Below are 55,466 nucleotides of genomic sequence, written 5' to 3'. Positions count from 1 at the left end.
CAGCCACTCCGAGCGGGGTGCGCGGGACTCGTCCTCGAAGCGCAGCGCGGTACGGACGACCTCCCGGCGTTCGGCGGCGGTCAGCTCGGCGGCGGTGACCATCAGGCCGAACCGGTCCAGCAGCTGCGGCCGCAGGCCGCCCTCTTCCGGGTTCATGGTCCCGACGATGCCGAACTGCAGCTGCCGCACCCGGGAGATGGCCTCGCGCTGCACGCTGAGCACTCCGGTGGACGCCACGTCCAGGATGATGTTGACGACGTGGTCCTCCAGGAGGTTGACCTCGTCGATGTAGAGCAGGCCGTTGACGGCGGCGGCTTCGAGGAGGCCGGGCTGTTCCTTGGGCTCGCCGCGCATCAGCGCGTCCAGCTCCCAGCCGCCCAACACCCGGTCGTCGGTGGCGTTGATGGGCAGGGTGACGGGCAGTTCCCCGCGGGCCATCAGCGAGAAGGCGCGGACCAGGGTGGACTTCGCGGTGCCGCGCTGGCCGCTGATGAGGACGCCGCCGATGGCGGGCTCGATGTGGTTCAGTTCGAGCGCGAGCTTCACTTCGCGCTGCGCCACGACGTAGCTGTACGGCAGGATCCGGATGTCGCGTGCGGTCACCGGTCGCCTCCGGGCTGCCAGCGGAAGGTCACCTGGAGCTGGGCCTCGGCGCCGGAGGACGCCAGGACGGCGCCCAGCGACGCGTCCAGCTTGATGGCCAGCTGCAGTTCTATCTCGTCGGGGCGCGCTGCGTCGGACAGCCGGTCCAGCTGCTCGCGGGCCTGCTCGGCGCAGGTTCTGGCCAAGTCGAGGCCGTCCTGGTAGACGTCGCGGGCGATGTCCAGGACGCGGGAGGCGGGGCCGCGCGTGGTCTCGCCGCCGTACACGGCCTCCAGCCCGTCGGCCGCGGGGGGCGCCGCGACCTCGACCGGTACCGGCCGCCGGCCCGCGGGCCTGGCGGTGCCGTCCGGGTCGCCCGGCCGTACCACTACCGTCATGTCCGTTCCCCCTCCCCGATCACTGTCCCCTGGTCGTACCCCGGCCGGTGGTTCCTGATACCGCGGCCGGGCGGCGTACGGCGACGGCGGGTCAGATGATCTGCGGCTCGAAATCCCAGAACGGCCGGGTGCGGGCGCGCGCCGAGACGGTGTGCGCATGCTGTGCGCCCAGTACCGTGCTCAGCCCCGTCAGCGCCTCTTCCTCCAGCTTGTCGGCCTCCTGCCGTTTGCGCAGGCCACGCAGGTCGGCGGCGAGCGCGATCTGGGCGGAGAGGGTGAGCGGGTGGCGCGGGCCGAGCGTGCCGGTGGCGCGGGTGAGGGTGTCCCGGCCGAGTTCGGCGGCGCTCTCCGGGTCGCTCGCGAAGTTGCGGGCCGCCGCGGCGTTCACGGCGCAGCCCAGCGTCCAGGGGTGGTCGGCGCCGACCGCGCGGCGCATCCCCTCCAGCGCCTCCTCGGTGAGCAGCAGCGCCTGCTGCCGTTCGCCGGCCGCGCGCAGCACCAGCGCGTGGTTGGCGAGCGCACCGGTCGTGTACGGGTGGTCCGCGCCCAGTTGGATGCGGTACCGGTCGGTGACCTGCTCGCCGATCTCGCGGGCCTGGTCCAGGCTGCCGTGTTCGCGGGCGAAGCAGGAGTAGCTGACCCCGACCATCAGGGTGAGCGGGTCGGCCTCGCCCAGGACGCGTTCGCTGCGCTCCAGCACCCGGGCCAGCAGCCGCCCGGCCTTGCCGCGCTCGCCCGAACGGTAGTAGCACAGCGCGAGGTTGTGCTCGGCGCGCAGCGTCTGGGGGTTGTCGTTGCCCATGACGATGCGGTGCACCCGGACGCTGTGTTCCTGCACGGAGGTGGCCTCGGCGTAGCGGCCGAGCAGCCGCATGTCGGTGGCGACGTGGATCTCGGAGAACAGCGTCCAGTTGTGGCGGGCGCGCAGCACCTCTCGGCGGGCCTCCAGGGTGCGCCGGTTCAGCGCCAGGGAGTCGCTGTAGCGGCCGAGCAGGCGGAGCGAGACGGCGAGGTTGTTCTGCGCGTTCAGGGTGCGCGAGTCCTGTTCGCCGACGAGGTCGGTGTAGCCCTGCAGGACGGTGGTGGACAGCTCCAGGGCCTCGTCGAAGCGGCCGAGGCCGCGCAGATCGGCGGCGAGCCCGCTGGCGGCGCGCAGCGTGTCCAGGTCGCGCGGGCCCTGGGTCTCGCGCAGGTGGTCCAGGACGACGCGGTCCAGCGCCTCGGTGGCGGCGTAGTCGCCGGTGGCGCGGAGCAGGTTGGCGTAGTGGTAGCTGAGGTCCCAGATCCGCGCGTGGGTGGGGCCGAGCAGTTCACGCCAGGCGGTCAGGGCGCGTTCGGCGAGCTTGAGGCCCGAGCGGTACTCGCCGGAGAGGTACATGTACCGCAGGACGTTCAGGACCAGGTTCTGGACGTCGGCGTCCTTGCTCACCAGGACGTCGGCGGCCTTGAGGTGCTGGGCGAGCTCGGCGAACCGGGGCCAGAGCCGGGTGTCGGTGGGGCGCAGCGGGTCGGCGGCGGCCAGGGCGCGCCGCGCGACGCGGCCGTACTCCGCCAGCTGCCGGTCCGGCATCAGGGCGCGGACGGTCTGGTGGACCATGCGGTGCATGTAGAGGATCTCGCCGCCGGGGGACGCGTCGTCGGCGGTGGGGTCGTGCGCCTCGATGCGGACGACGGAGTACTGCAGGAGCTTGCTGAGGGCCTGGTTCCACAGCAGCGGGTCGTTCATCAGCCCGGTCAGCTCCTCCGGCAGGTCGCCGGGCGGGAGGTCGCGGAGCAGCCGTACGGGGATGGCGGCGGGGGCGAAGAAGGAGCACAGCCGCAGCAGGTCGACGGAGGCGGGCACGGCTTCGCTGAGCCGGTTCTGCAGTATCGACCAGGAGGTCTGGTAGGTCATCGGGAAGTCGTGGGCGACCCGGACGACCTCGGCGTCGGCGCCGCTCTCCAGCAGTTCGACGTACTCGTCGACGGTCATCGTGGAGTCGCTGAGCCAGCCGGCGGTCTGGTCGAGCAGCAGCGGCAGGTCCTCCAGCGCCTCGGCCAGCTGGTTCGCCTCGGCGCGGTCCAGCCGCGGGGCGCGGCGGCGGACGAAGGCGATGGACTCCTCGCGGGTGTAGACCGGGACCTCGAACATCATGGTGTTGTGCTCGCTCCACTCGCGGTTCTGCGAGGTGAGCAGCACATGGCCGGGGCCCGAGGGCAGCATGTCGGCGACGTGTTCGGGCTGGTCGGCGCCGTCCAGGACGAGCAGCCAGCGGTGCGACGGCTCGCCGCGGCGGAGCGCGTCGCGGACGGCGCGCAGCCGCTCGCCGTACTCCTGGCCGGTGGTCAGGCCCAGCGCGGGGGCCAGTTCGGCCAGCCGCTGGCGCATGGGGGTGCGTTCGCCCGCCGAGACCCACCACACCACGTCGTACTCGGAGCCGAAGCGGTAGACGTACTCGGTGGCCAGCTGGGTCTTGCCGACGCCGGACATGCCGTACAGCGTGCACACGGCGGCGCCGCGCTCGGCCTGCTGGAGGCGGTGGTAGACGTCCGCGAGGAGGTTCTCGCGGCCGGTGAAGCGGGTGTTGCGGCGCGGCACGCCGCCCCAGACGCGCGGCTGCTCCTGGGGGTAGCGGGGGCCGCTGCCGTCCTCCTCGGGCTCGGCGTGCGGGTCGGGCTCGATGCCGAGCCGGGCCAGCAGCCGCCGCTCGGCCTCGCGGGCGCCGACGTCGGCCAGCTCGGCGGCGCCGAAGACGGCGGTGGCGGTGGGCAGCGCGTTGGTGGTGATGGAGACCGCGGCGAACTTGTCCTGGCGGTCGGCGACGACGGTGCGCAGCGCGGTGTTCCACTCCTCGTGGCTGCGCGGGCCGAGCTGGATGTACCAGTCGCTGAGCACGATCAGGACGGTGCCCTCGGCGAGCGCGAGGTCGCTCAGCGCGTCCTCCAGCGGGGTGCCGGCCCGCGGGTCCCAGCGCTGGAGCGAGACCCGCATCCCGTGGCGTTCCAGCCGGTCGCCGATCCAGGCGGCCCAGGCGCGGTTGAAGCCCGCGAAGCTGACCGTGACGGGCGGGCGGCCTCCGTGCGAGATGGTCCTGCGCGCTGCGGGCATTCGAACGACTCCCTCGTCTTACGTACGAACGAACGGCCGGGCAAGGACCGTCAGAGCTGCCCTCGTGGGGAACATACACCGGCACACCGACGGTCGGCGGTCATCGTGCGTACCGGCGTCGCCACATCGTCCGCGACGTCTCCACGTAGGCGCTCGCGCGGGCCAAGTAGCCCTCCGGGGGCGGGCGTTCCCGCAATCGGGTGAGCAGGTCGGCCATCGCCGCCGTCAGCACGCGGCCGGCCGGGGTGAGGGCGCGCGAGCCGACCAGCGTGGGCAGCGCGGCGCCGACCTGTTCCCGGCAGCGGGAGTGCTCGGCCCACGCGGTGTGGCGCTCCAGCGCGGTGTCCGCGGTCTGCGCGAAGCGCTGCCAGTAGTCGGCGAGCGCGAGATGGGAGTACGTGCCCTGGAGCAGCCCGTCGAAGGGGCGCGGGTCGGGCCGCCAGGGCGCCCAGTGCCGGGCCGTGCCGGTGTCCCGGTGCAGCGGCGTCAGCTCGGTGAGCGCGGAGAGCTTGGCGTGCTGGAGCTCGTGGACGAGCGTCGCGGCGAGGAAGGCGGGGGTCTGCGGGGTGGAGCTGAGGACCGCACCGAAGGCCTCGCGGCGGGTGCCGCTGCAGTGCCCGGGCCCTGACGCGTGCGGGCCCGGGTTGGGCGGCGGGGCGAGCGGCACCATGCAGTCCAGCAGGACGCCCGTCTCCAGGGCGCGGGTCGGGCCGCCGCGTTCCAGCAGCGGCCAGGCCCCGGCCCAGGCCGTCTGCCAGCGGTCCCGTTCGGCGGCGGTGAGCGGCTCGGCGGGCTTGAGCCCGTGCCGCTCCAGCCCGCTGTCGGCCGTACGGAAGGGATCGAGGTCGTCCAGCAGTACCGGGCGCGGGCCGCCGGTGAGCGGGCGCAGGGGCCGCCACGCGGGGTCGGCGGACTCCCAGGCGCCGTCGGGCCGGGGCAGCAGCACGGCGGGCGGGCCGACGGGCGGCCGGATGGTCAACGTGCCGTCGTGGCAGCCGAGTCGGAGTTCGGGCTGCGGTCCCGCGCGGTCGGGGGCGCGGCCGGGCAGGGTGTAGGCGCCGAGGGTGGGCAGCACCAGCGTGGTGTCCGGGGCCCGCAGCGTCAGGGTGAACGGCAGCCGGGCGCGGGCCGCGGCCGCGGCGGCGACGGCCCCGAGGTGTTCGAGGTCGGCCAGGAGTCCGGGCGGCGGCACGGCGGCCGCCAGACCGCGCAGCACGCGCCGCACCCAGGGTCCGAGCAGCGGGTAGTACAGCACCTGCCGGGTGGTGTCGCGGGCGGCGCGGTCGGCGGCCTCCAACAGTGCCCAGTGCTCCGCCACCCGGGCGGCGGCGGGCCGCGGCACGCTCGGCGCGCGGGCGCTGTCCACCGCGTCCAGCAGTGCCCGCAGCAACAGCAGCCGCCGGGTGCGCTGGTCGTCCACCAGCAGCCCCAGCGCCTGTGCGCCGCCTTCGCACCGCCCCAGCTCGCGCAGCAGGTCCTGCGGTATGCGACTGCTCATCGGGCGGGCCCCCGGGTGGCGGCGGCCAGCCGCCCCGCGGCGTGCCGGATCAGGCGCTGGAGGTCGGCGCAGTACACCGAGGGGTTGGCGAAGCCGCTGCCGCGCCGGTAGCGGTGCGCGTACTGGCCGCCGCCGCACACCCGTACCAGCGGGCAGGCGCGGCACACGGGGGCGAGGGCCGCGGCGCCCGCGTGCCGGGCGGCGATCCCGGGGTGTGCGAGGGCTTCGTCGAAGGTGTGCCGGAAGACGTCCAGGCCGGTGGCGGCGGCGCCCTCGTACGCGGACTTCAGGGAGTCGACCTGCTCGATGCTGCCGTCGGTCTCCACCACGACGGCGGTGAACGGGGTCAGGCCCAGCGACTCGCCGCCGGCCGGCGCGCCCATCAGCAGCGCCAGGCACTCCTCGAAGAGCCGGACGCCGGGCTGTCCCGGGCCGCCGTCCCACCAGGCGTCGAAGGCGGTGACGAGCCAGTCGCCGTACGGGGTGGGGCGGTCGGCGGCGTCGGGGGTGACACCCGGTGGCGGGGCGGTCCAGTTGCCGTGCGGGAGCAGCAGGTCCAGGCGCGGGGGGCGGAGGGCCGCGAGCGAGGCGTAGGTCTCGGCGGGGTCGGTGCGCGGGTCGACGACGGCGAGGAGGCCGGCGTACGCGTCCGGCCGTTCCTCGGCGAGGAGGCGGAGGCCTCGAACCGCGCGGGACCAGGCGGGGCGGCCCGCGTGGTCCACGCGCGCGGTGTTGTGCGCGGGCAGCCCGCCGTCGAGGCTGACGCCCACCCGTATGCCGTGGTCCGCGAGGGCGTGCAGCCGGTCGCGGGTGAGCAGGGTGCCGTTGGTCTGCACGGTGGGGTGCAGGGTGCAGTCCCCGGGCAGCAGTGCGCGCAGCCGGTCCACGGCGTGGCCGAGCCGGCCGGCGCCGGCCAGCAGGGGTTCGCCGCCGTGCAGGACGAGGGCCGCGTGCCGGAGGCGGTGGGCCGCCGCGTGGTCGGCGATGCGCCGGGCCGTGCGGTCCAGTACCGCGTCGCTCATCAGCGCCGGCCGGTCCCGCCAGCCGTGGTCGGCGGCTTCGTAGAGGTAGCAGTAGCGGCAGGCGAGGTTGCAGTGGCCGTGCACCTTGAGGATGAACTGCCGAAAAGGGTGCCGGAAAGGGTGCCGGAAAGGGTGCCCCAAGGAGGGGACGGCCGGCCGGTCCGCCGCCGGGTCCGCGTCCCGTACGGTCTGCTGCGCCACGTCGGCACCCCCCAAGCCGCGGCCCGCGCAGGGACGGCCCCCGTCGCCGGCCCGTGGCGGAGTATCCCTGCGGGGCGGCGTCATCAAACCGGCTTCGATCGGTCGTGTCCGGTTCCGTCGGCCCCAGCGACCGAAAATGTTCGCGTCACAGCGGAACGCTTCCGAAAGCGTGGTGGGTTCCACGTCAGAAGGCGCTGTTGAATCCCCAGAGCATTTCGGTGGGTTCATCCACCCGCGTCCGTATCCGCTCCAGCACCTCGGCCAGTACCGGGTGCTCCACGGTCCGCAGCTCCGCGAGGTCCAGCGCGAGCAGGTCCGGCAGCTCGGGCAGCTCACCGGCGCGCGGCACCGCGGTCCCGGCCGCCTCGGCGCCGTCCGCCGGCCGCGCCTCCGTGTCCTTGCCGCTCGCGCTCATCGCCTTGCCCCTTCCCGCCAACTGCCCCCGTTGCGAGGTCGCTTACAGGCTGCCGTCTGTCACCTGCCGATGTCCACGATCCGGCGCGAGGTCTCCTCGGCCGCCGCCCCGCCCCCGTCCGGCAGCCGCCGCCACTCCTCCAGGGCCAGCCGGTAGGCGTCCCGGGCCGCGCGCGGCCGGCGCGCGTCCTCGTACACCTCGCCGCGCAGGTGGTACGCGCGGGCGCGCAGCCGTACGGCGGGGACCGGATCGGCGGCGTCGTCCCGGGCGGCGCGCGCCGCTTCGGCGGCCCGTCGGAAGGCGTCCGCCGCCTGCTCCAACTGCGCGTCCAGCCGGGTGCGGCGGTGGGCCAGCCGGTGCGTGGCGCCCAGCTCCAGCCAGCTCTCGGCCCGCACCATCGGGTCGGCGGCGGACTGCGCGGCGAGCCCGAAGAGGTGCTCGGCCTCCCGCAGGTCCACCCGGTCGTCGTCGGTCCTGCGCAGCATCAGCGCGCGGCCGAGGGTCAGCAGCCGCCGGGCCAGCCGAGGATCGCCGGCCGCGGTCTCCATCCGGCAGTCCCGCAGCACCCGGACGGTGCGGTGGATGACGGCCCGGCCGCCGGGCTCGCGGGCCCGGCGCATCAGCGCCTCGCCCCACTCCTCGATCAGGTCGCCGTAACCCTCGCGGTCCCGGGGCACCGCCCGGCAGGCCGCTTCGTAGCCGCGGTCGGCCTCCGCCAGGTGGGCCACGTCGCCGTCCGCCTCGAAGCGCCGCACCGCCAGCCGGGCGGCGCGCACCAGGACGGCGGCCTTCTCGTCCGGCCCCTGCGCGGCCTCCCCCACCTCGGTGACCAGCAGCCCCGCGCGGTCCAGCGCATCACCGGTGAGCGTCAGCAGCGCGTCGACCAGGTCCAGCCGGGCCCACAGCCGGGCCTCCTCGGGCGCGCCCTCGGCGGCCATCGCGTCGGTCGCGTGCGCCAGCGAGGCCGCCGCCTGCTGGGCGTACGCCTCGGCCTGCTCGCGGTCGGCGGCCGTGCCGGACAGCCGCAGCAGCGCCCGGCCGTGCGCCAGCGGCAGGCCGAAGGGCTGCGCCTCGTCGTACGGCCAGGCGTCGGCGAACGCCTCCAGCATCCCGACGGTCTCCTGGAGCAGCCCGCTGTCGCCGCCGAGCCGCCACTGCTCCTCCAGGACCCGCACCCGCTCCAGGGTGATCTCCAGGGCGTGCCACGGTTCCAGACCCGCCGTCGCGCACACGGCGGTGAACTCCCGGTCGGCGCGGCGCAGCAGGTCCAGCGCACCGCGCGGGTCACCCGCCGCGCGGCGCTCCGCCGCCTCCCTGTGCAGCACCCGACCCAGCGCCGTACGGGCCCGCGCGGCGCCGGACTGCGCCGCCGTGCGTGCCGCCTCGTGCGCCTCGCGCAGGAGTGACCGGCCGCCCTGCAGTTCCCACAGCCGCAGCAGGGTCTCCGCCAGCTCGCTCCACAGCACGGTGTCGGCGCCGCGGTGCCGTTCGCTCTCGGTGGCGTGGCGCAGCAGCTGCACCGCGTCGATGAGGTTCCGCACCATGCCGTCGGCGGCGAACCGCCGCACCAGGGCCTGGGAGCGGCGTACCGCCTCCGAGGACGCCGGGCCGCCCGGCCCCTCGTGCGCGTCGGCGGAGACGCTGCGCAACGGGATGAACCGCTCCAGGACGTGCGCCGCGACCTCGGCGAACGGCTGCGGCACGCGCGCGCCGGGCCCGTCGGGCAGCGGGTGGGTGCGCAGCCGCGCCACCGACTCCACGGCGTCCGCGAGCCGGTCGCCGGTCAGCTGCGCGATGGCGAGCGCCGGGAAGTTCGGGCCGCCCTTGCCGAACCGTTGCTCCACATACGCGGAGCAGTGCTTGAGCACGAGCAGCGCCTCGTCCCTGCCCAGCGGCGCGAGCAGCACCTCCTGCACGCCCTTGACGAACTCGTACCAGGGGCCGCCCGTCATCGACTCGCCGTCCGTGCGCGTCAGCAACCCGCCGAGCAGCACCTCCGACAGCTCGGCCGGACCGGTGCCGGGCAGCATCGTGCGCTGCACCAACTGCATGACCGGCAGGCACAGCGGCGCCGCCGCCAGGTAGCCGGCGAGCTGCGCCGCACCGGGCGAGGCGGCGCGCCGGAAGCGCGCGACGACCTCGGTGGCGGGCAGCGGCTCGCGGGGGCGCGGCGCGGGGGCCGGCGGCTGGTCGGCGCGGAGCCGGCCGACGGCCGCCGGTACCTGGCCCGCGCCCGTGCCGGACAGCAGTTTCGCCCAGGCCGCGAGGGCGCCCGCGGCGGGCGGCAGCACGGGGACCGGCAGCGCGCCGGGCGCGGCCTGCGGGGTGTCGCCCGTGAAGTGCAGCGCGGTGGCGTACGAGGGGCCCTCGCCGCGGCGCAGCGTGCCGTAGGAGACGGGCAGCCGGGTGCGGGACCACATGCGTTGCGGAAGCGGCTGGAGGACGGCGAGCGGGCCCTGCCGGGCGAGGCGGTGCAGCAGCCGGTGGGCGTGGCCGCTGCGCCACAGGGGGCCGGCGCAGTCGCTGACGAGGACGGTGACCTGGCGCCCCGTGGGGTCGCTGAGCTGGTCGGCGGAGCGTAACGGTGCGTCGCCCGGCTCGAAGCGGCGGGAGACCGCGGGCCGGCCGTCCGGCCCCTGGTGCAGGAACTGCACCTGTACGTCGCGGAAGGCGCCCAACTGGCCGAAGACCTGCTGGAGTTCGTGCAGCAGCCGGTCCCAGACGCACATCGAGGAGGAGGCGTCCATCACCAGCTGCAGGGACGCCTCGGCCCGCGGCACCGCCCGGAACACCGGCATCACCAGCCCGCCCGACCGTGCGCTGCGCTCCGCCGTCGCCCGCTCGTCCAGCACGTGCCGCACCGCGGGCGCCGCGCTGCGGTACCGCTGGAGCGGGCGCAGGGCGCGTTGGAGGGCGAGCAGGTCGGGCAGCGCGGACGCGGCGGGCACGCCGACCGGCAGGCCGGTGCCGTACGAGCCGGCGGGCGCGCCGGAGCCCTCCGTACCGCCCGCCCCGGGCGACTCCTGGCCGGCCGGGTAGAGCGCGACGCGGGAGGCGCCGTTCGTACCGCCCGGCCGGCCGTCCGGCGGCTCCTGGTCAGTGCCGGTGCCGGTGTCGGTGCCGGTGCCGGCACCGGTGCCGCTGCCGGTCGCGGGCCGGTCGGCGCGCGCGGGCGCCGCCGACCGCTCCCCGGGCGCCCCGGTGCCGGTCGCCGCCGGGCCGGCGTCGCCCTCCCGTTCCGCCGCGCCCTCGCGCGGCCGGTACCACTGCGCCAGCCACAGGGCGTCGGCCAGCTCCCCGGCATCGGGGTCCAGGCCCGCGCCGCGCAGCGCGGCGACCACGTCGGCCCAGCTCTGCGGGGCGGTGGGGCGTCCTGCACGGTCCGCCGTCACGCCGTCACCTCGGCCGGTCGAGGCGCTGGATGAGGAGGTCGGCGAGCCGGTCGCGGGTGGTGGGGGCCGCCTGGTGGGTGAGGTAGATGGCGTTCAGCAGCTGGTCGGCGGCGAGCAGTTCGCTGCGGGAGCGTTCCAGGAAGCGGGCGATCAGGTCGTCCCCCGCGCGGGCCGCCTCCTCGCCGAGGTGCGCCCGTACGACGGTGGCGAGCCGCTTGTGGTCGGGCTGCCCCAGCTCCAGGTGGATGCAGCGGCGCAACAGCGGTGCGGGGAAGTCGCGTTCGCCGTTGCTGGTGAGGATGACGAAGGGGAAGGCGTGGCAGCGCACCCGGCCGTCGCGGATGCGCACCTTCTGCCCGTCGTCGGTGAGCACCTCGACCTCGGGCTCCCGTTCGGCCAATCGTTCCAGCTCGGGTATCGAGAACTCGCCCTCCTCCAGGACGTTCAGCAGGTCGTTGGGGAGGTCGATGTCGCTCTTGTCCAGCTCGTCGACGAGCAGCACGCGCGGCTGCGCGGTGGGCAGCAGGGCCGTGCCGAGCGGGCCGAGCCGGATGTAGCTGCCGATGCCGCCGGGCGCCGCCGCCTGCGCGCCGGGCCCGCCGGCCGCTCGGCTGCTCGCGGCGATCTGCACGTCCTGGAGCCGGGCGATGGCGTCGTAGTGGTACAGCCCGTCGCCCAGCGTCGTCCGGCTCACGATCGGCCAGCGCAGCACCCGGCCGAGCTTCAGCTCGTGCGCCACGGCGTGCGCGAGGGTGCTCTTGCCGGTGCCCGGGTTGCCGGTGACCAGCAGCGGACGGCGCAGGTAGAGGGCCGCGTTGACGATCTCCAGCTCCTCGGCGCTGGGCCGGTGCATCTCCGCGACGTGCTCGCCGAGCCGTCGGGTGGAGGAGCTGTCGGTGGCGGGGCCCGGCCCGACGAGCGGGCCGCCGTCGAAGTCCCGCCAGGGCGGCGGGCCGGGGAGCGCCGCGATGCCGTCGTGGGGCTCGCCCGTGCCGCGGTAGATGAGCCATTCGTTCGGTTCGCTCACTGCGAACTCCTCGTCACTGGTGGGTCATCGGCGGTTACGCACCGGCCACGTCCCGACCGTATCGGGACCGGCGGCGGCCCGGTAGGAGCACACGGAAAGACGCGCGTTCCTCACGGCGTCTCCAGCACGTCGTCGTCCCCCGGCAGCGGCCGCCCGGGATCGTCGTACAACAGCGTGATCCCACGTGACCAGTATGCTTCCGGCTCCGCCGCGCCGATGCCGGCGCGCAGCTCACGGACGGCGGCGGGCAGTCGGTGCGCGGTCGTCCCGCTCTTCACCGTGCGCAGGATCCCGCGGTGGTACTCCCCGCACACCGGGTCCGTGCGCTCCCTGCGCCACAGTGCCACCGGGTGGCCGCTGCCGACGATCCGGCGGATCGCCTCGCGCCCGCCGTCGCCGCCGGGCACCCGGCACAGCACGGGGAAGGTCCGCGGCTCCAGGTCGCGCAGCGCGTCGGCGGTGACGTCCTCGGGGCGGCCCTCGTCGCAGTCGAGGCAGGCGTGTTCCATGCCGTCCTCGTGCAGCCGCGTCCAGCGCTCCTGCGGCGCGATCCCCGGCTCCGTACCCTCCTGCTGCTCGCCGGCGGGCCGGTCGGCGCAGCGCACCACCACCGGGCGCAGCTCGCCCACCGGCGGGGCGCCGGGCGGTATCCGCCAGGTCTCCACGGCCAGGTCCAGCAGCGCCTGCCGGAGGGCGACCTCCAGGACGGCGGGGCGGCCGGGCTCGTCGCTGCGGCGGAACGCCTCACCCAGCGGCCCGGCCAGCTCGGTGGGCAGGTCGGCCAGCGCCGTGCCGTGCCGGCCCTCGCCCAGCGGCAGGTCGCCGGCGGGTCTGGACACGGTGACGTACCAGTCGAACCGGCCCTGTTCCCAGGCGCGTTCGGTGATCTCCAGCAGCACGGAGGGCAGCGGTCCGGCGGCCGCGGCGTCCGCCGGGCGCCGGGAACGGCCGACCGCGCGGGCCCGCACCCGGGCGTGCCACTCCGCGCCGAGCCGATTCCTGGCCAGCGGGGGCAGTTCGGTCATGGCCAGGCCGCGCACCCAGTCCCAGACCGCGTCCGCCGCCTCGGCCGCCGCCGGATAGGGGTGCTCGGCAGTCGCGGCGTACACGGCGTACCGCAGCACCGCCTCCAACTCGCCTTGCGCATCCCGCAGTTCGAGCCGGTCGAGGTAGACCTCCAGGCCCTCGCGCCAGCAGCGGGGCGCGAGCCGCAGCTCCTCGCCGCGCCGCGGCAGCAACTCGTCGACCAGGGCCACCAGCGCGGGCGTGCCGGCCGGCGGGGGCAGCTGGGCGAGCAGGCCGTGCAGCACCACCCGGCGTTTCGGCGTCAGCGCGGCGACGGTGGCGGCCGAGGCGGGCAGCCCGCTCTGCGCCTCGGTCCAGGTGTCCCGGGCCTCGCTGACGTCGGCGTGCAGATCGGCGTGGTACCGGTCGTGGGCGTGCAGCACACGGTGGTACGGATCGTCCTCCTCGCGGGCGATCCGGGCACCGGGGACGCCGATGCGGCGCAGCTGGGCCAGCGCGACCCCGAGGCCGCCGTCCTGCGCGCTGCCGCGCCGCCCCTTGAGCACGCCGATCACCTCGCCGCGCGCCACGTCGACGAGCGGGCCGCCGGACAGCCCCGCCGGCATCTCGTCCTCGTTGCCCAGCCGCAGCAGCCCGTCGCCGCCGAACTCGCCGCGCACCGTGCACCGTCCGTCGAACGCGCCGACCGTCCCCGCGATCTCGGTGTACCCGAAGTAGGCGACCCGCTCGCCGCCGTGCGCCCGGACCGTGCGCGGCGAGAGCCAGCAGCAGGCGTGGGCGGTGGGCCGGAGCAGCCGGATCAGGGCGAGGTCGGGCGCGGGCAGCAGGCCGCCGGTGCGCACGGCGGGCTCGGCCCATTCGACGCGGCCGCGCGCGCTGCCCCCTTCGAAGCTGACCCCCACCTCGCCCCCCTCGCCCTCCAGCGCCACATGGGCGCAGGTGAGCACCCAGTTGGGGGCGACGAAGAAACCGCTGCCGTACAGGGGCGGCTCCGGTGGCCCTTCGTGGGGATACCCGTCGCGAGCGGCGTGGATGCGCACGGTGGCGGCCTTGACGAGCGGGGCGAAGCGCCGGGAGAAGTACGCGTCCGGATCGTGCGCCCCGTTCATGCGCCGCCCCCGGTCCCGCCCTCCGCCAGGTCGGCGGGCGGGCCGCCCTGCCAGGTGAGGGTGACGTTGATGGCGGCCTTGGCCTCGCCGTCCGCGAGCAGCCCGACCAGGCTGCCGGACTTGCCGCTCAGCTCGATCCCGAACTGCACGCTGACCTCGTCGGGCCGCAGCCCCCGCAGCGCCCCCGCCAGCGACCGGGCGACGCCGTGCACCAGCCCGTCCAGGCTCTCCATCCGGCCGAGGACGCGATCGGTGAGGAAGCCGCTGTCGGCGTAGTCGGCGCCTTCTCCCGCGCGCCGGCCGCTGTCCACGTACGCCGCGCTCCGCTGCGCCGGCAGGAGCGCTTCGGCGCCGGATATCCGGGCCCAGACGGGCGTGCCGTCCGGCAGTTCTATGCGTGCGACACGCTTGGTGTCCTCGCTCATGCCACCCCCCGCTGCAACTGCGCCAGGAGGGCGGCCGGGCGGTCGGTGCCGATGCGGCCCACCGGACCGCGGCTGCCTATCCTGACCTGGAATGTCTTACCCCTACCCCTTTAGCGGAGCACTCACGTGTATTTCACCGACCGAGGCATCGAGGAGCTGGAGAGCCGGCGCGGCGAGGAGGAGGTGACCCTCGGCTGGGTCGCCGAGCAGCTGCGCACGTTCGTCGACCTCAACCCCGACTTCGAGGTCCCGGTGGAGCGACTGGCGACGTGGCTGGCGCGCCTGGACGACGAGGACGACGACGAGTAGGAGCGGGCGAGGAGGGCCGACCGCGCGGTGCTTGACGTGGCGACACCGCGATATATCGTGTTCTGCAGGGAACACGATATGTTGCGTTGCCCGTCCACACAGGGGAGGCCCGTCATGTCCGTCAGGGAAGAGTGGCCGGACGGCCCGGTCGAGGTGACCGGGCCGCGCACGCTCGACGTCGACGTACCGGTGAACGCGCTGCAGGTACGGCTGTACGGCGGCACGGTCAACGTCGTCGGCAGCGCGACGGCCGACCGTACGCGCATCGAGGTCACCGAGATCAAGGGCCCGCCGCTGGTCGTCTCCTACGACCGCGGCACCCTCACCGTCGGCTACGAGGACCTGCCCTGGCGCGGGCTGCTGAAGTTCCTCGACGGCCGCGGGTGGCAGCGCTCGGCCGTCGTCTCGGTGACCGTGCCGGCCGCCGCCCGGGTCGAGGTCGGCGCGGTCGGCGCGAGCGCGGTGGTCTCCGGCGTCGCCGGGCGCACGGAGCTGCGCGGCGTCTCCGGCGACAGCACTCTGGTCCGGCTCACCGGGCCGGTCAGGGCCGAGACCGTCACCGGCACGGTCGAGGCCCAGGCCGTCACCGGCGACCTGCGGTTCCAGTCCGTCTCCGGGGACCTGACCGTCATCGACGGCGGCGGCAGTTCGGTGCGCGCCGAGACGGTCACCGGCGGCATGGTCGTGGACCTGGACCCGGCGGCCAAGGGCACCGACGTGCACCTGACGACGGTCTCCGGCGAGGTCGCCATCCGACTGCCGGACCCGGCCGACGCCGAGGTGGAGGCCAGTACCACCAGCGGCTCCGTCTCCAACGCCTTCGACGATCTGCGGGTCGGCGGCCAGTGGGGCACCAAGAGCATCACCGGGCGGCTCGGCGCGGGCACCGGCCGCCTGAAGGTCACCACCGTCTCCGGCTCCCTGGCGCTGCTGAGCCGCCCGCCCGCCGAGGACGCCCCCGCCGACCCGCCCGCCGACAAGAAGGTGCTGTAAGCCATGCCCCCCGTCTTCGCACACGGCCGCCTCCGCCTGTACCTGCTGAAGCTGCTGGACGAGGCGCCCCGCCACGGCTACGAGATCATCCGGCTGCTGGAGGAGCGCTTCCAGGGCCTGTACGCGCCCTCCGCCGGCACCGTCTACCCGCGGCTGGCCAAGCTCTCCGACGAGGGCCTGGTCACGCACGCCACCGAGGGCGGCCGCAAGGTGTACTCCATCACCGACGCGGGCCGCGCCGAACTGGCCGCGCGCGGCGGCGAACTGGCCGAACTGGAGCTGGAGATCCGGGAGTCGGTGGCCGCACTGGCCTCCGACATCCGCGAGGACGTCAGCGGCTCGGCACGCGACCTGCGCCGCGAGCTGCGCGAGGCCGCGCAGGCCACCCGCCGGGGCGGTGCGCGCCCCGGCGGAGGCGCGCCGCAGGGATCCCCCGGCCCGTCGGACTTCTTCGACCGCGCCTACGGCGACCCGGACGCCTGGCGGCAGGCCAAGGAGGAGTTCCGCCGCGCCAAGGAGGAGTGGAAGGAGCAGGCCCGGCGGGCCAAGGAGGAGAGCCGGCGGGCCAAGCAGGAGGCGCAGCGCGCCCGCAAGCAGGCCAGGACCGCCAAGGACTCCGCGCGCGAGGAGGTGCAGGAGGCCATCCGGCGGGTGCAGGAGAAGACCCAGGACCATGTGCGCGCGGGCGACTGGCAGGGGGCGGTGCGCGAGGCGCTGTCCGAGGTCTCCCGCGAGGTCGGCCGTTTCACGGACGGCCTCACCGGCCCGGCCGGGCCCGCGGGCCCCACCGACCTCACCAAGGAGCCGGCCCCCGGGACCGCCGCGGCCGCCCCGCCCACCCCGGCGTGGGCGAACGATCCGACCACCGGCGACCCGGCCCGCGACCTGGACCGACTGCTGGACCGGTTCCGGGACGACGTCCGCGACGCCGCGCGCGACCACGGCGTCGACGAGGAGCAGGTGGCGGAGGCGCGCCGACAGCTCGCGGCCACCGCGGCGCACATCAATGCGCTCTTGCGTCGCTCCGCACGATAGTCACACACGGTCATTTTCGAAGGGCCGGGTTCACCCCGCGTAATCGGGGCACCCGGCCCTTCGCAGGGCCGTTCGTCCCCTTCGGACCGACTACGGCGTTCCGTAGACCCCTGGCCTTGCCCACGCTTAGAGTCAACTCTTCTCGCTCATAGGGATCTTGAAGGCCATGAGGTGTGCGATGTCCGAATATCCCGCGGTTGCCCGTCGGCTGTGGCACCAGCTCGAACCGCTGCACGCCACCCTCTACTACTCCCCCGAGGCGTTCGAGGAAGCGGCGGCGCTCGGGTACGACATCGGTACCCGCTGGCCCAGCTACTTCGCCTGGCGCACCGCACCCCTGGGGGCCGCCGGGCCCGAACTGGTCTCCGCCACCTACTACAGCTTCAGCCCGCGGATGGTCGAGCAGTACGTGCCGCTGATCTGGTCGACCGCCGCCCCCGCCAAGGTCCTTGAGGCCCGGTTGCGGGCGATGGACCGGGTGCTGCGCCGACTGGCGGGCGACCGGCTGACCCCGGATCAGCTCGCCGAGGCGGCCCGGCTCGCCCGACAGGCCGCGGAGAACGCGATCCCCGCCGCCCGCCCGCTGGCCGCCGCCAACCTGGACCTGCCCTGGCCCACCGAGCCGCACCTGGAGCTGTGGCAGGCGCTGACCGTGTTGCGCGAGCACCGCGGCGACGGGCATCTGGCCGCGCTGCTCACCGCCGGCCTCGACCCGTGCGAGTCCCTGGTCTCCTTCGCCGCGGTGGGCGCGGCCCCCGAGGAGCGCTTCCGCAGCCGTGGCTGGACCCCGCAGGAGTGGCGCCAGGCCCGGGACCGGCTCGCCGCGCGCGGCTGGATAGCGCCCGACGGGCAGGCCACCGACCGGGCCCGCGAGGGCCGGGAGGAGATCGAGCGGCTGACGGACCGGCTGGCCGCGGGTCCCTGGCGGGCGCTGGGCCGGGCCCGCGCCGACCGCCTCGCCCAGCTGATCAACCCGCTGCTGGCCGCCGTCTTCGAGTCCGGGCACCTGCCGAAGACCACCACCCTCGGCATCGGTCGGATCCGGGTCGCCTACTGACGCCCCGCCCGCGGCGCCCGCCGGGCCGTCGCCGTCAGGCCGCCCGGGACGGTTCGGCGAGCACCCGCTCGACCTCGGCGCGGGTCACGCCGTGGTCCGCCAGGACGGCCGTGGCCACGCCGGTGCCCGTGGTCAGCGCGAGCAGCAGGTGCTCGTCGCCGATGTGCTTCTCGCCGCGGCCGAGGGCGATCCGCAGCGAACGCTCCAGGACGCTCTTCGCCTCGCGGCTGAACGGGCGCCGCCCGAACCGCCCGCGCGCCTTCGGCCGCGCCAGCGCGCCGACGCCGTGCTCGGCCTCCACCCGCGAGACGATCTCCTCGACGTCGATGCCGAGCCCGGCCAGGGCCACGGTGTCGGCCGACACCTCCGACGGCGGGTCGCCGCGGCGGCGCGCCTGCGCCAGCGCCTCCGTCACCGCCGCCCGGCGCGCGGTCACCCCGAGCGCCGCCAGTGCGCCGGCCGCCGGCGTGCCCTCGCGGTCCAGCAGGGCGAGGAGCAGCTCCTCCTCGCCCACCGTGCCGCTGCCCGTACGGTCGGCGCAGGCGACGGCACCCCGCACGACCTCCCGCGCGCTTGCCGTGAACTTCTCGAACATCAGCGCCTCCCGTGCTTCTTGTGGACCGCCTGCCGGCTGACGCCCAGCTCGTCGGCGATCTCCTGCCACGACCAGCCCTTCGCGCGGGCGCTGCGCACCTGTACGGCCTCCAGCTGCTCCAGCAGCCGGCGCAGTGCGGCGACGGCCCGCAAACCGATGCGCGGGTCCCGATCGCCCGCCCGCTCGGCGAGTTCCGTTGCTTCGGTCATGGTGTCAATGTAGGTTGACACGCCCGCCGCGTCAACCGTAGTTGACACGGCGGGGTGCGACGCCGGCCCTTCCGCCGTACGACACGGGCCGCCGGTACGGCCGCTCACGAGACCTGCGACATCTCGCTGTCCGCCGTGTGCTGGATCGCGGAGAGCAGGGCCTTGGGATCCCCGCCTTCGCTGACGGCGCGGGCCAGCCGCTGCTGGAGCGCGGCGGTCACCTTCGGGCCGCCGACCGTGTCCAACTGCGGGAACTGCGCGTCCGGCAGCTGATCGACGAAGGGCCACAGCGCACGTCGGCGGCCGTCGCCGCGCATCGCCTCCGCGGCCGGGACGGTGACCGGCAGCGTGCCCTGCTGCTCGGCGTACCGGGTGACGTTCGGCCTGCTGTAGAGGAAGTCCAGGAACGCGCCCGCCTCCCGGGGGTGCCCGCGCTGCTGGAACGCCACCAGCCAGTCCGTGCGGCCGGTCGGCGTCGCGGTGCCGTCCTGCCGCCGCGGGAACGGGGCCGTCCGGTACGGCACGTGCGCCCGGTCGGCGCGCGCCATCAGCGCCGGGTGGGCGAGCAGCATCCCCACCTTCCCGTCGACGAACTCCCGGTACGCCTCGCTGCGGTCCATGGTGGCGCCCTTCGGGCCGGTCAGGCCGGGGGCCACGAGCCGGTCGCGGACGGCGCGGAGCGCGGTGACGTTCTGCGGGGAGTCCAGGATCCAGCTGCCGCCGAGCCCGACGTAGCCGCCGCCGTTGCCGAGCAGCCAGCTCAGCGCCTCGTCCTCGGCGGCCTCGGGCCCCAGCTGCAGCGCGTACGGCGTGCGCACACCCGCTTCCCGCAGCGCGGCGGCGTCCGCGGCCAGTTTGGCCCAGGAGGTCGGCGGGCCGTCGAGACCGGCCTTCTTGAACAGCTTCGTGTGGTAGAAGAGGCGCGGCGTGCTCGCGTGGAACGGCAGTCCGTACTGCACGTGGCTGATCTCGCCCGCCCTGGCCAGCGCGGGGACGAAGTCCGCCTGGGTGGCGATGGAGAGCAGGTGGTCCGCGCTGTAGAGCCGTTCGGACCGCGCGTACGAGGCGAAGGCGCCGGTCTGCGCGATGTCCGGCGCGTCCCCGGCCGCGACGCGGTCCGCCACCACCTCGGTCAGCCGGCTGCGCTCCACCGGGTCCAGGTCGACCGCGATGTCCGGGTGGCGCTTCTCGAAGGCGGCGACCAGGCTCTTCCAGTACGCGGTGGTGGCATGGTCGCCGTCCGCGCCGTCGTCGGCCACCACCACCTTCAGGGTGACGTCCGCGCTCCCCGGACCACCCGTGCCGCACGCGCCGAGCGTCAACGCCAGCGCGGTGGCCGCCCCCGCCGCCGCGTACCGGAGACCGGCTCTCCGCGCCGTCTCGGATGTCGCCCGTCCCGTCCCGCGTGAGAACCCGCGACGCCGCCGTAAGCCCATGTCCGCCCCTGTGCCGAAATCCCCACCGGCGAACGAGTGGTGCCCCCCGGCCGCCCCTCCGCCATCCCTGGGCACATGGTCACCCACGGCCGGCGCAGGGGCGCGGGAATCAGCCGCCGACGGGTGTGACGGACGGGACGAGTGTGACGACGGCGGCGACACCGTCCGGGCCCGCGTCGAGGTCGGCAGCCGTCCCGGCGGCCAGCAGCGCGGCGTCGTACCGGCCGAGCCGCACCGGCTCCCCGGCCGCCGCCGGCGTCAGCAGCGCCTCGCCGGCCACCGCCACGACCAGCACCGCCCCGTCCGGGCCCAGCGCGGCGCTCACCGCGTGCCGGCCGCGGGCCATCACCACGTCGGCGGTGCACCGGCCGTCCCGGACCATGACGTTGAAGTTGACGACGGGCCCCGCGGCGAGCCGGCAGTCCGTGGCGGCGCCACCGGCGAACGACACCGGCCGGAACCGCTCGGTGACGGGCGTCCGCACCCCGTCGACGGTCAGCTCCATGCCGGCCCCGGCCACCATGGTGAGGATGCGCCGGACGCCGGGCAGCGGCGAGTACGGGCCGTCCCGGTCCACGTCCGCCAGGCTCACCCGCCAGGCGAAGGTGGACCAGCCGGCGCCGGGCGGCCCGGCGGCGATCTCCCGGGTGGTGCCGCCCCCGTTGCTCCAGGGGGCGGCGGCGCGTCCGGCGGCCGGCAGCAGCCGTACGGGGTCGAGCAGCGGTGCCGGGTCCATCAGACGGTCAGCACGACCTTGCCGAAGAGGTCGCCCTCCGCCATCTTCGCGAAGCCCTCGCGGGCCCGGTCCAGCGGCAGCTCGGAGTCGATGACCGGCTTGACGCCCTTGGCGGCACAGAAGTCCAGCAGCCCGGCGAGCTCCTCCTTGCTGCCCATCGTGGAGCCGACGACCTTCAGCTCCAGGAAGAAGATCCGGTTCAGCTCGGTCTTCTCGGGGTTGAAGCCGCTGGTGGCGCCGGAGATCACGAGGGTGCCGCCGGGCTTGAGGGACTTCACCGAGTGCGACCAGGTGGCGGCGCCGACGGTCTCGATGACCGCGTCGACCCGCTGCGGCAGCCGCTCGCCGGACGCGAAGACGCCCTCGGCACCCAGCTCCAGCGCCCGCTTGCGCTTGGCCTCGTCCCGGCTGGTGGCGAAGACCCGCAGGCCCGCGGCCGCGCCGAGCGCGATCGCCGCGGTGGCCACGCCGCCGCCCGCGCCCTGGACCAGCACCGAGTCGCCGGGGCGCACGTCGGCGTTGGTGAAGAGCATCCGGTACGCGGTGAGCCAGGCGGTCGGCAGGCAGGCGGCCTCGGCGAAGGTGAGCCCCTTCGGCTTGGGCAGCACGTTCCAGGCCGGGACGGCGACCTGCTCGGCGAAGGTGCCCTGGTAGCGCTCGGTGAGGATCGAGCGCGGCTCCTTCGGGCCGACGCCGTGGCCGGTCTGGCCGATCACCGAGTGGACGACGACCTCGTTGCCGTCCGCGTCGGTGCCGGCCGCGTCGCAGCCGAGGATCATCGGGAGGGCTTCTTCGCCGAGCCCCACACCGCGCAGCGACCAGAGGTCGTGGTGGTTGAGGGAGGCGGCCTTGACGTTGACGGTCGTCCAGCCGGGGCGGACCTCGGGAGCCGGGCGCTCGCCCAACTCCAGGCCGCTGAGCGGATCGTCACGGTCGATTCGGGCGGCGTAGGCAGCGAACATGATCCCAACGTAGGTCTCGGATGCGCCGTTGCGGAACCACTACGCGATGTGACACGCGCCCCTTCAGGGGCGCGGGGAACTGCGCGCTCAGCCACGACGTGGCCGCGCTCGGCAGCAGAGGCGTACCCCTACGGCGTCCGGCCGCGCCCCTGACGGGTCCGGGCCCGCTCCCCGAAGGGAGCGGGCCCGGAACATTCGGCGGCACGACGGCCTCCGGCCGTCTCAGCGCCGCGCGACGCCCTCCGCACGCGCGGCGGCGGCGACCGCGGCCGTGACCGCAGGCGCGACCCGATCGTCGAACGGCGAGGGGATGACCTTGTCCGCGCTCAGCTCGTCGGCGACGACGGCGGCCAGCGCCTCGGCGGCGGCGAGCTTCATGCCCTCGGTGATCTGCGAGGCGCGCACCTGGAGGGCGCCCGCGAAGATGCCCGGGAAGGCGAGCACGTTGTTGATCTGGTTCGGGTAGTCGCTGCGCCCGGTGGCGACGACGGCGGCGTACTTGTGCGCCACGTCGGGGTGGATCTCCGGGTTCGGGTTGGCCATCGCGAAGATCAGCGAGTCCTTCGCCATCTTCGCCACCGCCTCCTCGGGGACCGTGCCGCCGGAGACGCCGATGAACACGTCCGCACCGTCCAGCGCCGACTCCAGGGAGCCGGTGAGCCCGCCCTTGTTCGTGAAGCCGGCGACCTCGCGCTTGACGTCGGTGAGGTCCTCGCGGTCCGCCGAGACGACGCCCTTGCGGTCGCACACCGCGACGTCGCCGATGCCGGCCTCGATGAGGATCTTGGCGATGGCGACGCCCGCCGCACCGGCGCCGGAGATCACCGCCCGCAGCTGCCCGAGGGAGCGGTCGGTGAGCTTGGCGGCGTTGCGCAGCGCGGCCAGCGTGACCACGGCGGTGCCGTGCTGGTCGTCGTGGAAGATCGGGATGTCCAGCTTCTCCTGAAGCCGGCGCTCGATCTCGAAGCAGCGCGGCGCGGAGATGTCCTCCAGGTTCACGCCTCCGAAGGAGGGCGCGAGCCGCACCACTGTGTCGACGATCTCGTCGGTGTCGGTCGTGCCGAGCGCGATCGGCACCGCGTCGACCCCGCCGAACTGCTTGAAGAGGATGGCCTTGCCTTCCATCACGGGAAGGGAGGCCTCCGGGCCGATGTCGCCGAGCCCGAGCACCGCGGTGCCGTCCGTGACCACGGCGACGACCTGGGACTTCCAGGTGTAGTCGTGGACCAGTTCGGGCTGCTCGGCGATCGCGCTGCACACCTTGGCCACGCCGGGCGTGTACGCGAGGGACAGGTCGTCCCGGTCGCGCACCGGCACCGTCGCCTGGACGGCCATCTTGCCGCCGCGGTGGAGCGCGAAGGCCGGATCGAACGGCTCTCCGTCCGTGCTGTCGCTGTCGCTGCGAGGATTGACGATCTCCGCTGCCACTGTTTTGACCCCTTTGTCGTAAATCAGTTGAGGGTGGCCACTCCCTGGTTGAGGGGTGGGCGGGCACCGCGTCCGCGCCCTGAGCGGGGAATGACCACCGCGCGGGGGGAGGTACGGACGCCGGGCGCACCGCACATGCGCCCTGAGCCCCGGATGAGGGGTGTAACGACCCTTTGTACCCGACGGGCGTGCGCCCCGACGAGTCGGATTGATGACCCTCGCGTTCGCGATTCCGACAATAGACGCGAATGACGCGGAATGCGGGAGAGGGATTCACCTCCCGTCCACATTCCGAGAATGTGAGTCCGGTGAAGTCGTCATCCACTCGCCGACCCGACCCGTCATCGGTCGTTGACCTGCTACGCCACGTCCGTTATGCGATTTTGACCTGAGTGACAGTCCGAATAACGGAGTCCGGATGGCAAGATTCCGTGACCGAACGAGGTCGCGATGCCCGAAGGTGTGCGCCCGGCCCCACTCCCGCCGGCTTTTCACGCCTCGGTCCGCAGTCGGCTCATTCCGATCCGCAGGAGGAAACGCATGACCGCAAGCTCCACCCGTCGCCCGGCTTCCGGCAGGTCACGCACGGTCGCCGGCGCGGCGACAGCGGTCGTGGCCGCCCTCCTGCTCAGCGGCTGCGGCGACCAGACGGACGCCGCCATCGCCCGCCGCGAGGCCGCCAAGACCCGGGACGTCCACGCCCCGCTCTTCAAGAAGCTCCCCAAGGCCGTCCAGGACAAGGGATTCCTCCAGGTCGGCTCGGACGCCACGTACAAGCCGGTGGAATTCCGTAAGAACGGTGCGATCGTCGGCATCGACCCCGACCTCGCCACCGCCATGAGCAAGCAACTGGGCGTCAAGCTCAACTTCAACAACGCCACCTTCGACACCCTCATGGGCGGCCTGAAATCCCGCCGGTACGACATCGCGATGTCGGCGATGACGGACACCAAGGAGCGCCAGAAGGGCATCGACTCCACCACCGGCAAGAAGATCAGCGAGGGCGTCGACTTCGTCGACTACTTCAACGCCGGCGTCTCCCTCTACGTCCAGCAGGGCAAGGGCAGCACCGTCACGGACTGGGCCGACCTCTGCGGGAAGTCCATCGCCGTGCAGCGCGGCACCGTCTCCCACGACTACGCCAAGGACCAGGCGGAGAAGTGCAAGAAGGACGGTGAGAAGACGATCTCCATCGAGGCGTTCGACAACGACTCCGAGGCCCAGACCCGGCTGCGCACCGGCGGTGTGGACGCGGTCTCCAGCGACTACCCGGTCGCCGCGTACGCCGTGAAGACCTCCGGCGGCGGCAAGGACTTCAAGGTGGTCGGCGACCAGGTCGAGGCCGCCCCGTACGGCATCGCCGTCCCCAAGAGCCAGCCGCAGCTGCGGGACGCCCTCAAGGCCGCGCTGGAGGCGACGATCAAGAACGGGGACTACGCCAAGATCCTCAAGAAGTGGCAGGTCAAGGACGCGGGGGTCAAGGAAGTGAAGCTCAACGGCGGCTCCTGAGCCGCCCACCCCCTTCCGCCCACCGAACTCCGCCGAACCCGAAAGGCAACTCCCGTGTCTGTCGACGTCGACAAGGCGGCCAGGCCGCCCCAGGACGCTCCCCCACCCATGCCCGAGCCGATCAAGGCCGTACCGGTGCGCCACTACGGCCGCTGGATCGCGGCCGTCGTCGTCATCGGCCTGCTGGCCCTGCTGATCCGGGCCTTCGCCTCCGGCGACGTCAACTGGGGTGCGATACCGCAGTACTTCTTCAACGCCGACATCCTCAAGGGCCTGCGCAACACCCTGATCATCACCGTGCTCGCGATGGTGATCGGCATCGTCCTCGGCGTGATCCTCGCCGTGATGCGCCAGTCCAAGAACCCGGTGACGGCCACCGTCGCCTGGGTCTACATCTGGTTCTTCCGCGGCACCCCGGTGTACGTCCAGCTGTTCCTGTGGTTCAGCCTCGGCCTGGTCTTCCAGTACATCGACATCATGCCGATCTACAAGGACGAGTGGTCGGACTTCATGACCCCGTTCCTGTGCGCGCTGCTCGGCCTGGGCCTGAACGAGGCCGCGTACATGGCGGAGATCTGCCGGGCCGGCCTGAACGCCGTCGACGAGGGCCAGACCGAGGCCGCGCACGCCCTCGGCATGAGCCAGGGGAAGACGCTGCGCCGGATCGTGGTGCCGCAGGCGATGCGCGTGATCGTGCCGCCGACCGGCAACGAGGTCATCAACATGCTCAAGACCTCCTCGCTGGTGATCGCGGTCCAGTACTACGACCTGCTGCAGGCGGCCCAGAACATCGGCCGGGACTCCGGCGCCGTCGTCGAGATGCTCATCCTGGCCGCCGCCTGGTACCTCGTCGCCACCAGCGTGCTGAGCGTCGGCCAGTACTACCTGGAGCGCTACTACGCACGCGGCTCCAGCCGCCAGCTCCCGCTCACCCCGCTGCAGCGCGCCAAGGCCAAGCTGTCCGGCGGCTCCAACCACCCCGGAGGTGTCGCATGACCGCCGGCAAGACCGCCTCGAAGGCCGTCCCCATGGTCAAGGCCGAGGGCGTCCACAAGTCCTTCGGCACCGCGCACATCCTCAAGGGCATCGACCTGGAGGTCGCGCCCGGGGAGGTCTTCTGCCTGATCGGCCCGTCCGGCTCCGGCAAGTCCACCTTCCTGCGCTGCATCAACCACCTGGAGCAGGTCAGCGCAGGCCGGCTGTCGGTCGACGGCGAGCTGGTCGGCTACCGGGAGAAGAACGGCAAGCTCTACGAGCTGCGCGACCGGGAGGTCGCAGCGCGCCGCCGCGACATCGGCATGGTCTTCCAGCGCTTCAACCTCTTCCCGCACATGACGGCGCTGGAGAACGTCATGGAGGCGCCGGTCCAGGTCAAGCGCGAGTCCAAGGCCGGCGCCCGCGAGCGGGCCCGCAAGCTCCTGGACCGGGTGGGCCTCGGCGACAAGACCGGCAACTACCCCTCGCAGCTCTCCGGCGGCCAGCAGCAGCGCGTGGCGATCGCCCGCGCGCTCGCCATGGAGCCGAAGCTGATGCTCTTCGACGAGCCGACCTCGGCGCTCGACCCCGAGCTGGTCGGCGACGTCCTGGACGTCATGAAGGACCTGGCCGCCGACGGCATGACCATGGTCGTCGTCACCCACGAGATGGGCTTCGCCCGTGAGGTCGGCGACTCGCTGGTCTTCATGGACGACGGCGTGGTCGTGGAGTCCGGCCACCCGCGCGACGTGCTGACCAAGCCGCAGCACGAGCGCACGAAGTCGTTCCTGTCCAAGGTGCTCTGAGGATGTCCGGCGGGGCGGTGCGGACCGGTCCGGTCCGCACCGCCCCGCCGTCCGTCTCCCGGTTACCTGAGCCCGAGCACCATCGCGTCCGACGGCGAGGCCCAGACCGTGCGGGCCTCCCCGAAACCGGCCTCCCGGAGGGTGCGCGCGTGCCACTCGGTCGAGGGCGTGTCACCCTCCGCGTGCTCGCCGTAGATCTTGAAGCGCTCGGCGGTCGGCCCGGCCAGCACCGGATCGGCGGCGGCCAGCTGCCACCACTCCTTCCAGTCCACCGCGCCGTCGGCCTTGGCCGCCTCCATGCGCGCGTGCCGCTGCGCCCGGTCGGCGGCGTTCAGCCGGGGCGTCGCCGGGTCCGGCATGTGGTCGGCGTTCAGGAAGACGCCGCCCTCCCGGACCAGCCCCGCCAGCTGCCCGTACAGCACACGCAGGTCGTCGGTGTGCAGCCAGTGCAGCGCGGTGGCGGTGAGCACCGCGTCGTACGTGGCGTACGGCAGCTTCGCCGTCCACTGCGGGTCCTTCAGGTCGGCGCGGACGAAGGTCACCCGGTCCTCGCCCTCGAAGTACCCCTCCGCGATGGCCAGCAGCGCCGGGTCGAGGTCGACGCCGGTGCTGACGGCCCCCGGCAGCCGCTTGAGCAGTCGGTCCGTGATACTGCCGGTGCCGCACGCGAGGTCCAGGACGCGCGGTTCGGGGCCCACGACCGCCTCGACCATGTCCACCATCACCCGGAACCGCTCCTCGCGGTCCGGCAGGTACCACTCCTGCTGCCGGTCCCAACTCTCCTGCCAGGCCCGCCAGTCCGTCCCCGCCATGGCCTCGGTCACCGGAACCCCTCCCGCCTGTAATACCCTCGAACAGGCAACGCCCATTACGAGCTCAGTACGCAGACTAACCCGCGCCCGGTAAGGACTACAAGTGGAACTGGCCTATTACTCGGACTACGCCGTGCGGCTGGTCAACAGCGAGCAGCCGGAGCGTGGCACCGACACCCTGACGTCGGTCGAGGCCGTACGCGCCCTCTTCGGCCCCGCCCAGCACACCGCCCGGCGGGCCACGGAGGCCGACGTGACCCGGCTGCGCGGCGTACGGACCCGGCTGCGCGCGATCTTCGAGGCGGCCGCCGCCGGCGACGAGGTACTGGCCGTCGACCTGCTCAACGCCCTGCTGATGGAGTTCCCGGTCAGCCCGCAGATCTCCGGGCACGAGATGCGGGACGCCGACGGCCGCCCCGACTGGCACCTGCACATCGCCGACCACGCCGCCAACGCCACCGCCGGCTACACGGCCACCGCCTGCATGGGACTGGCCGTCCACCTCACCGAACTGGGCGTGGACCGGCTCGGCATCTGCCAGGCGGCACCGTGCCGCAACGCCTACCTCGACACCTCGACCAACCGCTCCCGGCGCTACTGCTCCGACCGCTGCGCCACCCGCGCCAACGTCGCGGCGTACCGCGCCCGCAAGCGCCAGGAGGCCGCCGGCGCCCACGCCTCGCCGAACGCGACCGCCGGCGGACCGGAGAACGCGGAGGCCTGACGCCCACCCGTGCCACGGTCCCTAGCGCCGGGCGCCCCGCGCCGGACGCAGCGGGCGAACCGGCCGCACCGCCGTCAGCGCCCAGGACAGCACACCGGTGACCGACCGCCGGACCTCGCGCGGCGGGCGCACCCGCAGCCACGCCCTGGCCACGACCAGCTCGTCCGGCACGGTGCCGAACTCGCGGCTGTCGTTCGCCACGTAGGGGTTGTCCCCCTGGACCCACCAGCCTCCGTCGCGCCGTTCCACCGCCCGTTTGACGATGAGCAGATCCTGCCGGAAGGGGTGTTTCAGGACGACCACGTCACCCGGCCGCACCGCCGCGCCGTACTTGACCACCAGCTGGTCGCCGGGGTGCAAGGTGGGCACCATCGAGGGGTTGTACACCTCGGCCAGGCCGATCGTGCGGAGCGGTCCCCGGCCCTCCCGGCCCTGTTCCTGCCCCTGATCGGGCCAGCGCTCATGCACCTGCTCCGGCATCCGGCACCTCCCGGTCCAATCCTCCACCAGCCCCAGCTTCCCACCGGACTTTTGCCCTAAGACCCCCGGCCCACCCGAGAAAAGCCTTCCCGTACCGAGTAATCTCGCACCTGAGAAGACGATCACGAGGAAGGACTGAACATGCTTTCCCGCCTGTTCGCCCCCAAGGTGAAGGTCAGCGCCCACTGCGACCTGCCCTGCGGTGTCTACGACCCTGCCCAGGCCCGCATCGAGGCCGAGTCGGTCAAGGCCGTGCAGGAGAAGTACCAGGCCAACGAGGATGCGGACTTCCGCACCCGCGCGGTCCTCATCAAGGAGCAGCGCGCGGAGCTGGCCAAGCACCACGTCTCGGTGCTGTGGAGCGACTACTTCAAGCCCCCGCACTTCGAGAAGTACCCGGAGCTGCACCAGCTGGTCAACGACACCCTGAAGGCCCTCTCGGCCGCCAAGGGCTCGAACGACCCGGCCACCGGCCAGAAGGCGCTGGACTACATCGCCCAGATCGACAAGATCTTCTGGGAGACCAAGAAGGCCTGACCCGGGCCCGCTGTCCTGCGCCGCGCGCAGTTGCTTCGACCGCACCCGGTCCGCGAGCCGCCACCTTCGGCGGCACCGGCGGACCGGGTGCGGTCTTTGCGTCCGGGAGTGCGGAGGAAGGCGGAAGTCCGGCGCGAAGGCCCGGGCCGGGCCCGCTTCGGCCCTGGACGCGTACGGTCAGCGGGTTTGCCCCGGTGCCGGGTGGGTTACCCGTCGGGGTACGCCGTCCACGCGGACCTCCGACCGGGGCAAGTGATCGTATGAGAAAGCCGTCCGCCGCGGCGGAGCAGGTGATGGCCGCTGCCGCCGAAGCGGACCCGCGGGACCTGCCGGAAGTCCTGTGCACCACGCTGTGCCGGGCCCTGCCGGTGGACGGGGCGACCCTCTCGCTGCTCACCGACACGCCCGACCGGCAGCTGCTGCACGCGAGCGGGACCGCGGCGTTCCGGCTGGAACAGGTGCAGTTCGAGATGGGCGAGGGGCCGTGCGTGACGGCCGCGGCGACCGGCAGACCGGTGATCGTGGCCGACCTGCACGGCCGGCTGACGCAGTGGCCGCTCTTCGGTCCGGCGGCCCGCGAACGGCTCCCGGAGATCGGTGCGGTCTACGCCTTCCCGATAACGGACGGCGATGGCGGACACCCCGTCGGCTCGGTGGACCTGCTGCGGCTGGAGCCGTGGGACCCCGACGAGGCGACCCTGCAGGAGTGCGCCGCGGCGGCGCACGCCGTGGGGCTGGCGCTGCTGACGGCTCCGGCCGTCCTGCCGTGGGACCCGACGCCGGCGATGGAGGCCCACTGGGGACGTACGCACCGGGCGGCCGGCGTGCTCTCGCAGCGGATGGGCGTATCGGTCGACGAGGCGCTCGCCCGGATGCGCGCGGATGCCTTCGGCAGCGGCCGGCCACTGCCCGACATCGCCGAGGAGACGCTGGCCCGGCTGCTCGGCGGGGCGGCCGAGGACGGCCACGGCCACGGGCCACGGGGCTCGGCTTGAGGCGAGCCGGTCCGGTCCACCGAGCCCGGTCGGCGGGGCGCGGCGTGCGGCGTCCCGGCCCGGTCGGCCGGGATCGTCAGGGCCGGTCCGCGGGCCTGAGCGCGGCCGGGGCGAGCGTGCCGTCGAGGACCTTGCGGGACACGTCGGCGAGGGGTTCGCGGCGCGTCCTGGCGTGACCGCGCAGCGCCTCGAACGCCTCGTCCACACCGGTGCCCCAGTGCTCCGCGAGGACCCCCTTGGCCTGCTCGACGACCGTGCGGCTGACGAGGGCCGCCTGCACCTGCGCCCGCTCGACGTTGCTCCGCTCCGCGGTGTGCTGCTGGAGGACGGCGATCGTCGCCACGTCGGCGAGGGTCTGGCCCAGGCGTATGTCCGCGGGGCCGAGCGTGTGCGGCCCCGCGTGCAGCAGCCCGATCGCCCCGATGGACCGCTGCCGCAGCCGCAGCGGCAGCGCGTGGGCGGTGGCGTACCCGGCCTGCACGGCGCGTACGGCGAAGGCCGGGGGCGCGACCGCACCGGCGGCCGCCGGGAGGCCGACGTTCACCCGGGGCTCGCCCGTACGGAAGGCCTCCGCGCACGGACCGCCGTCACCCAGCAGCGTGAACAGCTCCAGCACGGGGGTGTGTTCATCGGAGACGGCGAGCACCTGCAGGTCGTCGTGGGGATCGGCGAGCATGATGCCGACCGCGGTGGCGTCGAGGAGCTCGACGCCCCGGGCACACAGCCGGTGCAGGGCGTCGATCAGGTCGAAGTCGTCGATCAGTACGCCGACCGCTTCACCGAACGCCTGCAGCACCCTTTCCTGCGGAGCCACCGCCATCATCCCCTCTTCCGGCCGGCCACGTCCGGCTCGGGTCCATCGTTTCGGAAGTCCAGGCGTCTGGCGACCACGTCCTCGGCGACCTCCAGGATGGGCCGTCCGTGTCGGTAGGCGTACGCACGCAGCCGGAGCAGCGCCTGGGCCAGCGGGATCTCCGCCTGCACACTGATCATGCCGGTCGCCTGGTGGACGGCCGCACGATAGAGGTCGGACGGGCGTTCCGTGGCCATGAGCGCGTCGCTCGCGGCCCCGCCGTCCAGGAGCACGGCGGTCAGCGCACCGGTCAGTATGAGCGCGTCGTCCATGCCGGCCTCGGACAGCGGTCCCACCTGCCGTCGCTGGAGGGTCAGCGCGCCCAGACAGACGCGGCCGACCAGCAGCGGGAAGCAGAAGACCGCGCCGACCCCGAGGGACGCCAGCTCGGGCAGCAGCATGGGCCAGCGGTCGGCGGGCAGCCGCGCCAGGTCCGGTTCGAGCACGACGGCACCTCGGGCCACCGCGTCGACTCCCGGGCCCTCGCCCAGCGTGAACTGCAGGTCCTCCAGCGGGCCGCTCACCCCGTCCCGGGAGACCCACACCAGCTCGGACGCCTGGTCGCTGCTCAGCAGGGACAGGGCCACCCCGTCCACGCCCAGTGCGCGGGCGCAGACCTCCGGGTCGCTGCCGATCAGCCCCCGATCGCCGCGGGCGGGGTGCAAGGACTGCAGCACGGCGGCCATCCGTGCGCTCGTGCCCACCGGTCTTCACCCGCTCTCCCGTACTCGCCGTGACGACGGCTCCTGCCCCATCGCAGCGGGCCCACGCCCAGCCTATCCGCTGGTTCCGCACGATCGGTGGCCTGTGGACAGCCGGACCGGAACGCCTGCCTCCGCGTCGCGTCCCGGGGCGCCTGCCGGGCCCCGACCAGGTTCCTGGTGCGGGAGGTTCCGGACGGATGTCCCCAGGCATTCCGCCCGGGGATTCCATGTGGTCTTTTGGGTGCGTATCGCGGACGGGCGTAACGCCGCGGGGGCCACCCGGCGCAGACGGAAGTGCGGATGCCGAGAGCAGCCGCGGAATTCCCCGGCCGGGCACGCGTGCCACCGGCCGTGCTCGTTTTCCTTCCCGCAGAGGCGTGCTGCGCCGGATTGGACCTCCCGTGACCTACCCCCACGACTCCGCACCGGTGCCCGGCCCGCACCCCCGCAGGCTCCCTACGACGCCGGGTACGCCCCCTACGGCCAGGGGCCGCCGCCGCAGCCGCAGCCGCAGCCGGGCTACGACGACCGCCCCCGCGAGCGGTACCGGCGCCCCCGCGACGGCGCGGGCGCGGCCCGGACCGCGCTGATCGTCCACACGATCGCCGACATCGCCGCGGCATTCCTCGTGCTGTGGATCCTGCTGTACCTGCTCGGCGCGAACCGGGCGAACGTCTTCGTCGACTTCGTGGAAAGCGTCGCGGGCGGGTTCGCGTGGTGGTCGCAGGACATCTTCACCACGGACACCGCAGGCCTCCGGGTCGTCCTCGATCACGGTCTGCCGGCCGTCATCTACCTCCTCGTGGGGCACGGCATCGCCGCCCGTATACGCCGCCTCTGACCACGGCACGCGGCCGCTCAGGCATCGCAGGGCGGGGCTTCGGGGACCGACCGGATGGTGACGGGGCCGTGCCCGGCACCCTCCGGCACCGGGCACCGGAGGATGCGCTGCGCGATCTCGGTGGCGCGCTCCAGGGAGGCGCACTCCAGCAGCCAGTAGCCGCAGAGCACCTCTTCGGTCTCGCCGTACGGCCCGTCGACGACGGCCGGCACGCCGCCCTCGCCGAGGGTCACGACACGGGCCTGCGCGGGCTCGCTCAGTCCCTGCCCGTCGATCATCTCGCCGTTCGCGGCGAGCTCGGCGTTGAGGTCCCCCATGAACCGGAACATCGCCTTCAGGTCGGCCTCGGTCCACCGCACCGCGCCGGAGTCCTTGCCGTTCATGGCGTCGTAGTGGGCCTGGCTCGCCTGGATCATCAGCATGTACTTCATGTCGCTCACTCCTTGAGGAGCTGCCGGCGTCCCCGCTGGGCGCCTCTCGTGGAGACGTCGGAGCCGGCGGCCGGTCCTCGACACCGGTCGGAGAATTCCCCGAAGTTTTTTCCGAACGCCCTTCCGCTCCACCGCGCACGCGTCTCCGCTTCGGATTCTCCTCGCCCCGAAGGCCCGCCGCACGGCATACGGGGCACCGCGGCGCGCGCGTCTTCGAGGAGGTCAGTTCCCCACCGCAAGAAGGCCCTCGGAGATCAGCACCCCATGGCGGGAAGGCCCCCGGGAGCAACACCCCGTCGGCAGCGGGCTCCCGGGGATCAGTACCCCACCGCGAGCAGGCTCTCGTTGCGCGCCAGCCACTTGCGGTAGGCGGCGCTCGCCCAGGCCACTTCCATGTAGGCGGACCGCAGGTCGGCGAAGAGCGCATCGACCCACTCGGTGTCCCGGCCGCCGCCCCGGTACGCCAGGAACAGGCGTACGGCCAACGGGTCGCCGCACAGCGGGCGGACCACCATCCCGTGGCGGGGGCGGGAGGTCGGCTGACAGGGCGTGACGACCTCGCCGGCCGCGACCAGGTCGGCCGCCGCGAGATAGTCGCCGTGCATCACGCGCGGGTCCATCCCGGCCGCGGCGAAGATCCGCCGCAGCCCCGCCCACTCGCCGTCCACCGACGGGTCGACCATCCACTGGTCGTCGGCGAGGTCGGCCAGCGTGACGCACTCCAGTGCGGCCGCCGGGTGCGTCTCCGGGAGGGCCATGAACTGCGGCTCCCGGGCGAGGAGTTCGCGCTCGACCAAGCCGTCGGGGACGCGCAGCGGCGAGCCCTCGACCTCGTGCACGAAGGCCGCGTCGAGCTGGCCGCCCGCGACCATCTGCAGCAGGGCGTTCCCGGAGAGGTCGATGCGGATGGTGGTGTCGGTCTCGGGCAGCCGGGCCCGCAGCCGGCGCAGCCAACCGGCCACCGCGCGGCTCCCCGTGCTGCCCACCCGTAGGCGCGTGCCGTATTCGCGCACGACCGTCGAGCGCACCTCGTCGACCAGCGCGGTCATCTCTGCGACGATCGGCCGGGCGCGGTGCAGGACGGCGTGGCCAAGCGGGGTCGGCCGGCTGCCGGAGCGCTCACGGAAGAAGAGCTGGCCACCCAGGGCGTTCTCGATACGCCGCAGCTGCGTGGTCAAGGAGGGCTGGGTCATACCCAGTTGCCGGGCGGCCTTGCGTACGCTGCCGGTGTCGGCGATGGCGCACAGTGCGCGTAGGTGCCTCACCTCAAGCTCCACGCGCGGAGCATAACGACGTCTTGACGCGCCGCACCAGCCACCCAAACCCCACGAACCTCACATTCCCCGCGGGTTATTGGATTGTCTTATCGCCACATGAAATCTCCGCGGCCGTGCACATCTCGCGCAGACTCAGCGGCACCACAGTTCATCCGCGGGCCCCGGCCGTTGCCCCACACCTCGGCCGGGCCCCCGGACACTAAGGAGCCCCCCACATGAGATCTCCTAAGACGGTGCTGTCCGCTGCCCTCGGCCTGGGTCTGGCCGCGAGCCTCGCCGCCGCCGTGCCCGCCGTGGCCAGCCCCTCGGCCGCCCCGACGGACAACCGGGTCACCGCGGCGCAGTACGTCGGCTCGGCCGCCGAGAAGGCCGACACCAAGCGGTTCTTCGAGGCCGTCATGAAGTCGGCGCTCGCCAAGCAGAAGAAGACCGGCGCCGCCTCGGTGACGGTGACGTACAACCCGAGCGGCGCGCCCACCTTCGCGCAGCAGATATCCGCGAGCGCGCAGATCTGGAACAGCGCCGTCTCCAACGTCAAGCTCCAGGCGAGCAGCAGTGGCGCGGACTTCTCGTACCGCGAGGGCAACGACCCGCGCGGCTCCTACGCCAGCACCGACGGCCACGGCAGCGGCTACGTCTTCCTGGACTACCAGCAGAACCAGGAGTACGACTCCACCCGCGTGACCGCGCACGAGACCGGCCACGTCCTCGGCCTGCCGGACCACTACGAGGGCCCGTGCAGCGAGCTGATGTCCGGTGGCGGCCCCGGCCCGTCCTGCACCAACTCCCAGCCGGACGCCAACGAGCGCGCGAAGGTCGACCAGCTCTGGGCGAACGGTCTGAAGGCCGTCCGGTCCGGCACGGCGTCCTGACCCACAGGGACCGTCGGCCGTCGGCCGACCGCCGATGACCATGGGCCGACGGCCGGCCACCACGAGCCGGGCACAGCCCCGGGCCCCTGCGGCCCGGGGCTACTTTTTGACACGCCCAAACATGGGATGTTCCTATCACCGGTGTACTCGCGTCTTCGATACCTCGCGTCAGCGACGCCTCACGTCAGCGACACCTCACGTCATCGACACGACGCCCGGACACCGAAAGGGGACGGCAGCCGATGCCGTTGCGCAGCACCACCCGCACCAGCCTGGTGGACCTGGTCATCGACCAGATGGAGGGCCTGATAGCCGCCGGCGAGTGGGCGGTCGGCACGAAGATCCCGGCGGAGCCGGTGCTCGTCGAGCAGCTCGACGTCGGCCGCAACACCGTCCGCGAGGCGGTCCGCGCCCTCGTGCACACCGGCATGCTGGAGCCGCGCCAGGGCGACGGCACGTACGTGCGCGCCAGCAGCGACTTCGGCGCCGCCGTACAGCGCAGGCTGCGCCGCTCCTGCGAGCTGGAGGCCTACGAGGTCCGCGCCTCCCTGGAGCGGGACGCGGCCCGGTACGCGGCGCTGCGCCGCACCGAGGAGGACGTCGCCGCGCTGCGCGCCGCCCTCGCCGACCGCGACGGCGCCTGGCGGGCGGGCGACACCGCGGCCTTCATCGAGGCCGACATCGCCTTCCACCGCGCCGTCGCCGCCGCCGCGCACAACAGCGTCCTGGCCGACCTCTACGGGCACCTCACCGACGCGCTGCGCGCCACGCTGCGGTCCGTCGTCGCGACGCCCGTGCCCGACGCGGTACGCCACCAGTTCGACGCGCACGCCGCGATCGTCGACGCCATCGAGGCCGGGGACGCGGACGCCGCGGAACGGGCCGCGCTGGCGCACCTCGACGAGGCGGCCACGGCCCTTCGGGAGCAGGCATGACAGCACAGGAGACCAGGACGGCGATACGCACGGAAGGGGCCGGGGCCGCCGCTCCTACGAGAGAGCCGGCGGCCGTCCCCCCGAGTGCCGTGCGCGGCACGCTCTATCTGGCGGCGGGCGTCGTCCTGCTCGCCCTGAACCTGCGCCCGGCGCTGGTCGCCGTCTCCCCGCTGGCCGACACCATCCGCGCCGACAGCGGCATGTCGGCCGCCGCCACCAGCCTGCTGACCGCGCTGCCGCTGCTCTGCTTCGGCCTGCTCGCACCCGTCGCGCCGCGGCTCGGCCGGCGCTTCGGCCTGGAGCGATCGCTGCTCGGCACGATGGTGCTGATCTGCGCCGGGACCGCGCTGCGGCTGGCCGACCAGGTGGCCGCGCTGTTCGCCGGCACCGTCGTCATCGGCGCCGGCATCGCCGTCGCCAACGTGCTGCTCCCCGGCCTCATCAAGCGGGACTTCCCCACCCGGACCGGCCTGATGACCGGGCTGTACTCGATGTCGCTGTTCGGCGGCGCGGCCCTCGCCGCGGGCGTGACCGTGCCGCTGCGGACCGCCACCGGGCTCGGCTGGCAGGCCACGCTGGCCTGCTGGGGCTCGCTCGCGGTGCTCGCGCTGCTGGTGTGGCTGCCGCAGGCCCGCTCCCGTACGCGGGTGCCGGCGGACGCCGCGCGGCAGGCCGCGCATCCGGTGCGGGGCCTGTGGCGGTCCCCGCTGGCCTGGCAGGTCACCGGCTACATGGGGCTGCAGTCGCTGAGCTACTACGCGGCGGCCGCCTGGCTGCCGACCATGCTCACCGACGCCGGGATGAGCGCGGGCGACGCGGGCTGGATGCTGTCCTTCTCCTCGCTGCTGGGCATCGCGGGCTCCTTCCTGGCGCCCGTGATCGCGGGCCGCCGGCTGCGGACCGGCCACCTGGCCACGCTGGGCGCGGTGCTGTGCGCCGCCGGGCTGGCCGGAGTGCTGGCCGCTCCGGTGTCCGGCGCGTACGTATGGATGACGCTGCTCGGCCTCGGCCAGGGCGCCGCGATCAGCCTCGCGCTGCTCTTCATAGTGCAGCGCGCGCCGGACACGAGGCACGCGTCCCAGCTGTCCAGCATGGCGCAGTGCTTCGGGTACATCCTGGCGGCGACCGGCCCGGCCGTACTGGGGGCCGTGCACGACGCCTCCGGTACGTGGACCGTCCCGGTCGTCGTCCTCCTCGTGCTGCTCGTCCCGCAGGTCCTCACGGGTCTCGGGGCCGCCCGGGACCGGCACGTGGCCGGCAAGGGGTGAACCGGAACGCCGTGATCGGCATACTGGGCGGCGCCCGACCGTAATCGCCCGGGAGCCGCCCATGTCGATGATCAGCCACCTCCGCCGGGCGGTACGCCTGCCCCAGCAGCGCAGCCGCGGGGTCGACCTCGCGCACCCGGCGCGCTCGCCCCTCGGCACCGCGGTCGTCAACTGCGCGGTGTACGCGGACGGGGCCCGGCTGGCCGGCCAGCACCCCGTGGAGGAGGCGGTCCGCCTGGTCCGCTCCTCGGGCGACGGCTTCGTGTGGATCGGGCTGCACGAGCCGTCCGAGGCGGAGTTCGCCGACATCGTGGAGCTGTTCGGGCTGCACCCGCTGGCCGTGGAGGACGCGGTCGTCGCCCACCAGCGCCCCAAGCTGGAGCAGTACGAGACGAACCTGTTCACCGTCTTCAAGACGGCCTGCTACGTCGACCACGAGCGGCTCACCGCGACCAGCGAGGTGGTGGACACCGGCGAGATCATGGTCTTCACCGGCGAGGACTTCGTGATCACCGTCCGGCACGGCGGGCACGGCTCGCTCGGCCCGCTGCGCGAGTCCCTGGAGGCGGTGCCGGAGCAGCTCGCGCTCGGCCCGTCCGCCGTGCTGCACGCCATCGCCGACCACGTCGTCGACGACTACCTGGAGGCCACCGCGGCGGTCCAGGACGACATCGACGAGGTGGAGAGCGCGGTCTTCGCCGAGAACGGGCGGAACGTCGACGCCGGGCGGATCTACCAGCTCAAGCGGGAACTGCTGGAGCTGAAGCGGGCCGTGGCCCCGCTGGACCGCCCGCTGGACCGGCTCTCCACCGAGCAGCTGGCGCAGGTCGACCCGCGGATACGGACCTACTTCCGGGACGTCGCCGACCACCTGGCGCGGGTCAGCGAGCGCATCACCGCCTTCGACGAGCTGCTGAACTCCATACTCCAGGCGCACCTCGCGCAGGTCACCATCGCGCAGAACGAGGACATGCGCCGCATCAGCGCATGGGTCGCGATCCTGGCCGTGCCGACCATGGTGTGCGGCGTGTACGGCATGAACTTCGAGCACCTGTGGGGCAAGGACTCGGTCTACGGATATCCGGTGGTCATGGTCGTCATCGTGGCGGCCTGCGCGGTGATCCACCGGGGCTTCAAGCGCAACGGCTGGCTGTAGCGGCGCGCGGGCGGCGTCGCGCGCGGGCCGCGCCGGTACGCGGCGGCACGGCCCGCGTCGCTCAGTGCCCGGCCGTGCCCAGCGCCTTGGCCTCCTTCTCCGGGGGCACGCCCTTCTGCGGGCGGTCCGGCCGCTGCGGCGCCTGTCCGCCCAGGGACCGCAGCCACTCCCAGGTGTCCGCCACCGTCTCCGCCACCGGCCGGCAGCGCAGCCCCGCCGCGTGGGCCTTCTCCACCCCGGTCCGGTGGAGGGTGTCGTGGTACCCCGCGTACTCCGGGCCCTCCGGTGGCACCCACACCGGCAGCTCCGTCCACGGCTCGATGCCGGCGGCCAACACGTCCTCGGGCGCGGTCCAGCGCAGCTCGGCGGCGGCTCCCGTGGCCGCCACGCAGGCCTCCAGCAGGCTGCCCATGGTGGCGTGCCCGCTCCGGCAGACCAGGTTGTACGGGCCGGACAGGCCCGCCTCGACGGCGTGCAGGATCCAGTCGGCGAGGTCGCGGACGTCGATGTACTGGAGCGGGAGCCCGGCCGGGCCCGGCGCCAGGACGGGGCCGCCGCGGGCGATGCGCGACAGCCACCACGGCAGCCGTCCGACGTTCTCGTACGGGCCGAGGATCAGCCCGGCCCGCGCGAACAGCGCCCCCTCGGCGCCGAAGGACTCCAGGGCCGCCAGCTCACCGCCCCGCTTGGCCTCCGCGTACGGCACGTCGCCCGCGTCCGGCGCGCCCGCCACCACCGGGGCCTCCTCGCCCAGCCCCGGCGCCTTCGGGAACTCGTAGACCGAACCGCTGGACACGTAGGCGTAGCGCTCCACGCGGCCCGACAGCAGCCGGGCCGTGTCCCGCACCGCAGAGGGCGCCCAGCTCCAGGTGTCCACGACCGCGTCCCACTCCCCCGTGCGCAGCGCGGCGAGCCCCTCCGGGGCGGTGCGGTCCCCGTGCAGCACCGCCGCGCCCCGCGGTGCCTCGTGCCGGCCCCGGTGGAAGACCGTGACCTGCCATCCCTTCGCGAGCGCGGCCTCGGTCACGGCCCGCCCGACGAACTCCGTACCACCCAATATCAGCAGTCTCATGGCGCTGACTCTGCCCGCACGGCCGTTCGGTCGCACCGCACCTCGCTGTGAGCGGAATCGGCAGGTGACGGTCGGAAGTCTCCAGAACCGCGCGCCGAAGACTGTAGGGAGTCACACCGCCTGGCGCGCTCGCACCGCCAACACTTGTGAGGTCGATATTCCGCTTCCATTCGCCCGCAGGGGGAGAGATGACCGGGTCGCGCGTCCTGGCGCTGGGCCACTATCAGCCCGCCAAGGTGCTCACCAACGACGACCTGGCCGAGTTCGTCGACACCGACGACGCCTGGATCACCAGCCGGGTCGGCATCCGTACACGCCACATCGCGGCGCCCGACGAGACCGTGGACGCGATGGCGTCGGCGGCCGCGGCGAAGGCGCTCGCGGCGAGCGGCCTGGCCCCGGCCGACATCGACCTCGTACTCGTCGCCACCTGCACGGCCACGGACCGCTCGCCGAACACGGCCGCCCGGGTGGCCGCCCGGCTCGGCCTCCCGGCGCCCGCCGCGATGGACGTCAACGTGGTGTGCGCGGGCTTCACCCATGCCCTGGCCACCGCCGACCACGCCATCCGGGCCGGCTCGGCGCGCAATGCGCTGGTGATCGGCGCCGAGAAGTTCACCGACGTCGTGGACTGGACGGACCGCTCGACCTGCATCCTGGTGGGCGACGGCGCGGGCGCCGCCGTGGTGACGGCCGCGGCGGAACCGGAGATCGGCCCTGTGCTGTGGGGCTCGGTGCCCGAGATGGGCGACGCGGTGCGCATCGAGGGCGAGCCCGCGCGCTTCTCCCAGGCGGGCCAGACGGTGTACCGCTGGGCCACCACCCAGCTGCCAGCCATCGCCCGGCAGGTGTGCGAGCGCTCCGGCGTACGCCCCGAGGAGCTGGCCGGCGTGGTCCTGCACCAGGCCAACCTGCGGATCATCGAACCGGTCGCGGAGCGCATCGGTGCGGTCAACGCGGTGATCTCCCGGGACGTCGTGGAGTCCGGCAACACCTCGGCGGCGTCGGTACCGCTGGCCTTCTCGAAGCTGGTCGAACGGCGCGAGGTCCCCTCGGGCGCGCCGGTCCTCCTCTTCGGGTTCGGCGGCAACCTCTCCTACGCGGGCCAGATCGTCCGCTGCCCGTAGGTGCGGCGCGGTGCCCGTACGCCCTTGGAGACTGCGCAGTGCCCGCACGAGTGCACGGCGCGGGGGACGTCCGATTCGTTCAAGACGGCCGCCTCACGCCTTCGTACGCTCGGCCCATGACTGACCGAACCACTGCCCACCACACGTCCGAGAACCCCGCCGAGCGGTCCGTCCCCGCGCCCCGGTTCGCCGCGATCGGCCTGGTCACCGCCGACATGGCCGCCTCGCTCGCCTTCTACCGGCGCCTCGGCCTGGACATCCCGGCGGAGGCCGACTCCGCCCCGCACGCCGAGGCGCAGCTGCCCGGCGGGCTGCGGCTGATGTGGGACACCTACGAGACGGTGCGCTCCTTCGCCCCCGACTGGACGCCGGCCCACGGGAACTCACCCGGGCTCGCCTTCGAGTGCGCGGCCCCGGCGGCGGTCGACGCCCTGTACGCGGAGTTGACCGGCGTCGGGTACCGCGGCGAGAAGAAGCCGTGGGACGCCGTCTGGGGCCAGCGTTACGCCGTCGTCCTGGACCCGGACGGCCACGGCGTCGACCTCTTCGCGCCGCTGCCCTGACAACGCGCCGGCCTCGGCCGGGCCCGTCACCTCAGAACACCGACCACCCGGTGAGCGTCGTGAAGTGGTCCAGGGCCGCCGCGCCGGCGACCGAGTTGCCGCGCGCGTCCAGCCCCGGGCTCCATACGCACAGCGTGCAGCGCCCGGGGACGATCGCCACGATGCCGCCGCCCACGCCGCTCTTGGCGGGCAGCCCCACCCGGTACGCGAACTCGCCCGCGGCGTCGTACGTGCCGCAGGTCAGCATCACCGCGTTGATCCGCTTGGCATCACGGGCCGCCAGCAGCCGGGACCCGTCGGCGCGCAGTCCGTGACGGGCGAGGAAGCCGCCGGCCGTGGCCAGGTCCCGGCAGCTCATCTCTATCGAGCACTGCCAGAAGTAGTGCTCGATGACGCTGGGCACCGGGTTCTCCAGGTTGCCGAAGCTCGCCATGAAGTGGGCCAGCGCGGCGTTCCGGTCCCCGTGGTCGGCCTCGGAGCCGGCCACCGCCCGGTCGAAGCCGATGTCCGGGTTGCCGCTCTCCTCCCGCAGGAAGTCCAGCATCGCGGTGGAGGCGTCGCCGGTGAGGGTCTGCAGCCGGTCGGTGACGACCAGCGCTCCGGCGTTGATGAACGGGTTCCGCGGGATGCCGTGCTCCCACTCCAGCTGCACGAGGGAGTTGAACGGCGTACCCGAGGGCTCGCGGCCCACCCGCTCCCAGATGCTCTGGTCCCCCTCCGCCAGGACGAGGGCGAGCGAGAACGCCTTGGAGACGGACTGCACGGAGAACGGGACCTCCCAGTCCCCGACCCCGTAGACGTCCCCGTTGATGTCGGCCAGCGCGATCCCGAAGCGGTCCGGCGAGACCCGCTCCAGCGCGGGGATGTAGTCGGCGACCTTCCCCTGCCGCACGAGCGGCTTCGCGTGTGCCGCCACCTCCTCCAGAACGCCCTGGTAGTCCATGGTCCATACGCTATCCCGGCGCGATGACCACCCCCAGCGGAGCACCTGCCAGCGTCTTCACCTCACGCGCCAGGTGGGCCTGGTCGGCATACCCGGCGACCGCGGCGACCTGTGCGTACGGCATGCCGGAGCGGGCCAGGTCCAGGGCACGCACCAGGCGCAGCACCCGGCCGAGGGTCTTGGGGCCGTACCCGAAGGCGGCCAGGCAGCGGCGGTGCAGCTGGCGCTCGCCCACGCCCACCGCGTCGGCCAGCTCGCCGACCGGTGTGCCCCGGGCCGCCGCCCGCGCGATGAGGGCACCGGCCGGGTCGGGGGCGGCCCCCTCGCGCAGCCGGCCGGCGGCCACCGCCTCCAGAAGCCGGCCGGGCGTGCCGTTCCCGGCCGGTCGGGTGGCCTCGGCCAGCTCGTCGGCCAGCCGCCGCACCCGGCTCGCCGGCCACAGGTCGTCGAGGGGGACGCGCAGATCACGGAGTACGTGCGCGGGCACCCCGAAGACGGCGGGGCCCTGTCCCGGGGCGAAGCGCAGGCCGACGACCGGCGACTCCGGGGCGCGCTCGGGAGGCTGCGGCAGGTGGGCACGGGTGTCCGGCCCCGCGACCAGCAGCCGGCCGTCGTACCAGATCAGGTCCGTGCAGCCGTCGGGCAGCACGGGGCGTGGCGCCGGTTCCGGGGACTTGGTCCACACGACCGCGCCGGGCAGCTCGGACGGCCGTTCCCGGTACACGTCCCCAGCCTGGCACGGGAACCGCCGCCGTGCCCCGCCCGTTGTTCGGGTACGGCACGCACCGGCCCGGGCAGGACGGGCGCCGGTGTCTGCGCACCGAAGGACCGACGCAGGAGGCAGCACGATGGCGGGATTCCTGGACCGTGCCAAGGAGCAGGCGCAGCGCGGCCTGGCTCAGGGCAAGCAGAAGGTGGACGAGGTGCAGCAGCAGCGCGCGGGCGCCGACCTGCTGAAGCGGCTGGGTGCCGCGTACTACGCGGAGCGGCGCGGCAGCGGTTCCCCGGAGGCCACGGCGGCGGCGGTGCAGGCCCTCGAAGCCCACATCGCGGTGCACGGGGACGGCTTCCTGCGCGGCACCTGACGACGGCGGGCGCGGGTCGTGCGCCGCAGCGGGCACCGGCGCGCGCCGTGTGGCGGAGTTCCCTGGGTGCCCTCGCGCGAAACCCGGCCTGCGGGGACATATGTCCAGCGTATGCCCCGTAAGCGGCCGGTTCGGCTCGCATTGGCCGCGAACTGCTGACCCCGAACCTCCCGTTCCAGTACAAGCGATTTACGAGGCGGTACGCGATCGGTGGCCGCCGTGCACCTGGAACGGAGGCGTCCATGGCCTCACCCATGTCGGCGGACAGATTCCTCGAAGCGCTGCGGGACGAAGGGCTGCGCGTCGTCGAGGTCGGCGACTGGCGCACCCACAACCGCAACCACAAGGGGCCCTGGGGCGGCGTGCACGGCGTGATGATCCACCACACCGTGACCTCGGGCTCGGAGGAGACCGTGCAGCTCTGCTACGACGGCCACCCGGAGCTGCCGGGTCCGCTGTGCCACGGCGTGATCACCAAGGACGGTACGGTCCACCTGGTCGGCCACGGCCGCGCCAACCACGCGGGACTCGGCGACGGCGACGTCCTGCGGGCGGTGATCGCCGAGAAGCGGCTGCCGCCGGACAACGAGGCCGACACCGACGGCAACCGCGTCTTCTACGGCTTCGAGTGCGAGAACCTGGGCGACGGCGCGGATCCCTGGCCGGACGTCCAGGTCGAGGCCATCGAGAAGGCGGCGGCCGCGCTGTGCCGGGTGCACGGCTGGACCGAGCGCTCGGTCATCGGCCACCTGGAGTGGCAGCCGGGCAAGGTCGACCCGCGCGGCTTCACGATGGACGCGCTGCGCGAGCGCATCGGTAAGCGGCTGCAGTGACCCGGACCGGCCCACGACCACCATGAGCCGCAGCGGCCCACGGTCGTGGTGACCCGGACCGGTGTCCGGCCGCGGCCGCCGGGCGGGCCGGAGCTCGGCACGGCAGTGGCCCGGACACCGATTCGATTCGCGGCGGCTGCCGCACCGACAATGGGGGCGTGACCGGCACCGTCCCCGACCCGATGACGCTGCGGCCGCGCCTGCCCTCCCCGGTCCAGGAGATCGAGGACGACCGGTTCGCGCGCCGCGGCATACGCCTGCTGCTCAAGCGGGACGACCTGATCCACCCGGACCTGCCGGGCAACAAATGGCGGAAGCTGGAGCCCAACCTCCGCGCCGCCGCGGCGGCCGGGGACCGCACGCTCCTCACGTTCGGCGGCGCGTACTCCAACCATCTGCGGGCCACGGCCGCGGCAGGCCGCCTGCTGGGCCTGGACACGATAGGCGTCGTACGGGGCGAGGAGCTGGCGGACCGGCCGCTGAACGGATCCCTGGCCCGCTGCGCGGCCGACGGCATGCGGCTGCACTTCCTCGACCGGGCCCGCTACCGCCGCAAGGACGCCCCCGAGGTGCTCGACGCGCTCCGCGCCCGCTTCGGGCCGTACCGCCTGGTCCCCGAGGGCGGCAGCAACGCGCTCGCCGCCCGCGGCTGCGCAGCGCTGGGCCACGAGCTGGCCGGGGCCGCCGACGTCGTGGCCGTGGCCTGCGGCACCGGTGGCACCCTCGCAGGCCTGGCCGCCGGGCTCGCCCCGGGACAGCGGGCGGTCGGCTTCCCCGTACTGAAGGGCGGCCCCGGGCCGGACCACTTCCTGGCGGCGGACGTGCTGCGCCTCCAGGAGGCGGCCTTCGGGGGCCGGCGCGGCGACTGGCGGCTGGACGCGGACTTCCACTGCGGCGGCTACGCGCGCACCACGCCCGCGCTGGAGGCGTTCGCCGCCGACTTCGAAGCGCGGCACGACCTGCCGCTGGAGCGCGTCTACGTGGCGAAGCTGCTGCTGGGCCTCGTGACGCGGGCCGAGGAGGGCGCCTTCGCGCCGGGCACCACCGTGGCCGCGGTGATCACCGGCACACCGTGACGCGGCCTGTCTTGTGGGGCGGCGCATCCCGTAGCGCGGCGTACGGCGTGCCTCGTAAGACCGCGTACGGCGTGCCTCGTACGGCCGCGTACGGCGTGTTCCGTAGGGCGGTGTTCGAGTGCCTCCTGGGGCCCGGCCTCTGCCGCTACTCCGGGCTCACCGTCTCCCGATAGGCCGCCGCCTCCTCCAGGTCCAGGCGGCGCAGCAGGGTCCGCAGCATCTCGTCGTCGATGCGCCGCGCGTCCCGCAGCTGCACGAAGACCTCGCGCTCCGCGCCGATCATCTCCCGCGAGAGCCGAAGGTAGGTGGCCTCCACCGACTCCCCCGTCGCCGCGTTCGGCGGTCCCAGCCGCTCCCACACCGCGTTGCGGCGCCGTTCCAGGACGGTGCGCAACCGGTCCTCCAGCGGCCCCGGCAAGGCGTTGCGCGGGTCCTCCAGGAGCTTGCGCAGTCGCTCTTCCGCCGCGTCCGACGCGTCGTTCTGGGCCTGCGCCTCGGCGAGCGTCTGGGCCTGCGGATCAGGGCCGGGCAGCTTCAGGGCCCGGATCAGCGGCGGCAGCGTCAGCCCCTGGATCACGAGGGTGCCGATGACGGTGCTGAAGGTCAGGAACAGCACCAGATTGCGCGCCGGGAACGGCTCCCCGTGTACCGCCACGGGGATGGAGAAGGCGATGGCCAGCGAGACCACGCCGCGCATCCCGGCCCACCCCACGATCACCGGCGTCGCCCGGGTCACCCCGGGCTCGCGCTCCCGGATGCGCGCCGACAGCCACCGGGGCAGATAGGTCGCGGGGAAGACCCACACGAAGCGCGCGAGCACGACCACCACGAAGACCACCGCGGCATACGCGAGGGCCTGCGCCGTGCTGAACTGCCCCAGCCCGCGCAGGACGACCGGCAGCTGCAGCCCGATGAGCGCGAACACCGCGGACTCCAGCACGAAGGAGACCATCGACCACACCGCGGCCTCCTGGAGTCGCGTCTCGAAGTTCACCTGCCAGGAGCGGTGCCCGAGATAGAGCCCGACCACCACGACGGCGAGCACTCCGGAGGCGCCGACCTGCTCCGCCGCCGCGTACGCCACGAACGGGATGAGCAGCGACAGGGTGTTCTCCAACAGTGCGTTGTCCCGCAGCTTGCAGCGCAGCCAGTGCAGCGGCCCCATGAGGACCAGCCCGATCCCGACGCCGCCGACCGACGCGATCGCGAACTCCTTCAGCCCGCCCGCCCAGGTCGCCCCCGCGCCGACGACGGCGGCCAGCGCCACCTTGTAGGCGGTGATCGCGGTGGCGTCGTTGACCAGCGACTCACCCTGCAGGATGGTCGTGATCCGGCCGGGCAGCCGCAGCCGGCGCGCGATGGCGGTGGCCGCCACCGCGTCCGGGGGCGCGACGACCGCACCCAGCACGAGGGCCGCGGTCAGCGGCAGGTCCGGGATCACGAGGTACGCGGCGTACCCGACGGCCACCGTCGCGAAGAGCACGTAGCCGATCGACAGCAGCGCCACGGGGCGCAGATTGGCCCGCAGGTCCAGGTAGGAGCTGTCCAGCGCCGCCGTGTGCAGCAGCGGCGGCAGCAACAGGGGCAGCACGACGTGCGGGTCGAGCGGGTAGTCGGGGACGCCGGGCAGGTATCCGGCACCGAGCCCGGCCGCGACGAGCAGCAGGGGTGCGGGCACCGGGGTGCGCCGCGCCAGTCCCGCCACCGCCGCGCTCCCGGCGACCAGCAACAGCAGTGGCATCACGTCCATGGCACGACCCCGTCCCCACGTTCCGGCTAACCTGGCAATCATGAGCGAGTGCCCGCACGTTCTCGAACTGCCGCGCCCCGAACCGGCCGCGCTGAGCGACACCTGCCCCGAGTGCCTCGCCATCGGCAGCCACCCCGTGCAGCTGCGACTCTGTCTGGTCTGCGGCCACGTCGGCTGCTGCGACTCCTCGCCGTACCGGCACGCCACCGCACACTTCGAGACGACCGGGCACCCGGTGATGCGCTCCTTCCACGCCGGCGACGACTGGCGCTGGTGCTTCGCCGACAAGTCCCTGGTCTGAGCGCGGGCGCCGCGCGGTCGGTGGCGTTCGGCGGCGCGTGCACGGGACCTCCGTCCCGCTTGCCGGTGGCCTTCGCCACGGCTGATTGTCAGTGGTGGCCGCTAGCCTTCAGAGCATGATCCGCACTGCGCAGCCCGCCGACGTACCCGCCATTCACGCCATGATTCGCGAACTCGCGGAGTACGAGCGCGAACCTGAGTCGGCGAAGGCGACCGTGGAGCAACTGCACGACGCTCTTTTCGGTGACCACCCGGCCGTCTTCGGACTGATCGCGGAGGAGTCGGGCGAGCCCGTGGGCTTTGCCCTGTGGTTTCGGAACTTCTCCACGTGGACGGGCACGCACGGTGTTTATCTGGAGGACCTGTACGTCCGCCCCGAGCACCGCGGTGGCGGACACGGCAAGGCGCTCCTGGCCGCCCTGGCGCAGCTGTGCGTCAGCCGGGGGTACGGACGTTTTGAATGGTCAGTCCTGGATTGGAATGAACCGTCCATCGGTATATACAAGTCGATCGGTGCACAGCCCATGGACGAATGGACCGTCTTCCGGCTCACTGGAGAGGCACTGCACGCGCTCGCAGCAACTGCAGATGTCAACGCAGCGTAACCGGAGCCGATTTGGCAGTGCAGACCCCTAGCCACTGTCCGTACCCGTAGGCTTACAATGAGTGACACTCGTGGGTTTGCGGGACACTGCGAGTCCCATCGTCGTGCCAGGTAGGCAGCCACGCCGATCCCGGGCGACATCGCACCGCAGATCGCGATAGCGTCACACAGCGCATGCGCGGTGCCGGGTGGCCGTTCCTTCCGCCGGGAGGATCCGGTCCGGCATGAATATCAGCTCAAACAGCTTGTGTCACCTTGGAGGTGAGGGTGTCCCAGATCGCAGGCGAGCCCGGGAATCAGGACTTCGTGGAAGTCCGGCTGCCCGCTGCGGGTGCCTACCTTTCGGTGCTGCGTACGGCCACGGCCGGACTGGCAGCCCGGTTGGACTTCACCCTCGACGAGATCGAGGATCTACGTATCGCCGTCGACGAGGCGTGCGCGATCCTCCTCCAGCAAGCCGTCCCCGGCAGTGTGCTGAGCTGCGTCTTCCGCCTGATCGACGACGCGCTGCAGGTGACCGTGTCGGCTCCCACCACCGACGGCCGCGCCCCCGAGCGCGACACCTTCGCCTGGACGGTGCTCTCGGCACTGGCCGGCAAGGTCGACTCCACCGTCGCAGAGGACCAGACGGTCAGCATCAGTCTGTACAAGGAGCGCGGCGCCGGTCCCGGACCGTCATGACCGAAGAGGGGGCCCTGTGAAGGATCTGGAGCGCGGCGCGCGGATGGAGCCGAGACTGGCCATCCCCGAGCAGCAGGCCCGGCCGCATCCGATGGGCACGGACGACCTCAGCGGCCGGTTGAACGCGGCGGAGCAGGCAGAGCGGGCGGACCACATGGACCACAGCGAGCAGCAGCGGCAGCAGCAGGATCCGCAGCATCACCCCCATGATGCGCACGATCCGCAGGACCGCAGCGGTGCCCGCGCGATGTTCTACGAGCTGCGCAAGCTTCCGGAGGGCTCCGACGAACGCGCGGAACTGCGCAACACCCTGGTCCGGATGCACCTGCCCCTGGTGGAGCATCTCGCCCGGCGCTTCCGCAACCGCGGCGAGCCGCTGGACGACCTGACCCAGGTCGCCACGATCGGCCTGATCAAGTCGGTGGACCGGTTCGATCCCGAGCGCGGCGTGGAGTTCTCCACGTACGCCACCCCGACCGTGGTCGGCGAGATCAAGCGGCACTTCCGCGACAAGGGCTGGGCGGTCCGGGTGCCTCGCCGGCTGCAGGAGCTGCGACTGTCGCTGACCACGGCGACCGCGGAGCTCTCCCAGCGGCACGGCCGTGCGCCCACGGTGCACGAGCTGGCCGAGCATCTGCGCATCTCGGAGGAGGAGGTGCTGGAGGGCCTGGAATCGGCCAATGCCTACAGCACCCTCTCGCTGGACGTTCCCGACACCGACGACGAGTCTCCCGCGGTCGCCGACACCCTGGGCGCCGAGGACGAGGCGCTGGAGGGCGTGGAGTACCGCGAATCCCTCAAGCCGCTGCTGGAGGACCTGCCGCCGCGCGAGAAGAAGATCCTGCTGCTGCGCTTCTTCGGCAACATGACCCAGTCGCAGATCGCCCAGGAGGTCGGCATCTCGCAGATGCACGTCTCCCGGCTGCTGGCCCGCACGCTGGCCCAGCTCCGCGACAAGTTGCTGGTCGAGGAGTAGCCGACCCCGGCGGGGCGGGAGACCGCCGGATCGCTTTCCCGGCCGCGCGACCCTTGGGCGCGGGCCGCACCGACGGACCACAAGGGGCTCACCGGGCCCCGCGGACCTCGGCGCGGCCCGCGCCCTTCGCGTACGGGCGCCCGCTCCCGCCGTGAGCCGGCGCTCATGCCCGCGCCGGGCCCGTTCCACGGCGCCCACTTGCCCTGCGCGCCCGCGCGAACCCGGGCGTACGGGCCTCCGGCGCGCCCGCGCGCACCATCGCGCCGGCCTGGGCCCGCCTGCGGCCACGCGCCCGCGCAGCCGACCGCGCACACAGAGCCGAAGACTCCTCGTACGGCGCCGAAGGCTCCCCGTACGGCCGAGCGGTCGCCGCACGCCTGTCCTTCCTTCGTCCGAGGGGCTGCTACGCGTCCTCGCGCGGACCGATGCCCAGGGCCTCGGTGGCGGTCGGATTGATCAGGAGGGCGAGGACGACGAGGGCCACCACGCCCAGCACGATGCCGCCCGCGAGCAACCCACCGCCGCCGTTGATCAGCGTCCAGGCCACCGGCAACGCCACGATCTGAGTGATCATCGAGGGCCCGCGGCTCCAGCGTCGCCGCAGCCACAGCCCGCGCGCGGCGATCAGCGGCAGCAGCGCCAGCACGATGAGGGTGATCCCGCCCATCTCGGCCTGCTGCGGGCTGTCCGGTGCGCCGGTGAGCCCGTCGACCAGCATGTAGATCCCGAGGGCCGCCAGCGCGAGCCCTTTCAGGCCCGTGAGCACGGCCGCCGCGGTCAGCCGGCGCGGCCGCGGCCCCGCCGGTCCGGGGGCGGGCGTGGGGGCGGCTGCGGTCCGGTTCTGCTTGCTGCTGCTCACCCCTGAAGGGTAGCGCCGGGGCCCGGTCCACCTGACGGGCAGGGCTGGGCCCCCGTACCAGCAGGTAGGTACGCTGCATCCCATGCGTGCACTTCTTGTGGTCAACCCCGCGGCAACCACCACCAGTGCGCGCACCCGTGACGTACTGGCCCACGCACTGGCCAGCGACCTGAAGCTGGAGGTCGCGCAGACCGAGTACCGCGGTCACGCGCGCGACCTGGCCCGCCGGGCCGCGGAGAGCGGCGAGACGGAGCTGGTGGTCGCGCTCGGCGGCGACGGCACGGTCAACGAGGTCGTCAACGGTCTGCTGACACACGGCCCCGACCCGGAGGGCCTGCCGCGCCTCGCCGTGGTCCCCGGCGGCTCCACCAACGTCTTCGCCCGCGCCCTCGGCCTGCCGAACGACGCCGTGGAGGCCACCGGCGCGTTGCTGGACGCCTTGCGGGACGGCAACGAAAGAACGGTCGGGCTGGGTTTGGCCGCCGGCACAGCGGACACCCAGGACGAAATGATTCCCGAGCGCTGGTTCACCTTCTGCGCGGGCTTCGGCTTCGACGCCGGTGTCGTGGGTCGAGTCGAACAGCAGCGCGAACGTGGCAAGCGTTCGACCCACGCGCTGTACGTGCGGCAGGTCATGCGCCAGTTCATGGGTGACCCGCACCGCCGGCACGGCACGATCACGCTGGAGCACCCGGGCGCCGAACCAGGCACGACGGAGGTGATCGAAGATCTCGTCCTCTCCATAATCTGCAACACCGCCCCCTGGACCTACCTGGGCAATCGCCCGGTGTACCCGGCCCCGCGGGCGTCCTTCGACACCGCTCTGGACGTCTTCGCGCTGACCCGGTTGTCCACGCCGGCGGTCGCGCGCTACGCCACCCAGCTGCTCGCGTCAACCCCCGATCGCGGGCCACAGGGAAAGCACGCCGTATCGCTCCATGATCAGACCGACTTCACCTTGCATTCACAGGTTCCACTGCCCTTTCAGATGGACGGCGACCACCTGGGACTGCGTTCCAGCGTGACGTTCACAGGCGTACGCCGTGCACTGCGTGTGATTGTGTGAGCAGTAGAGCCTAAAGTCCTTTCAGTCGAACGTTTAGGCTGACTTCCACCCCCTAGAAGTACGGCTGTGACCTAGGCGACACCAAGGAATCAAAAAAAAGTTTCCGGAAGGGGTTGTATCCGTCGCCGAGGTTTGCGAGTCTCTTCATGGCGATCGGGACGGCCGCTCTACCGGCCCCCTTGAGAGCCCGAACCCCCTCCTCTTTTCCAGGACCGCACCAGCCCATGCGGGCGTCGGCCCTTCCCTTGCGGAGGGATTCGTGAAAGCGTTCACATTCACAAGCAACTTTCCCGTAATACGAGGAGATGGAGCAGCCATGGACTGGCGTCACCGCGCCGTTTGCCGCGAGGAAGACCCCGAGCTCTTCTTCCCCATCGGCAACACCGGTCCTGCGCTGCTGCAGATCGAGGAAGCCAAGGCCGTCTGCCGCCGCTGCCCCGTCATGGAGCAGTGCCTGCAGTGGGCGCTCGAGTCCGGCCAGGACTCCGGCGTCTGGGGTGGTCTGAGCGAGGACGAGCGCCGCGCAATGAAGCGCCGTGCGGCTCGTAACCGGGCGCGGAACGCCAGCGCCTGAACCAGACGCCCCGTGGCATCCGAGCCGCAGCGCGCAGTACCCCCGATGCTCCCCCATAGCCTGAAGGGCATGGGAGGTACCCCCACCGCAAGATGAGCTTTGAGCCCCGGACCGTAACTCGGTCCGGGGCTTACTGCTGTCCTGAGCCGGGTGCGGGGCCGAGACCGGCTCGCGGCCGGAGCCGCTGCCGCCCCGTACGGCCGACGCACGCCGGGGGCGCACGGAGGCACGTACGGAGTCGGCGCGTCGCCCGGCGCGCTCCTCAGTGCTTGTCGGCCCGTACCGGGATGTCCAGCACCACCTGGGTGCCGCGCTCGGGCGCCGGCAGCATGTCGAAGGTGCCGCCCATCTCGCCCTCGACCAGCGTGCGCACGATCTGCAGGCCGAGGTTGCCGGCCCGCTGCGGGTCGAAGCCCTCGGGCAGCCCGCGGCCGTCGTCCTGGACGGTGACCCGCAGCCGCGGCTCCGCGGGGCTGCCGCCGCGTACCGCGCCCACCTCGACCGTGCCCAGCTCGCCCGGCGCGAAGGCGTGCTCCAGGGCGTTCTGCAGCACTTCGGTGAGCACCATCGACAGCGGCGTCGCGACCTCGGCGTCCAGGATCCCGAAGCGGCCGGTACGCCGCCCGGCGACCTTCCCCGGCGAGATCTCCGCCACCATGGCCAGCACCCGGTCGGCGATCTCGTCGAACTCCACCCGCTCGTCCAGCGTCTGGGAGAGCGTCTCGTGCACGATGGCGATCGAACCGACCCTGCGGACGGCCTCGTTGAGCGCCTCGCGCCCTTGGAGCGAATCCATCCGACGGGCCTGCAGCCGCAAGAGGGCGGCCACGGTCTGCAGGTTGTTCTTCACCCGGTGGTGGATTTCCCGGATGGTCGCGTCCTTCGTAATCAATTCGCGCTCTCGGCGTCGCAATTCGGTGACGTCGCGCAGCAGCACGAGTGAACCGATGTGCGTGCCCTTCGGTTTGAGCGGGATGGCGCGCAATTGAATGACGCCGTCCTCCCCCTCCACCTCGAATTCGCGCGGCGCCCAGCCGCTGGCGAGCTTCACCAGGGCCTCGTCGACGGGGCCGCGCGCCGGCGCCAGTTCGGCGGTGGCGCGGCCGAGGTGATGGCCCACGAGGTCGGCGGCGAGTCCGAGGCGGTGGTAGGCGGAGAGCGCGTTGGGGCTGGCGTACTGGACGACGCCGTCGGCGTCGAGCCGGATGAGCCCGTCGCCGGCGCGTGGCGAGGCGTCCATGTCGACCTGCTGGCCGGGGAAGGGAAACGATCCTGCAGCGATCATCTGCGCCAGGTCGGACGCGCTCTGCAGGTAGGTCAGCTCCAGCCGGCTGGGCGTCCGCACGGTCAGCAGGTTGGTGTTCCGCGCGATGACGCCCAGCACCCGGCCCTCGCGGCGCACGGGGATGGACTCCACCCGTACCGGTACCTCCTCGCGCCACTCGGGGTCGCCCTCGCGCACGATGCGGCCCTCGTCCAGCGCGGAGTCGAGCATGGGGCGGCGCCCGCGCGGCACCAGATGGCCGACCATGTCGTCCTGGTACGAGGTGGGCCCGGTGTTCGGGCGCATCTGCGCGACCGACACGTACCGGGTGCCGTCCAGGGTCGGCACCCACAGGACGAGGTCGGCGAAGGACAGGTCCGAGAGCAGCTGCCATTCGGAGACCAGCGTGTGGAGCCACTCCAGGTCGGAGTCGCTCAGGGCGGTGTGCTGGCGGACGAGATCGTTCATGGAGGGCACGTATGCGAGCCTACCGGCGTACGGTGTAGGCGTTGACCGCGCACAGGCATGGACGCATGAGCCTGGTCTAGTCCACAATGAATCGGTAAAGGCCTCCGCCTTCCCCGCACAGGAAGGCGGATAGAGGACCGAGGCGCTCTCTGCCCTGACTGCGCCGCGGCCTCCGATCGGCCGGACCGGGCGCCGCGAGGAACCGCACACCTCACGGCGTGCACCGGCCGATGTCAGCTCCGGGCTGCGGTGCCGGACAGGTTGAGGGTCCTGTCCCGGCGCCGCGGCCCGCGGGTGTTTTTCGGAGTCTTTTTCCTGCTCCCGGCCCTCTGCCGCTCCCCCGTGCGGGTGATCGGGCGGGCCTTTCGACACGCGACGCGACGCGGCCCCCGCTCCCGGAGGAGCAGGGGCCGCACAGGTGAGGGAGGGGCGCCGGCCGGACGGAGCCGGCGCGGACCGCCGGGGAGGACGATGTCCGCCCCTCCCCCGGTCAGCGGGTCTCGGTGACCTTGGCGAGGGAGCGGGGCGCGTCCGGGTCCTGGCCGCGGGCGATGGTCACCTCGTACGCGAGCATCTGCAGGGGCAGGATCTCCAGGATCGGCTGGACCTCCTCGGCGACACCGTCGGTGGGCAGTGCGAAGCCCGCGGCGGCCTTGTCGACCTCGCTCTGGCTGCCGACGACGACCAGGTCGGCGCCGCGGCCGCGGAGCCGCTCCAGCACCGGCTGGAGGGCCTCGCCGCCCTTGCCCTCGGTGACGATCGCGATGACCGGCGAGATGTTGTCGACCATGGCCAGGGGGCCGTGCAGCAGGTCGGCGCCGGAGTAGGACAGCGCCGGGATGTAGCTGGTCTCCATCAGCTTCAGCGCGGCTTCCTTGGCGGTCGGGTAGCCGTAACCGCGGGAGGTGAGGACCATCCGCTCCGCGAAGCGGTAGCGGGCGGCGAGCGCCTTGACCTCGTCCTGGCGGGCCAGGACGGACTCGGCGAGGTCGGGCAGCGCCTTGGCGGCCGCCCCGTCGCCGCCGCGCAGCCCCTCCACGAAGAGGTACAGGGCCAGCAGCTCGGCGGTGTACGTCTTCGTGGCCGGCAGCGCCTTCTCCGAGCCGGCGAGCACGTCGATGTGGAACTCGCTGACCTCGGCGAGCGGGGAGTCGGCGTTGTTGGTCACCGCGAGGGTGATCGCGCCGGCCGCGCGGGCTGCCTTGGTGGAGGCGACCAGGTCGGGCGAGCCGCCGGACTGGCTGACGGTGATGACCAGGCAGTCGGTGAGGTCGGGCCGGGCACCGTAGGCGGTGGTGGTGGACATGGAGGTGAGGCCGCAGGGCTTGCCGAGCTGCACTTCCAGCAGGTACTTGGCGTACAGCGCCGCGTTGTCGGAGGTACCGCGGGCGGTGAGCAGGACGAAGCGCGGGTTGCGGGCGGCGATCCGCTCGGCGACCTCACGGATCTTGGGAGCACCCTCGGTGAGGATGCGGCGCAGCACGGCGGGCTGTTCGGCCATCTCACCGGACATGATCCGGCCCGGCTGCTCACTGTGCTGGGCCGGCGTCGTGGCGGACATGCTGGGTGCCTCCAGGTGGCAGTTCTATGCGGTTCGTGTGCCCGCGGGCGTCAGCGGCCGGCAGTGCTGCCGGCGATGACCTCCGCGGCGGCCCGTCCGCAAACGCGGGCGGCCCCGTGAGTCGCGATGTGCAGCGCTCCGGTGGGCGGCGCCTGCGGGACTCCCATCTCGACCACGACGGTGTCGGGCCGATCGGCGACGAGAGCGGCGAGGGCGTCGGCCATCCAGGGGTGCCGGTGAACGTCGCGTACCACTGCGACGATCCTACGATCCGCCGCCTCGCGGAGCACATTTGAGATCATTGCGGGCGTACCGGTCTCGGCGGCCTGCGCGGCGCTGAAGGAGCCGGTCTCGGTTCCGGGGAGCAACCGCGTGAGTTCGGCGGCCACGCCCCAGGGCGTCTCGTCGCCCACGGCGATGTTGGCGACCGGGGTGAAGGCCGCGACGTACGCCGGCGTGTTCAGCGGCTCGTACGGGGTGCTGCCCGCCGTCAGCCGTAGTGCCCGCCGGGCGGCCCGCAGTCCGACCTCGGAGTCGGCGGCCGGG

At 73.3% G+C, this 55,466-nt stretch carries 54 protein-coding genes and 2 pseudogenes (2 of these 56 running past the window's edge); 26 read left to right on the top strand and 30 right to left on the bottom strand.

Annotated elements, in window-relative coordinates:
* The 10 genes and pseudogenes from IF20_RS26350 to IF20_RS26305 form a co-directional block, all read right to left on the bottom strand.
* Positions 1-603: the 5' portion of an AAA family ATPase gene (locus IF20_RS26350; protein WP_052867822.1), read on the bottom strand. The gene continues 330 nt to the left of window position 1, outside the view; 603 of the gene's 933 nt are visible here — the first part of the coding sequence; the start codon lies at positions 601-603; the stop codon falls past the left edge of the window.
* On the bottom strand, positions 600-980 hold the full coding sequence (locus tag IF20_RS26345) for a CU044_2847 family protein (protein ID WP_052867821.1): 381 nt from the start codon (positions 978-980) through the stop codon (positions 600-602). Before IF20_RS26345 ends, IF20_RS26350 begins: the two co-directional genes overlap by 4 nt.
* A 91-nt stretch (positions 981-1,071) precedes the next feature.
* Positions 1,072-4,068, bottom strand: a complete 2,997-nt coding sequence (gene fxsT, locus IF20_RS26340) for an FxSxx-COOH system tetratricopeptide repeat protein (RefSeq protein ID WP_052867820.1) — start codon at positions 4,066-4,068, stop codon at positions 1,072-1,074.
* Positions 4,069-4,168: 100 nt separating this feature from the next.
* A complete protein-coding gene (locus IF20_RS26335) occupies positions 4,169-5,566 on the bottom strand; it encodes an aKG-HExxH-type peptide beta-hydroxylase (RefSeq protein WP_052867819.1) in 1,398 nt (465 codons plus the stop codon).
* On the bottom strand, positions 5,563-6,789 hold the full coding sequence (locus tag IF20_RS26330; protein ID WP_407702556.1) for an FxsB family cyclophane-forming radical SAM/SPASM peptide maturase: 1,227 nt from the start codon (positions 6,787-6,789) through the stop codon (positions 5,563-5,565). The genes IF20_RS26335 and IF20_RS26330 overlap by 4 nt, the downstream gene beginning before the upstream one ends.
* 184 nt (positions 6,790-6,973) lie before the next feature.
* The gene (gene fxsA / locus IF20_RS26325; protein WP_052867818.1) at positions 6,974-7,204 is read right to left on the bottom strand and encodes an FxSxx-COOH cyclophane-containing RiPP peptide; all 231 of its coding nucleotides are present in this window, start codon (positions 7,202-7,204) and stop codon (positions 6,974-6,976) included.
* 59 nt (positions 7,205-7,263) lie between these two features.
* Positions 7,264-10,596, bottom strand: a complete 3,333-nt coding sequence (locus IF20_RS26320) for an SAV_2336 N-terminal domain-related protein (protein WP_052867817.1) — start codon at positions 10,594-10,596, stop codon at positions 7,264-7,266.
* Positions 10,597-10,600: 4 nt separating this feature from the next.
* A complete protein-coding gene (locus tag IF20_RS26315; protein ID WP_052867816.1) occupies positions 10,601-11,623 on the bottom strand; it encodes an AAA family ATPase in 1,023 nt (340 codons plus the stop codon).
* Between the two features lie 110 nt (positions 11,624-11,733).
* Complete coding sequence (locus IF20_RS26310; protein ID WP_052867815.1) at positions 11,734-13,758, bottom strand: VMAP-C domain-containing protein; 2,025 nt, start codon at positions 13,756-13,758, stop codon at positions 11,734-11,736.
* Positions 13,759-13,787: 29 nt separating this feature from the next.
* Positions 13,788-14,183 (bottom strand): annotated as a pseudogene (locus IF20_RS26305) (CU044_2847 family protein); the annotation flags it as partial.
* Between the two features lie 126 nt (positions 14,184-14,309).
* Between IF20_RS26305 and IF20_RS26300 the strand changes: the two are divergent.
* The 4 genes from IF20_RS26300 to IF20_RS26285 all read left to right on the top strand — a co-directional run bounded on the left by IF20_RS26300 (position 14,310) and on the right by IF20_RS26285 (position 17,577).
* The gene (locus IF20_RS26300) at positions 14,310-14,492 is read left to right on the top strand and encodes a DUF6104 family protein (RefSeq protein WP_030258837.1); all 183 of its coding nucleotides are present in this window, start codon (positions 14,310-14,312) and stop codon (positions 14,490-14,492) included.
* A gap of 114 nt (positions 14,493-14,606) precedes the next feature.
* Positions 14,607-15,485, top strand: coding sequence for a DUF4097 family beta strand repeat-containing protein (locus IF20_RS26295; RefSeq protein ID WP_052867813.1), 879 nt, complete (start codon positions 14,607-14,609; stop codon positions 15,483-15,485).
* Positions 15,486-15,488: 3 nt separating this feature from the next.
* The gene (locus tag IF20_RS26290) at positions 15,489-16,520 is read left to right on the top strand and encodes a PadR family transcriptional regulator (protein WP_052867812.1); all 1,032 of its coding nucleotides are present in this window, start codon (positions 15,489-15,491) and stop codon (positions 16,518-16,520) included.
* Between the two features lie 178 nt (positions 16,521-16,698).
* Positions 16,699-17,577 (top strand): SCO6745 family protein, encoded by an 879-nt coding sequence (locus IF20_RS26285; RefSeq protein WP_052867811.1) that lies wholly within the window; start codon positions 16,699-16,701, stop codon positions 17,575-17,577.
* Positions 17,578-17,611: 34 nt separating this feature from the next.
* Here IF20_RS26285 and IF20_RS26280 read toward each other — a convergent pair whose 3' ends face one another.
* The 6 genes from IF20_RS26280 to IF20_RS26255 form a co-directional block, all read right to left on the bottom strand.
* Positions 17,612-18,172: a Clp protease N-terminal domain-containing protein gene (locus IF20_RS26280; protein WP_052867810.1), complete on the bottom strand. Its 561-nt coding sequence runs from the start codon at positions 18,170-18,172 to the stop codon at positions 17,612-17,614.
* Entirely contained in the window at positions 18,172-18,381 is a 210-nt protein-coding gene (locus tag IF20_RS26275; protein WP_052867809.1) for a helix-turn-helix domain-containing protein, read from the bottom strand. The genes IF20_RS26280 and IF20_RS26275 overlap by 1 nt, the downstream gene beginning before the upstream one ends.
* Positions 18,382-18,485: 104 nt before the next feature.
* On the bottom strand, positions 18,486-19,703 hold the full coding sequence (locus tag IF20_RS26270) for an extracellular solute-binding protein (protein ID WP_052867808.1): 1,218 nt from the start codon (positions 19,701-19,703) through the stop codon (positions 18,486-18,488).
* Between the two features lie 223 nt (positions 19,704-19,926).
* Entirely contained in the window at positions 19,927-20,553 is a 627-nt protein-coding gene (locus tag IF20_RS26265; protein WP_052867807.1) for a HutD/Ves family protein, read from the bottom strand.
* Positions 20,553-21,515, bottom strand: coding sequence for a zinc-binding dehydrogenase (locus tag IF20_RS26260; protein ID WP_052867806.1), 963 nt, complete (start codon positions 21,513-21,515; stop codon positions 20,553-20,555). The genes IF20_RS26265 and IF20_RS26260 overlap by 1 nt, the downstream gene beginning before the upstream one ends.
* A gap of 222 nt (positions 21,516-21,737) precedes the next feature.
* The gene (locus tag IF20_RS26255) at positions 21,738-22,943 is read right to left on the bottom strand and encodes an NAD(P)-dependent malic enzyme (protein ID WP_052867805.1); all 1,206 of its coding nucleotides are present in this window, start codon (positions 22,941-22,943) and stop codon (positions 21,738-21,740) included.
* Positions 22,944-23,483: 540 nt separating this feature from the next.
* On the opposite strand from IF20_RS26255, the gene IF20_RS26250 reads away from it, so the two are divergent.
* From IF20_RS26250 to IF20_RS26240, 3 genes are read left to right on the top strand one after another with little or no spacing between them, the layout of a single operon-like run.
* The gene (locus IF20_RS26250; protein ID WP_052867804.1) at positions 23,484-24,452 is read left to right on the top strand and encodes an ABC transporter substrate-binding protein; all 969 of its coding nucleotides are present in this window, start codon (positions 23,484-23,486) and stop codon (positions 24,450-24,452) included.
* 54 nt (positions 24,453-24,506) lie between these two features.
* Positions 24,507-25,448, top strand: a complete 942-nt coding sequence (locus IF20_RS26245) for an amino acid ABC transporter permease (protein WP_052867803.1) — start codon at positions 24,507-24,509, stop codon at positions 25,446-25,448.
* Between the two features lie 32 nt (positions 25,449-25,480).
* On the top strand, positions 25,481-26,233 hold the full coding sequence (locus IF20_RS26240; RefSeq protein WP_052867840.1) for an amino acid ABC transporter ATP-binding protein: 753 nt from the start codon (positions 25,481-25,483) through the stop codon (positions 26,231-26,233).
* Between the two features lie 62 nt (positions 26,234-26,295).
* Here the strand turns inward: IF20_RS26240 and IF20_RS26235 are convergent, their stop codons facing one another.
* Positions 26,296-27,045 (bottom strand): class I SAM-dependent methyltransferase, encoded by a 750-nt coding sequence (locus IF20_RS26235; RefSeq protein ID WP_052867839.1) that lies wholly within the window; start codon positions 27,043-27,045, stop codon positions 26,296-26,298.
* A 103-nt stretch (positions 27,046-27,148) separates the two neighbouring features.
* Between IF20_RS26235 and IF20_RS26230 the strand changes: the two genes are divergently transcribed.
* Positions 27,149-27,769, top strand: coding sequence for a CGNR zinc finger domain-containing protein (locus tag IF20_RS26230; protein WP_052867802.1), 621 nt, complete (start codon positions 27,149-27,151; stop codon positions 27,767-27,769).
* Positions 27,770-27,790: 21 nt separating this feature from the next.
* On the opposite strand, the gene sodX is transcribed toward IF20_RS26230, so the two are convergent.
* Entirely contained in the window at positions 27,791-28,249 is a 459-nt protein-coding gene (sodX, locus tag IF20_RS26225) for a nickel-type superoxide dismutase maturation protease (RefSeq protein ID WP_052867801.1), read from the bottom strand.
* Positions 28,250-28,390: 141 nt separating this feature from the next.
* On the opposite strand from sodX, the gene sodN reads away from it, so the two are divergent.
* Both sodN and IF20_RS26215 read left to right on the top strand, forming a co-directional pair.
* Positions 28,391-28,786: a superoxide dismutase, Ni gene (gene sodN / locus IF20_RS26220; RefSeq protein WP_030085982.1), complete on the top strand. Its 396-nt coding sequence runs from the start codon at positions 28,391-28,393 to the stop codon at positions 28,784-28,786.
* Positions 28,787-29,046: 260 nt separating this feature from the next.
* The gene (locus IF20_RS26215) at positions 29,047-29,781 is read left to right on the top strand and encodes a GAF and ANTAR domain-containing protein (RefSeq protein ID WP_110944553.1); all 735 of its coding nucleotides are present in this window, start codon (positions 29,047-29,049) and stop codon (positions 29,779-29,781) included.
* Between the two features lie 76 nt (positions 29,782-29,857).
* Here the strand turns inward: IF20_RS26215 and IF20_RS26210 are convergent, their stop codons facing one another.
* Complete coding sequence (locus IF20_RS26210) at positions 29,858-30,601, bottom strand: GAF and ANTAR domain-containing protein (protein WP_234426822.1); 744 nt, start codon at positions 30,599-30,601, stop codon at positions 29,858-29,860.
* Positions 30,601-31,338 (bottom strand): GAF and ANTAR domain-containing protein, encoded by a 738-nt coding sequence (locus IF20_RS26205; RefSeq protein ID WP_110944552.1) that lies wholly within the window; start codon positions 31,336-31,338, stop codon positions 30,601-30,603. The genes IF20_RS26210 and IF20_RS26205 overlap by 1 nt, the downstream gene beginning before the upstream one ends.
* A 544-nt stretch (positions 31,339-31,882) precedes the next feature.
* Here IF20_RS26205 and IF20_RS26200 point away from each other — a divergent pair.
* Positions 31,883-32,179, top strand: a pseudogene (locus IF20_RS26200) (hypothetical protein); the annotation flags it as partial.
* 17 nt (positions 32,180-32,196) lie between these two features.
* Here the strand turns inward: IF20_RS26200 and IF20_RS26195 are convergent.
* Together IF20_RS26195 and IF20_RS26190 are read right to left on the bottom strand one after the other, a co-directional pair.
* Complete coding sequence (locus IF20_RS26195) at positions 32,197-32,610, bottom strand: YciI family protein (RefSeq protein ID WP_052867797.1); 414 nt, start codon at positions 32,608-32,610, stop codon at positions 32,197-32,199.
* A gap of 317 nt (positions 32,611-32,927) precedes the next feature.
* Positions 32,928-33,887, bottom strand: coding sequence for a LysR family transcriptional regulator (locus IF20_RS26190; RefSeq protein WP_052867796.1), 960 nt, complete (start codon positions 33,885-33,887; stop codon positions 32,928-32,930).
* A 215-nt stretch (positions 33,888-34,102) separates the two neighbouring features.
* On the opposite strand from IF20_RS26190, the gene snpA reads away from it, so the two are divergent.
* The 4 genes from snpA (at position 34,103) to IF20_RS26170 (ending at position 38,118) form a co-directional block, all read left to right on the top strand.
* Positions 34,103-34,759, top strand: coding sequence for a snapalysin (gene snpA / locus IF20_RS26185; RefSeq protein WP_052867795.1), 657 nt, complete (start codon positions 34,103-34,105; stop codon positions 34,757-34,759).
* 242 nt (positions 34,760-35,001) lie between these two features.
* Positions 35,002-35,694 (top strand): FadR/GntR family transcriptional regulator, encoded by a 693-nt coding sequence (locus tag IF20_RS26180; protein ID WP_052867794.1) that lies wholly within the window; start codon positions 35,002-35,004, stop codon positions 35,692-35,694.
* The gene (locus tag IF20_RS26175) at positions 35,691-36,962 is read left to right on the top strand and encodes a CynX/NimT family MFS transporter (RefSeq protein ID WP_052867793.1); all 1,272 of its coding nucleotides are present in this window, start codon (positions 35,691-35,693) and stop codon (positions 36,960-36,962) included. Before IF20_RS26180 ends, IF20_RS26175 begins: the two co-directional genes overlap by 4 nt.
* A gap of 67 nt (positions 36,963-37,029) precedes the next feature.
* Positions 37,030-38,118: a CorA family divalent cation transporter gene (locus IF20_RS26170; RefSeq protein ID WP_052867837.1), complete on the top strand. Its 1,089-nt coding sequence runs from the start codon at positions 37,030-37,032 to the stop codon at positions 38,116-38,118.
* A gap of 61 nt (positions 38,119-38,179) precedes the next feature.
* Here IF20_RS26170 and IF20_RS26165 read toward each other — a convergent pair whose 3' ends face one another.
* Positions 38,180-39,190, bottom strand: a complete 1,011-nt coding sequence (locus tag IF20_RS26165) for an NAD-dependent epimerase/dehydratase family protein (protein ID WP_052867792.1) — start codon at positions 39,188-39,190, stop codon at positions 38,180-38,182.
* A gap of 188 nt (positions 39,191-39,378) precedes the next feature.
* Here IF20_RS26165 and IF20_RS26160 point away from each other — a divergent pair, with 188 nt between their 5' ends.
* Both IF20_RS26160 and IF20_RS26155 read left to right on the top strand, forming a co-directional pair.
* The gene (locus tag IF20_RS26160) at positions 39,379-40,317 is read left to right on the top strand and encodes a beta-ketoacyl-ACP synthase III (RefSeq protein ID WP_052867791.1); all 939 of its coding nucleotides are present in this window, start codon (positions 39,379-39,381) and stop codon (positions 40,315-40,317) included.
* A gap of 116 nt (positions 40,318-40,433) precedes the next feature.
* The gene (locus IF20_RS26155; protein WP_110944550.1) at positions 40,434-40,880 is read left to right on the top strand and encodes a VOC family protein; all 447 of its coding nucleotides are present in this window, start codon (positions 40,434-40,436) and stop codon (positions 40,878-40,880) included.
* A 31-nt stretch (positions 40,881-40,911) separates the two neighbouring features.
* Here the strand turns inward: IF20_RS26155 and IF20_RS26150 are convergent, their stop codons facing one another.
* Positions 40,912-41,823 (bottom strand): glutaminase, encoded by a 912-nt coding sequence (locus IF20_RS26150; protein ID WP_052867790.1) that lies wholly within the window; start codon positions 41,821-41,823, stop codon positions 40,912-40,914.
* Positions 41,824-41,833: 10 nt separating this feature from the next.
* Positions 41,834-42,547, bottom strand: coding sequence for a helix-turn-helix transcriptional regulator (locus IF20_RS26145; RefSeq protein WP_052867789.1), 714 nt, complete (start codon positions 42,545-42,547; stop codon positions 41,834-41,836).
* Positions 42,548-42,671: 124 nt separating this feature from the next.
* Between IF20_RS26145 and IF20_RS26140 the strand changes: the two genes are divergently transcribed.
* From IF20_RS26140 to IF20_RS26130, 3 genes are all read left to right on the top strand, one after another.
* A complete protein-coding gene (locus IF20_RS26140) occupies positions 42,672-42,908 on the top strand; it encodes a hypothetical protein (protein ID WP_052867788.1) in 237 nt (78 codons plus the stop codon).
* Between the two features lie 242 nt (positions 42,909-43,150).
* Complete coding sequence (locus tag IF20_RS26135; protein WP_052867787.1) at positions 43,151-43,741, top strand: N-acetylmuramoyl-L-alanine amidase; 591 nt, start codon at positions 43,151-43,153, stop codon at positions 43,739-43,741.
* Between the two features lie 182 nt (positions 43,742-43,923).
* A complete protein-coding gene (locus IF20_RS26130; RefSeq protein WP_199896746.1) occupies positions 43,924-44,817 on the top strand; it encodes a 1-aminocyclopropane-1-carboxylate deaminase/D-cysteine desulfhydrase in 894 nt (297 codons plus the stop codon).
* A gap of 145 nt (positions 44,818-44,962) precedes the next feature.
* Here IF20_RS26130 and IF20_RS26125 read toward each other — a convergent pair whose 3' ends face one another.
* Positions 44,963-46,567: a Na+/H+ antiporter gene (locus IF20_RS26125; protein ID WP_052867785.1), complete on the bottom strand. Its 1,605-nt coding sequence runs from the start codon at positions 46,565-46,567 to the stop codon at positions 44,963-44,965.
* Positions 46,568-46,607: 40 nt separating this feature from the next.
* On the opposite strand from IF20_RS26125, the gene IF20_RS26120 reads away from it, so the two are divergent.
* The 4 genes from IF20_RS26120 to IF20_RS26105 all read left to right on the top strand — a co-directional run bounded on the left by IF20_RS26120 (position 46,608) and on the right by IF20_RS26105 (position 49,128).
* A complete protein-coding gene (locus tag IF20_RS26120; protein ID WP_052867784.1) occupies positions 46,608-46,868 on the top strand; it encodes a UBP-type zinc finger domain-containing protein in 261 nt (86 codons plus the stop codon).
* A gap of 115 nt (positions 46,869-46,983) precedes the next feature.
* Positions 46,984-47,472 (top strand): GNAT family N-acetyltransferase, encoded by a 489-nt coding sequence (locus IF20_RS26115; RefSeq protein ID WP_052867835.1) that lies wholly within the window; start codon positions 46,984-46,986, stop codon positions 47,470-47,472.
* Positions 47,473-47,738: 266 nt separating this feature from the next.
* Positions 47,739-48,152, top strand: coding sequence for an ATP-binding protein (locus IF20_RS26110; RefSeq protein WP_030264314.1), 414 nt, complete (start codon positions 47,739-47,741; stop codon positions 48,150-48,152).
* A gap of 43 nt (positions 48,153-48,195) precedes the next feature.
* Positions 48,196-49,128 carry an RNA polymerase sigma factor SigF gene (locus tag IF20_RS26105; RefSeq protein WP_052867834.1) on the top strand — a complete coding sequence of 311 codons (933 nt, stop codon included), beginning with the start codon at positions 48,196-48,198 and terminating at the stop codon, positions 49,126-49,128.
* A 403-nt stretch (positions 49,129-49,531) separates the two neighbouring features.
* On the opposite strand, the gene IF20_RS26100 is transcribed toward IF20_RS26105, so the two are convergent.
* Entirely contained in the window at positions 49,532-49,987 is a 456-nt protein-coding gene (locus IF20_RS26100) for a hypothetical protein (protein WP_052867783.1), read from the bottom strand.
* 82 nt (positions 49,988-50,069) lie between these two features.
* Between IF20_RS26100 and IF20_RS26095 the strand changes: the two genes are divergently transcribed.
* Together IF20_RS26095 and IF20_RS26090 are read left to right on the top strand one after the other, a co-directional pair.
* Entirely contained in the window at positions 50,070-51,053 is a 984-nt protein-coding gene (locus IF20_RS26095; protein WP_052867782.1) for a diacylglycerol/lipid kinase family protein, read from the top strand.
* Positions 51,054-51,369: 316 nt separating this feature from the next.
* Entirely contained in the window at positions 51,370-51,627 is a 258-nt protein-coding gene (locus IF20_RS26090; RefSeq protein ID WP_003983230.1) for a WhiB family transcriptional regulator, read from the top strand.
* 262 nt (positions 51,628-51,889) lie between these two features.
* Here the strand turns inward: IF20_RS26090 and IF20_RS26085 are convergent, their stop codons facing one another.
* The 3 genes from IF20_RS26085 to IF20_RS26075 form a co-directional block, all read right to left on the bottom strand.
* Positions 51,890-53,359: a sensor histidine kinase gene (locus IF20_RS26085; protein WP_052867781.1), complete on the bottom strand. Its 1,470-nt coding sequence runs from the start codon at positions 53,357-53,359 to the stop codon at positions 51,890-51,892.
* A gap of 490 nt (positions 53,360-53,849) precedes the next feature.
* Positions 53,850-54,920 (bottom strand): SIS domain-containing protein, encoded by a 1,071-nt coding sequence (locus tag IF20_RS26080; RefSeq protein WP_052867780.1) that lies wholly within the window; start codon positions 54,918-54,920, stop codon positions 53,850-53,852.
* Positions 54,921-54,970: 50 nt separating this feature from the next.
* Positions 54,971-55,466, bottom strand: the 3' portion of a protein-coding gene (locus IF20_RS26075; RefSeq protein WP_052867779.1) for a glycoside hydrolase family 3 protein. Its footprint extends 1,100 nt past the window's final position; 496 of the gene's 1,596 nt are visible here — the last part of the coding sequence; its start codon lies beyond the right edge, outside the window; it ends in the stop codon at positions 54,971-54,973.

It is taken from the genome of Streptomyces niger, from assembly GCF_000718305.1.
GTDB classification, from domain to species: Bacteria; Actinomycetota; Actinomycetes; order Streptomycetales; family Streptomycetaceae; genus Streptomyces; species Streptomyces niger.
The sequence above is the reverse complement of the archived record's forward strand: the minus strand, read 5'-3'. Positions and strand labels throughout refer to the sequence as shown.

Bases quoted from the DNA above. Each gene is read 5' to 3' on its own strand.
- IF20_RS26310 (WP_052867815.1), bottom strand. From the start codon at position 13,758: ATGAACGGGGCGCACGATCCGGACGCGTACTTCTCCCGGCGCTTCGCC.
- sodX (WP_052867801.1), bottom strand. From the start codon at position 28,249: ATGCCGGAGCAGGTGCATGAGCGCTGGCCCGATCAGGGGCAGGAACAG.
- IF20_RS26155 (WP_110944550.1), top strand. From the start codon at position 40,434: ATGACTGACCGAACCACTGCCCACCACACGTCCGAGAACCCCGCCGAG.
- IF20_RS26140 (WP_052867788.1), top strand. From the start codon at position 42,672: ATGGCGGGATTCCTGGACCGTGCCAAGGAGCAGGCGCAGCGCGGCCTG.
- IF20_RS26085 (WP_052867781.1), bottom strand. From the start codon at position 53,359: ATGAACGATCTCGTCCGCCAGCACACCGCCCTGAGCGACTCCGACCTG.
- IF20_RS26240 (WP_052867840.1), top strand. From the start codon at position 25,481: ATGGTCAAGGCCGAGGGCGTCCACAAGTCCTTCGGCACCGCGCACATC.
- IF20_RS26265 (WP_052867807.1), bottom strand. From the start codon at position 20,553: ATGGACCCGGCACCGCTGCTCGACCCCGTACGGCTGCTGCCGGCCGCC.
- IF20_RS26150 (WP_052867790.1), bottom strand. From the start codon at position 41,823: ATGGACTACCAGGGCGTTCTGGAGGAGGTGGCGGCACACGCGAAGCCG.
- IF20_RS26285 (WP_052867811.1), top strand. From the start codon at position 16,699: ATGTCCGAATATCCCGCGGTTGCCCGTCGGCTGTGGCACCAGCTCGAA.
- fxsA (WP_052867818.1), bottom strand. From the start codon at position 7,204: ATGAGCGCGAGCGGCAAGGACACGGAGGCGCGGCCGGCGGACGGCGCC.
- IF20_RS26125 (WP_052867785.1), bottom strand. From the start codon at position 46,567: ATGGACGTGATGCCACTGCTGTTGCTGGTCGCCGGGAGCGCGGCGGTG.
- IF20_RS26275 (WP_052867809.1), bottom strand. From the start codon at position 18,381: ATGACCGAAGCAACGGAACTCGCCGAGCGGGCGGGCGATCGGGACCCG.
- IF20_RS26235 (WP_052867839.1), bottom strand. From the start codon at position 27,045: ATGGCGGGGACGGACTGGCGGGCCTGGCAGGAGAGTTGGGACCGGCAG.
- fxsT (WP_052867820.1), bottom strand. From the start codon at position 4,068: ATGCCCGCAGCGCGCAGGACCATCTCGCACGGAGGCCGCCCGCCCGTC.
- IF20_RS26175 (WP_052867793.1), top strand. From the start codon at position 35,691: ATGACAGCACAGGAGACCAGGACGGCGATACGCACGGAAGGGGCCGGG.
- IF20_RS26170 (WP_052867837.1), top strand. From the start codon at position 37,030: ATGATCAGCCACCTCCGCCGGGCGGTACGCCTGCCCCAGCAGCGCAGC.
- IF20_RS26115 (WP_052867835.1), top strand. From the start codon at position 46,984: ATGATCCGCACTGCGCAGCCCGCCGACGTACCCGCCATTCACGCCATG.
- IF20_RS26135 (WP_052867787.1), top strand. From the start codon at position 43,151: ATGGCCTCACCCATGTCGGCGGACAGATTCCTCGAAGCGCTGCGGGAC.
- IF20_RS26130 (WP_199896746.1), top strand. From the start codon at position 43,924: ATGACGCTGCGGCCGCGCCTGCCCTCCCCGGTCCAGGAGATCGAGGAC.
- IF20_RS26165 (WP_052867792.1), bottom strand. From the start codon at position 39,190: ATGAGACTGCTGATATTGGGTGGTACGGAGTTCGTCGGGCGGGCCGTG.
- sodN (WP_030085982.1), top strand. From the start codon at position 28,391: ATGCTTTCCCGCCTGTTCGCCCCCAAGGTGAAGGTCAGCGCCCACTGC.
- IF20_RS26290 (WP_052867812.1), top strand. From the start codon at position 15,489: ATGCCCCCCGTCTTCGCACACGGCCGCCTCCGCCTGTACCTGCTGAAG.
- IF20_RS26090 (WP_003983230.1), top strand. From the start codon at position 51,370: ATGGACTGGCGTCACCGCGCCGTTTGCCGCGAGGAAGACCCCGAGCTC.
- IF20_RS26335 (WP_052867819.1), bottom strand. From the start codon at position 5,566: ATGAGCAGTCGCATACCGCAGGACCTGCTGCGCGAGCTGGGGCGGTGC.
- IF20_RS26260 (WP_052867806.1), bottom strand. From the start codon at position 21,515: ATGTTCGCTGCCTACGCCGCCCGAATCGACCGTGACGATCCGCTCAGC.
- IF20_RS26250 (WP_052867804.1), top strand. From the start codon at position 23,484: ATGACCGCAAGCTCCACCCGTCGCCCGGCTTCCGGCAGGTCACGCACG.
- IF20_RS26105 (WP_052867834.1), top strand. From the start codon at position 48,196: ATGGAGCCGAGACTGGCCATCCCCGAGCAGCAGGCCCGGCCGCATCCG.
- IF20_RS26215 (WP_110944553.1), top strand. From the start codon at position 29,047: ATGAGAAAGCCGTCCGCCGCGGCGGAGCAGGTGATGGCCGCTGCCGCC.
- IF20_RS26345 (WP_052867821.1), bottom strand. From the start codon at position 980: ATGACGGTAGTGGTACGGCCGGGCGACCCGGACGGCACCGCCAGGCCC.
- IF20_RS26280 (WP_052867810.1), bottom strand. From the start codon at position 18,172: ATGTTCGAGAAGTTCACGGCAAGCGCGCGGGAGGTCGTGCGGGGTGCC.
- IF20_RS26095 (WP_052867782.1), top strand. From the start codon at position 50,070: ATGCGTGCACTTCTTGTGGTCAACCCCGCGGCAACCACCACCAGTGCG.
- IF20_RS26195 (WP_052867797.1), bottom strand. From the start codon at position 32,610: ATGAAGTACATGCTGATGATCCAGGCGAGCCAGGCCCACTACGACGCC.
- IF20_RS26295 (WP_052867813.1), top strand. From the start codon at position 14,607: ATGTCCGTCAGGGAAGAGTGGCCGGACGGCCCGGTCGAGGTGACCGGG.
- IF20_RS26120 (WP_052867784.1), top strand. From the start codon at position 46,608: ATGAGCGAGTGCCCGCACGTTCTCGAACTGCCGCGCCCCGAACCGGCC.
- IF20_RS26210 (WP_234426822.1), bottom strand. From the start codon at position 30,601: ATGGCGGTGGCTCCGCAGGAAAGGGTGCTGCAGGCGTTCGGTGAAGCG.
- IF20_RS26160 (WP_052867791.1), top strand. From the start codon at position 39,379: ATGACCGGGTCGCGCGTCCTGGCGCTGGGCCACTATCAGCCCGCCAAG.
- snpA (WP_052867795.1), top strand. From the start codon at position 34,103: ATGAGATCTCCTAAGACGGTGCTGTCCGCTGCCCTCGGCCTGGGTCTG.
- IF20_RS26080 (WP_052867780.1), bottom strand. From the start codon at position 54,920: ATGTCCGCCACGACGCCGGCCCAGCACAGTGAGCAGCCGGGCCGGATC.
- IF20_RS26180 (WP_052867794.1), top strand. From the start codon at position 35,002: ATGCCGTTGCGCAGCACCACCCGCACCAGCCTGGTGGACCTGGTCATC.